The 50,405-nt window shown below is 71.9% G+C and carries 76 protein-coding genes (1 of these 76 running past the window's edge); 25 read left to right on the top strand and 51 right to left on the bottom strand.

Annotated features, from left to right (window positions below):
* From ACIOD1_RS12930 to ACIOD1_RS12915, 4 genes are all read right to left on the bottom strand, one after another.
* A protein-coding gene (locus tag ACIOD1_RS12930) for a hypothetical protein (protein WP_401902054.1) crosses the window boundary here: on the bottom strand, window positions 1-241 show its 5' portion. The gene continues 260 nt to the left of window position 1, outside the view; 241 of the gene's 501 nt are visible here — the first part of the coding sequence; the start codon lies at window positions 239-241; its stop codon lies beyond the left edge, outside the window.
* Entirely contained in the window at window positions 238-1,290 is a 1,053-nt protein-coding gene (locus tag ACIOD1_RS12925; RefSeq protein ID WP_401902051.1) for a hypothetical protein, read from the bottom strand. Before ACIOD1_RS12925 ends, ACIOD1_RS12930 begins: the two co-directional genes overlap by 4 nt.
* 140 nt (window positions 1,291-1,430) lie before the next feature.
* Entirely contained in the window at window positions 1,431-1,643 is a 213-nt protein-coding gene (locus tag ACIOD1_RS12920) for a hypothetical protein (protein ID WP_401902049.1), read from the bottom strand.
* Window positions 1,644-1,755: 112 nt separating this feature from the next.
* On the bottom strand, window positions 1,756-2,070 hold the full coding sequence (locus tag ACIOD1_RS12915) for a hypothetical protein (protein ID WP_401902048.1): 315 nt from the start codon (window positions 2,068-2,070) through the stop codon (window positions 1,756-1,758).
* A 135-nt stretch (window positions 2,071-2,205) separates the two neighbouring features.
* Here ACIOD1_RS12915 and ACIOD1_RS12910 point away from each other — a divergent pair, with 135 nt between their 5' ends.
* Window positions 2,206-2,532 (top strand): hypothetical protein, encoded by a 327-nt coding sequence (locus tag ACIOD1_RS12910; RefSeq protein WP_401902046.1) that lies wholly within the window; start codon window positions 2,206-2,208, stop codon window positions 2,530-2,532.
* On the top strand, window positions 2,489-2,989 hold the full coding sequence (locus ACIOD1_RS12905; protein ID WP_401902044.1) for a hypothetical protein: 501 nt from the start codon (window positions 2,489-2,491) through the stop codon (window positions 2,987-2,989). Before ACIOD1_RS12910 ends, ACIOD1_RS12905 begins: the two co-directional genes overlap by 44 nt.
* Window positions 2,990-3,047: 58 nt before the next feature.
* Here ACIOD1_RS12905 and ACIOD1_RS12900 read toward each other — a convergent pair whose 3' ends face one another.
* Window positions 3,048-3,503: a hypothetical protein gene (locus ACIOD1_RS12900; RefSeq protein WP_401902042.1), complete on the bottom strand. Its 456-nt coding sequence runs from the start codon at window positions 3,501-3,503 to the stop codon at window positions 3,048-3,050.
* A 95-nt stretch (window positions 3,504-3,598) separates the two neighbouring features.
* On the opposite strand from ACIOD1_RS12900, the gene ACIOD1_RS12895 reads away from it, so the two are divergent.
* Genes ACIOD1_RS12895 through ACIOD1_RS12885 form a run of 3 tightly spaced genes read left to right on the top strand, consistent with a single transcriptional unit; the run spans window position 3,599 to window position 4,483 of the window.
* Window positions 3,599-3,934, top strand: coding sequence for a DUF6233 domain-containing protein (locus tag ACIOD1_RS12895; RefSeq protein ID WP_401902039.1), 336 nt, complete (start codon window positions 3,599-3,601; stop codon window positions 3,932-3,934).
* A gap of 23 nt (window positions 3,935-3,957) precedes the next feature.
* The gene (locus ACIOD1_RS12890) at window positions 3,958-4,185 is read left to right on the top strand and encodes a hypothetical protein (protein ID WP_401902036.1); all 228 of its coding nucleotides are present in this window, start codon (window positions 3,958-3,960) and stop codon (window positions 4,183-4,185) included.
* Window positions 4,186-4,240: 55 nt separating this feature from the next.
* A complete protein-coding gene (locus tag ACIOD1_RS12885) occupies window positions 4,241-4,483 on the top strand; it encodes a hypothetical protein (RefSeq protein ID WP_401902033.1) in 243 nt (80 codons plus the stop codon).
* 164 nt (window positions 4,484-4,647) lie between these two features.
* On the opposite strand, the gene ACIOD1_RS12880 is transcribed toward ACIOD1_RS12885, so the two are convergent.
* From ACIOD1_RS12880 to ACIOD1_RS12705, 36 genes are all read right to left on the bottom strand, one after another.
* Window positions 4,648-5,349: a hypothetical protein gene (locus ACIOD1_RS12880; RefSeq protein WP_401902031.1), complete on the bottom strand. Its 702-nt coding sequence runs from the start codon at window positions 5,347-5,349 to the stop codon at window positions 4,648-4,650.
* A 196-nt stretch (window positions 5,350-5,545) separates the two neighbouring features.
* The gene (locus ACIOD1_RS12875; protein WP_401902029.1) at window positions 5,546-6,097 is read right to left on the bottom strand and encodes a hypothetical protein; all 552 of its coding nucleotides are present in this window, start codon (window positions 6,095-6,097) and stop codon (window positions 5,546-5,548) included.
* Between the two features lie 94 nt (window positions 6,098-6,191).
* Window positions 6,192-6,491, bottom strand: coding sequence for a hypothetical protein (locus ACIOD1_RS12870; RefSeq protein WP_401902027.1), 300 nt, complete (start codon window positions 6,489-6,491; stop codon window positions 6,192-6,194).
* Complete coding sequence (locus ACIOD1_RS12865; RefSeq protein ID WP_401902024.1) at window positions 6,488-6,835, bottom strand: hypothetical protein; 348 nt, start codon at window positions 6,833-6,835, stop codon at window positions 6,488-6,490. Before ACIOD1_RS12865 ends, ACIOD1_RS12870 begins: the two co-directional genes overlap by 4 nt.
* Window positions 6,832-7,086 carry a hypothetical protein gene (locus ACIOD1_RS12860; RefSeq protein WP_401902021.1) on the bottom strand — a complete coding sequence of 85 codons (255 nt, stop codon included), beginning with the start codon at window positions 7,084-7,086 and terminating at the stop codon, window positions 6,832-6,834. The genes ACIOD1_RS12865 and ACIOD1_RS12860 overlap by 4 nt, the downstream gene beginning before the upstream one ends.
* The gene (locus ACIOD1_RS12855; protein WP_401902018.1) at window positions 7,083-7,241 is read right to left on the bottom strand and encodes a hypothetical protein; all 159 of its coding nucleotides are present in this window, start codon (window positions 7,239-7,241) and stop codon (window positions 7,083-7,085) included. Before ACIOD1_RS12855 ends, ACIOD1_RS12860 begins: the two co-directional genes overlap by 4 nt.
* Window positions 7,238-7,723: a hypothetical protein gene (locus tag ACIOD1_RS12850; protein ID WP_401902015.1), complete on the bottom strand. Its 486-nt coding sequence runs from the start codon at window positions 7,721-7,723 to the stop codon at window positions 7,238-7,240. The genes ACIOD1_RS12855 and ACIOD1_RS12850 overlap by 4 nt, the downstream gene beginning before the upstream one ends.
* Window positions 7,720-7,923, bottom strand: coding sequence for a hypothetical protein (locus ACIOD1_RS12845; protein ID WP_401902013.1), 204 nt, complete (start codon window positions 7,921-7,923; stop codon window positions 7,720-7,722). Before ACIOD1_RS12845 ends, ACIOD1_RS12850 begins: the two co-directional genes overlap by 4 nt.
* On the bottom strand, window positions 7,920-8,141 hold the full coding sequence (locus ACIOD1_RS12840; protein WP_401902010.1) for a hypothetical protein: 222 nt from the start codon (window positions 8,139-8,141) through the stop codon (window positions 7,920-7,922). Before ACIOD1_RS12840 ends, ACIOD1_RS12845 begins: the two co-directional genes overlap by 4 nt.
* The gene (locus ACIOD1_RS12835; protein WP_401902007.1) at window positions 8,138-8,347 is read right to left on the bottom strand and encodes a hypothetical protein; all 210 of its coding nucleotides are present in this window, start codon (window positions 8,345-8,347) and stop codon (window positions 8,138-8,140) included. Before ACIOD1_RS12835 ends, ACIOD1_RS12840 begins: the two co-directional genes overlap by 4 nt.
* On the bottom strand, window positions 8,344-8,526 hold the full coding sequence (locus ACIOD1_RS12830) for a hypothetical protein (protein ID WP_401902004.1): 183 nt from the start codon (window positions 8,524-8,526) through the stop codon (window positions 8,344-8,346). The genes ACIOD1_RS12835 and ACIOD1_RS12830 overlap by 4 nt, the downstream gene beginning before the upstream one ends.
* Window positions 8,523-9,065, bottom strand: coding sequence for a hypothetical protein (locus ACIOD1_RS12825; RefSeq protein ID WP_401902002.1), 543 nt, complete (start codon window positions 9,063-9,065; stop codon window positions 8,523-8,525). Before ACIOD1_RS12825 ends, ACIOD1_RS12830 begins: the two co-directional genes overlap by 4 nt.
* On the bottom strand, window positions 9,062-9,235 hold the full coding sequence (locus ACIOD1_RS12820) for a hypothetical protein (protein WP_401901999.1): 174 nt from the start codon (window positions 9,233-9,235) through the stop codon (window positions 9,062-9,064). The genes ACIOD1_RS12825 and ACIOD1_RS12820 overlap by 4 nt, the downstream gene beginning before the upstream one ends.
* Window positions 9,232-9,597 (bottom strand): hypothetical protein, encoded by a 366-nt coding sequence (locus ACIOD1_RS12815; protein ID WP_401901997.1) that lies wholly within the window; start codon window positions 9,595-9,597, stop codon window positions 9,232-9,234. The genes ACIOD1_RS12820 and ACIOD1_RS12815 overlap by 4 nt, the downstream gene beginning before the upstream one ends.
* Before the next feature lie 71 nt (window positions 9,598-9,668).
* The gene (locus ACIOD1_RS12810) at window positions 9,669-10,301 is read right to left on the bottom strand and encodes an NUDIX hydrolase (RefSeq protein WP_401901995.1); all 633 of its coding nucleotides are present in this window, start codon (window positions 10,299-10,301) and stop codon (window positions 9,669-9,671) included.
* A gap of 47 nt (window positions 10,302-10,348) precedes the next feature.
* Window positions 10,349-10,657, bottom strand: a complete 309-nt coding sequence (locus ACIOD1_RS12805; protein ID WP_401901992.1) for a hypothetical protein — start codon at window positions 10,655-10,657, stop codon at window positions 10,349-10,351.
* Between the two features lie 9 nt (window positions 10,658-10,666).
* Window positions 10,667-11,332 (bottom strand): hypothetical protein, encoded by a 666-nt coding sequence (locus ACIOD1_RS12800; RefSeq protein ID WP_401901990.1) that lies wholly within the window; start codon window positions 11,330-11,332, stop codon window positions 10,667-10,669.
* On the bottom strand, window positions 11,329-11,637 hold the full coding sequence (locus tag ACIOD1_RS12795; protein WP_401901987.1) for a hypothetical protein: 309 nt from the start codon (window positions 11,635-11,637) through the stop codon (window positions 11,329-11,331). Before ACIOD1_RS12795 ends, ACIOD1_RS12800 begins: the two co-directional genes overlap by 4 nt.
* 802 nt (window positions 11,638-12,439) lie before the next feature.
* The gene (locus tag ACIOD1_RS12790) at window positions 12,440-12,877 is read right to left on the bottom strand and encodes a hypothetical protein (protein WP_401901984.1); all 438 of its coding nucleotides are present in this window, start codon (window positions 12,875-12,877) and stop codon (window positions 12,440-12,442) included.
* A complete protein-coding gene (locus ACIOD1_RS12785) occupies window positions 12,877-13,113 on the bottom strand; it encodes a hypothetical protein (protein WP_401901981.1) in 237 nt (78 codons plus the stop codon). The genes ACIOD1_RS12790 and ACIOD1_RS12785 overlap by 1 nt, the downstream gene beginning before the upstream one ends.
* Window positions 13,114-13,402: 289 nt before the next feature.
* Window positions 13,403-14,035 carry a WhiB family transcriptional regulator gene (locus ACIOD1_RS12780; RefSeq protein WP_401901978.1) on the bottom strand — a complete coding sequence of 211 codons (633 nt, stop codon included), beginning with the start codon at window positions 14,033-14,035 and terminating at the stop codon, window positions 13,403-13,405.
* On the bottom strand, window positions 14,032-14,535 hold the full coding sequence (locus tag ACIOD1_RS12775; protein WP_401901976.1) for a RusA family crossover junction endodeoxyribonuclease: 504 nt from the start codon (window positions 14,533-14,535) through the stop codon (window positions 14,032-14,034). Before ACIOD1_RS12775 ends, ACIOD1_RS12780 begins: the two co-directional genes overlap by 4 nt.
* Window positions 14,532-15,473 carry a phosphoadenosine phosphosulfate reductase gene (locus ACIOD1_RS12770; protein ID WP_401901973.1) on the bottom strand — a complete coding sequence of 314 codons (942 nt, stop codon included), beginning with the start codon at window positions 15,471-15,473 and terminating at the stop codon, window positions 14,532-14,534. The genes ACIOD1_RS12775 and ACIOD1_RS12770 overlap by 4 nt, the downstream gene beginning before the upstream one ends.
* The gene (locus tag ACIOD1_RS12765; RefSeq protein WP_401901971.1) at window positions 15,470-15,805 is read right to left on the bottom strand and encodes a hypothetical protein; all 336 of its coding nucleotides are present in this window, start codon (window positions 15,803-15,805) and stop codon (window positions 15,470-15,472) included. The genes ACIOD1_RS12770 and ACIOD1_RS12765 overlap by 4 nt, the downstream gene beginning before the upstream one ends.
* Complete coding sequence (locus tag ACIOD1_RS12760) at window positions 15,805-16,551, bottom strand: exonuclease domain-containing protein (protein ID WP_401901968.1); 747 nt, start codon at window positions 16,549-16,551, stop codon at window positions 15,805-15,807. Before ACIOD1_RS12760 ends, ACIOD1_RS12765 begins: the two co-directional genes overlap by 1 nt.
* Window positions 16,548-17,558, bottom strand: a complete 1,011-nt coding sequence (locus ACIOD1_RS12755; protein WP_401901966.1) for a hypothetical protein — start codon at window positions 17,556-17,558, stop codon at window positions 16,548-16,550. Before ACIOD1_RS12755 ends, ACIOD1_RS12760 begins: the two co-directional genes overlap by 4 nt.
* A 1-nt stretch (window position 17,559) precedes the next feature.
* Entirely contained in the window at window positions 17,560-18,381 is an 822-nt protein-coding gene (locus ACIOD1_RS12750; protein ID WP_401901963.1) for a hypothetical protein, read from the bottom strand.
* Entirely contained in the window at window positions 18,378-18,761 is a 384-nt protein-coding gene (locus ACIOD1_RS12745) for a hypothetical protein (protein ID WP_401901961.1), read from the bottom strand. Before ACIOD1_RS12745 ends, ACIOD1_RS12750 begins: the two co-directional genes overlap by 4 nt.
* Window positions 18,758-18,985 carry a hypothetical protein gene (locus ACIOD1_RS12740; RefSeq protein ID WP_401901958.1) on the bottom strand — a complete coding sequence of 76 codons (228 nt, stop codon included), beginning with the start codon at window positions 18,983-18,985 and terminating at the stop codon, window positions 18,758-18,760. The genes ACIOD1_RS12745 and ACIOD1_RS12740 overlap by 4 nt, the downstream gene beginning before the upstream one ends.
* Window positions 18,982-19,632, bottom strand: coding sequence for a hypothetical protein (locus ACIOD1_RS12735; RefSeq protein WP_401901955.1), 651 nt, complete (start codon window positions 19,630-19,632; stop codon window positions 18,982-18,984). Before ACIOD1_RS12735 ends, ACIOD1_RS12740 begins: the two co-directional genes overlap by 4 nt.
* Window positions 19,629-20,021 (bottom strand): hypothetical protein, encoded by a 393-nt coding sequence (locus tag ACIOD1_RS12730; RefSeq protein WP_401901953.1) that lies wholly within the window; start codon window positions 20,019-20,021, stop codon window positions 19,629-19,631. The genes ACIOD1_RS12735 and ACIOD1_RS12730 overlap by 4 nt, the downstream gene beginning before the upstream one ends.
* The gene (locus tag ACIOD1_RS12725; RefSeq protein ID WP_401901950.1) at window positions 20,018-20,224 is read right to left on the bottom strand and encodes a hypothetical protein; all 207 of its coding nucleotides are present in this window, start codon (window positions 20,222-20,224) and stop codon (window positions 20,018-20,020) included. The genes ACIOD1_RS12730 and ACIOD1_RS12725 overlap by 4 nt, the downstream gene beginning before the upstream one ends.
* The gene (locus ACIOD1_RS12720) at window positions 20,217-20,627 is read right to left on the bottom strand and encodes a hypothetical protein (protein WP_401901947.1); all 411 of its coding nucleotides are present in this window, start codon (window positions 20,625-20,627) and stop codon (window positions 20,217-20,219) included. Before ACIOD1_RS12720 ends, ACIOD1_RS12725 begins: the two co-directional genes overlap by 8 nt.
* Window positions 20,624-20,872 carry a hypothetical protein gene (locus ACIOD1_RS12715; RefSeq protein WP_401901944.1) on the bottom strand — a complete coding sequence of 83 codons (249 nt, stop codon included), beginning with the start codon at window positions 20,870-20,872 and terminating at the stop codon, window positions 20,624-20,626. The genes ACIOD1_RS12720 and ACIOD1_RS12715 overlap by 4 nt, the downstream gene beginning before the upstream one ends.
* A 79-nt stretch (window positions 20,873-20,951) precedes the next feature.
* A complete protein-coding gene (locus ACIOD1_RS12710) occupies window positions 20,952-21,125 on the bottom strand; it encodes a hypothetical protein (RefSeq protein WP_401901942.1) in 174 nt (57 codons plus the stop codon).
* The gene (locus tag ACIOD1_RS12705) at window positions 21,122-21,334 is read right to left on the bottom strand and encodes a hypothetical protein (protein WP_401901939.1); all 213 of its coding nucleotides are present in this window, start codon (window positions 21,332-21,334) and stop codon (window positions 21,122-21,124) included. The genes ACIOD1_RS12710 and ACIOD1_RS12705 overlap by 4 nt, the downstream gene beginning before the upstream one ends.
* Window positions 21,335-21,570: 236 nt before the next feature.
* On the opposite strand from ACIOD1_RS12705, the gene ACIOD1_RS12700 reads away from it, so the two are divergent.
* Together ACIOD1_RS12700 and ACIOD1_RS12695 are read left to right on the top strand one after the other, a co-directional pair.
* A complete protein-coding gene (locus tag ACIOD1_RS12700) occupies window positions 21,571-22,023 on the top strand; it encodes a helix-turn-helix domain-containing protein (protein WP_401901936.1) in 453 nt (150 codons plus the stop codon).
* Between the two features lie 11 nt (window positions 22,024-22,034).
* Complete coding sequence (locus ACIOD1_RS12695) at window positions 22,035-22,625, top strand: hypothetical protein (RefSeq protein ID WP_401901934.1); 591 nt, start codon at window positions 22,035-22,037, stop codon at window positions 22,623-22,625.
* On the opposite strand, the gene ACIOD1_RS12690 is transcribed toward ACIOD1_RS12695, so the two are convergent.
* The gene (locus ACIOD1_RS12690; RefSeq protein ID WP_401901931.1) at window positions 22,561-24,111 is read right to left on the bottom strand and encodes a recombinase family protein; all 1,551 of its coding nucleotides are present in this window, start codon (window positions 24,109-24,111) and stop codon (window positions 22,561-22,563) included. The two genes, ACIOD1_RS12695 and ACIOD1_RS12690, sit on opposite strands and share 65 nt — an antisense overlap.
* 22 nt (window positions 24,112-24,133) lie before the next feature.
* Here ACIOD1_RS12690 and ACIOD1_RS12685 point away from each other — a divergent pair, with 22 nt between their 5' ends.
* From ACIOD1_RS12685 to ACIOD1_RS12665, 5 genes are all read left to right on the top strand, one after another.
* Window positions 24,134-25,111, top strand: a complete 978-nt coding sequence (locus ACIOD1_RS12685; protein WP_401901929.1) for an LLM class flavin-dependent oxidoreductase — start codon at window positions 24,134-24,136, stop codon at window positions 25,109-25,111.
* Window positions 25,112-25,296: 185 nt separating this feature from the next.
* Window positions 25,297-26,703, top strand: coding sequence for a DUF6421 family protein (locus ACIOD1_RS12680; RefSeq protein ID WP_401901926.1), 1,407 nt, complete (start codon window positions 25,297-25,299; stop codon window positions 26,701-26,703).
* Window positions 26,704-26,729: 26 nt separating this feature from the next.
* Window positions 26,730-27,491: an SDR family oxidoreductase gene (locus ACIOD1_RS12675; protein ID WP_365623702.1), complete on the top strand. Its 762-nt coding sequence runs from the start codon at window positions 26,730-26,732 to the stop codon at window positions 27,489-27,491.
* Entirely contained in the window at window positions 27,470-28,564 is a 1,095-nt protein-coding gene (locus ACIOD1_RS12670; protein WP_365623700.1) for a low specificity L-threonine aldolase, read from the top strand. The genes ACIOD1_RS12675 and ACIOD1_RS12670 overlap by 22 nt, the downstream gene beginning before the upstream one ends.
* Window positions 28,565-28,689: 125 nt before the next feature.
* Window positions 28,690-29,289, top strand: coding sequence for a transglutaminase domain-containing protein (locus tag ACIOD1_RS12665; protein ID WP_365623698.1), 600 nt, complete (start codon window positions 28,690-28,692; stop codon window positions 29,287-29,289).
* On the opposite strand, the gene ACIOD1_RS12660 is transcribed toward ACIOD1_RS12665, so the two are convergent.
* The gene (locus ACIOD1_RS12660; protein ID WP_365623696.1) at window positions 29,225-30,484 is read right to left on the bottom strand and encodes an MFS transporter; all 1,260 of its coding nucleotides are present in this window, start codon (window positions 30,482-30,484) and stop codon (window positions 29,225-29,227) included. The genes ACIOD1_RS12665 and ACIOD1_RS12660 overlap by 65 nt on opposite strands.
* An 89-nt stretch (window positions 30,485-30,573) precedes the next feature.
* On the opposite strand from ACIOD1_RS12660, the gene ACIOD1_RS12655 reads away from it, so the two are divergent.
* The gene (locus ACIOD1_RS12655) at window positions 30,574-31,197 is read left to right on the top strand and encodes a CGNR zinc finger domain-containing protein (protein ID WP_365623694.1); all 624 of its coding nucleotides are present in this window, start codon (window positions 30,574-30,576) and stop codon (window positions 31,195-31,197) included.
* Window positions 31,198-31,328: 131 nt separating this feature from the next.
* Here ACIOD1_RS12655 and ACIOD1_RS12650 read toward each other — a convergent pair whose 3' ends face one another.
* Window positions 31,329-32,051 (bottom strand): lysophospholipid acyltransferase family protein, encoded by a 723-nt coding sequence (locus ACIOD1_RS12650; protein WP_365623692.1) that lies wholly within the window; start codon window positions 32,049-32,051, stop codon window positions 31,329-31,331.
* Window positions 32,052-32,316: 265 nt separating this feature from the next.
* Here ACIOD1_RS12650 and ACIOD1_RS12645 point away from each other — a divergent pair, with 265 nt between their 5' ends.
* The 5 genes from ACIOD1_RS12645 to ACIOD1_RS12625 all read left to right on the top strand — a co-directional run bounded on the left by ACIOD1_RS12645 (window position 32,317) and on the right by ACIOD1_RS12625 (window position 37,034).
* Complete coding sequence (locus ACIOD1_RS12645) at window positions 32,317-32,664, top strand: thioredoxin family protein (RefSeq protein WP_365623690.1); 348 nt, start codon at window positions 32,317-32,319, stop codon at window positions 32,662-32,664.
* Window positions 32,665-32,928: 264 nt separating this feature from the next.
* Window positions 32,929-33,534 carry a flavin reductase family protein gene (locus ACIOD1_RS12640; RefSeq protein ID WP_401901920.1) on the top strand — a complete coding sequence of 202 codons (606 nt, stop codon included), beginning with the start codon at window positions 32,929-32,931 and terminating at the stop codon, window positions 33,532-33,534.
* Between the two features lie 201 nt (window positions 33,535-33,735).
* On the top strand, window positions 33,736-34,521 hold the full coding sequence (locus ACIOD1_RS12635; protein WP_365623686.1) for an electron transfer flavoprotein subunit beta/FixA family protein: 786 nt from the start codon (window positions 33,736-33,738) through the stop codon (window positions 34,519-34,521).
* 58 nt (window positions 34,522-34,579) lie between these two features.
* Window positions 34,580-35,542 (top strand): electron transfer flavoprotein subunit alpha/FixB family protein, encoded by a 963-nt coding sequence (locus tag ACIOD1_RS12630; protein ID WP_365623684.1) that lies wholly within the window; start codon window positions 34,580-34,582, stop codon window positions 35,540-35,542.
* A 193-nt stretch (window positions 35,543-35,735) separates the two neighbouring features.
* Window positions 35,736-37,034, top strand: a complete 1,299-nt coding sequence (locus tag ACIOD1_RS12625) for a DUF6986 family protein (protein WP_365623682.1) — start codon at window positions 35,736-35,738, stop codon at window positions 37,032-37,034.
* Window positions 37,035-37,087: 53 nt separating this feature from the next.
* Here the strand turns inward: ACIOD1_RS12625 and ACIOD1_RS12620 are convergent, their stop codons facing one another.
* The gene (locus ACIOD1_RS12620; RefSeq protein ID WP_365623831.1) at window positions 37,088-38,074 is read right to left on the bottom strand and encodes a LacI family DNA-binding transcriptional regulator; all 987 of its coding nucleotides are present in this window, start codon (window positions 38,072-38,074) and stop codon (window positions 37,088-37,090) included.
* Between the two features lie 241 nt (window positions 38,075-38,315).
* Between ACIOD1_RS12620 and ACIOD1_RS12615 the strand changes: the two genes are divergently transcribed.
* From ACIOD1_RS12615 to ACIOD1_RS12605, 3 genes are all read left to right on the top strand, one after another.
* Window positions 38,316-39,350, top strand: a complete 1,035-nt coding sequence (locus ACIOD1_RS12615; RefSeq protein WP_365623680.1) for an NUDIX domain-containing protein — start codon at window positions 38,316-38,318, stop codon at window positions 39,348-39,350.
* A 217-nt stretch (window positions 39,351-39,567) separates the two neighbouring features.
* Window positions 39,568-40,089, top strand: a complete 522-nt coding sequence (locus ACIOD1_RS12610; RefSeq protein ID WP_401901915.1) for a TetR/AcrR family transcriptional regulator — start codon at window positions 39,568-39,570, stop codon at window positions 40,087-40,089.
* Complete coding sequence (locus ACIOD1_RS12605; protein WP_401901913.1) at window positions 40,086-41,015, top strand: oxidoreductase; 930 nt, start codon at window positions 40,086-40,088, stop codon at window positions 41,013-41,015. Before ACIOD1_RS12610 ends, ACIOD1_RS12605 begins: the two co-directional genes overlap by 4 nt.
* A 40-nt stretch (window positions 41,016-41,055) precedes the next feature.
* Here the strand turns inward: ACIOD1_RS12605 and ACIOD1_RS12600 are convergent, their stop codons facing one another.
* The gene (locus tag ACIOD1_RS12600; RefSeq protein WP_401901910.1) at window positions 41,056-41,757 is read right to left on the bottom strand and encodes an MBL fold metallo-hydrolase; all 702 of its coding nucleotides are present in this window, start codon (window positions 41,755-41,757) and stop codon (window positions 41,056-41,058) included.
* A gap of 170 nt (window positions 41,758-41,927) precedes the next feature.
* Window positions 41,928-43,292, bottom strand: coding sequence for a dipeptidase (locus ACIOD1_RS12595; RefSeq protein WP_401901907.1), 1,365 nt, complete (start codon window positions 43,290-43,292; stop codon window positions 41,928-41,930).
* 118 nt (window positions 43,293-43,410) lie between these two features.
* Here ACIOD1_RS12595 and ACIOD1_RS12590 point away from each other — a divergent pair, with 118 nt between their 5' ends.
* A complete protein-coding gene (locus tag ACIOD1_RS12590; RefSeq protein ID WP_401901904.1) occupies window positions 43,411-44,859 on the top strand; it encodes a geranylgeranyl reductase family protein in 1,449 nt (482 codons plus the stop codon).
* A gap of 121 nt (window positions 44,860-44,980) precedes the next feature.
* On the opposite strand, the gene ACIOD1_RS12585 is transcribed toward ACIOD1_RS12590, so the two are convergent.
* Entirely contained in the window at window positions 44,981-45,439 is a 459-nt protein-coding gene (locus ACIOD1_RS12585) for a nitroreductase/quinone reductase family protein (RefSeq protein ID WP_365623670.1), read from the bottom strand.
* 148 nt (window positions 45,440-45,587) lie between these two features.
* Here ACIOD1_RS12585 and ACIOD1_RS12580 point away from each other — a divergent pair, with 148 nt between their 5' ends.
* Together ACIOD1_RS12580 and ACIOD1_RS12575 are read left to right on the top strand one after the other, a co-directional pair.
* Entirely contained in the window at window positions 45,588-46,286 is a 699-nt protein-coding gene (locus tag ACIOD1_RS12580) for a TetR/AcrR family transcriptional regulator (RefSeq protein ID WP_401901901.1), read from the top strand.
* A gap of 206 nt (window positions 46,287-46,492) precedes the next feature.
* Window positions 46,493-47,488: a spherulation-specific family 4 protein gene (locus ACIOD1_RS12575; RefSeq protein WP_401901899.1), complete on the top strand. Its 996-nt coding sequence runs from the start codon at window positions 46,493-46,495 to the stop codon at window positions 47,486-47,488.
* Window positions 47,489-47,547: 59 nt separating this feature from the next.
* Here ACIOD1_RS12575 and ACIOD1_RS12570 read toward each other — a convergent pair whose 3' ends face one another.
* The 3 genes from ACIOD1_RS12570 to ACIOD1_RS12560 form a co-directional block, all read right to left on the bottom strand.
* Window positions 47,548-48,582 (bottom strand): hypothetical protein, encoded by a 1,035-nt coding sequence (locus ACIOD1_RS12570; protein ID WP_401901896.1) that lies wholly within the window; start codon window positions 48,580-48,582, stop codon window positions 47,548-47,550.
* A gap of 68 nt (window positions 48,583-48,650) precedes the next feature.
* Entirely contained in the window at window positions 48,651-48,896 is a 246-nt protein-coding gene (locus ACIOD1_RS12565; RefSeq protein ID WP_365623663.1) for a DUF6332 family protein, read from the bottom strand.
* A gap of 58 nt (window positions 48,897-48,954) precedes the next feature.
* Entirely contained in the window at window positions 48,955-49,698 is a 744-nt protein-coding gene (locus tag ACIOD1_RS12560; RefSeq protein ID WP_401901894.1) for a maleylpyruvate isomerase family mycothiol-dependent enzyme, read from the bottom strand.
* 33 nt (window positions 49,699-49,731) lie between these two features.
* Between ACIOD1_RS12560 and ACIOD1_RS12555 the strand changes: the two genes are divergently transcribed.
* Entirely contained in the window at window positions 49,732-50,391 is a 660-nt protein-coding gene (locus tag ACIOD1_RS12555; RefSeq protein ID WP_365623659.1) for an alpha-ketoglutarate-dependent dioxygenase AlkB, read from the top strand.
* Window positions 50,392-50,405: the final 14 nt, after the last annotated feature.

Genomic DNA, 50,405 nt, shown 5'->3' with positions numbered 1-50,405 from the left:
CGAGGAGGCCGTCCCCGAAGGTGTTCAGGCCCCAGAGGGTGCCGTCGCCGAGCCAGCCGACGAGGCCGCCGACGACCATCACTGTGAGCGCGCCGATGCCCCAGCAGAGGACGAACGGGAGGAGGGCACCGAGGTGGTCGAGGGGGCTGGAGCGAAGTGCCTTCACGCCGGGGAACCAGGCGGCGAGTTCCCAGATGATGAAGAGGCAGCCGACGAGGACCGAGCCGAGGGTGGGGTTCATGACGCCTTCCTGGGGAGCTGCTTCTGGATGCGCTGGGCCCGGCGCTGGCCGATGTGCAGCTCGGCTTGGAGGGTGCGCAGGGATGCGGGGCGGCCGTCGGCCGCGAGTGCGGCTGCGTTGAGCTTGGCTGCGGCTTCGAGGAGCTGCGCATCCGCATCCGGGTCGGGGATGGTGGCTACGGGCTGCGCATCCGGGCCGACTGCGGGCACGGCTGCGCTCAGGGTGTGACCTGCGGGGGATGCGGTTGCGCCCGGCTGTGGGGCGGCTGTGGTGGGCGGGTGCGGAGGCTGCGGGGGCGGGTTGAGGTGGGCTGGTGAGGCGACCGCGACGGCCTCGGCGGCTGCGGCTTCGAAGCCGCCCCCGGGCAGCGCGAGCGGGTGCGGCTGCGCAGCCGGGAGTGTGGGTGCAGCCGGGCCACCGAGCATGGATGCGAGGGCTGCATCCGCACCCGAGTGCAGTCGGTCGCGCTGCACTCCGACGAGCTGCGCCCCGAGCTGGGTATCCCCGACCCCGATGCGGCGAATCAGGCGCCAGGCGCGCCGGTCGGACATCCAGCGCACGGGACGGCTGGGGTGGTTGGTGGCCATGGCCCGAAGGGTGGCGAGGCGTTGCACGGTTTCGGCGTTGCGTCGCATGGCCTCGGCGTCGACTCCGGTGCGGTGGATGACGATCCGGCGGGCGAGGAGGCCGAGGCCTTCGGCGGCCACGCTCATGGCCATGGGGGTGACGGCGTAGACGGCGGCCTCGGTGAGGTCGTCGGCGGCGCTGATTCCGGTGGCGGATGCGGCGAGGGGCGCGGCCCAGAGTCCGAGGCGGACGACCGCGGGCACCGCTTGGCCGAGGAGGGTAAGGCCGACAACGAGCAGTGCAAGGGTCAGCGCGACGCCTTCGCCTGCGGCGACGACGCCGAGAGCGGTTTCGGAGCGGCCGAGTTCGGCCCGAATGTTGGTGTAGGTGCCGAGGCCGCCGGCGATGCCTGCGCCAATCATGGGGAGCGCGGTGGCGGCGAGGGTCCACTGTTGGCCGCGGGTCAGGCGGTCGCTGGTCACGGGGTGCTCCTGGGCGTGCGGGGGCCGGGCGCGCGGGGGCGGGCCCGGCCGGAGGGGTGGGGGTCAGGCGAAGTGGCGGCCGACGAGGAACGCCAGCAGGACCAGCGGCCAGACCATGGCGAGGATGTAGAGGGCGCGCATCAGGTCTCCGTCGGGTGGTCGAGGGCGACGATGAGGTTGCGCAGCGCGTACTGGAGGTCGCTGGCCGCGAGGTACATGGCGCTGCCGTGGCGGATGTCTGCGTCGGCGTGCTTGGCGAGGGCCTCGCGGGCGAGCTGGAGGGCGACGGGCAGGAGGAGCGCACCTGCGGGAAGGTCGTGGGCCGGGTTGTGGAGCGGTACGAGACTGGTCATGCGCCACCTCCCGGGGTGCGGTTGGTCTCGGCTTCCCGGGCGGGCTGGGCTTCGCGGTAGTCGTCTGCGGCGCGGGCGAGCAGCTCGGCGGCGGTGGCGTCGGCGTCCTCGATCACCGGACGCTCCCCGCTGCGGCGCGGAGGCGGAGGGCCCACTCGCCGCCGGTCTCGCTCGGTCGGGCCTCGGGTACGACGGCGAGGGCGCGGTCGAGCGCGGCGTCCTGGACGGCCTGCGGGTACTGGGCCAGGACAGCGAGTCCGGCGTAGGTGAACGCGAGTCCGGCCACGCGGTTGGTGACCGGCTCGGCCGGCTGGGCGTCGACGAGGAGGTCGGCTACGGCGTAGAGCAGCTGTGCGGCTACGGGGAGGTTTTCGCGGGAGCGGCGGAGGTGTTCCTCGGCCTGGTTGAGCTGGGTACGGTGTGTCATGGCTGTCCCCTGTTCGTGCAGGTGGATGGCTGGCCCCGGTCGGGCTCTCACACACCGACCGGGGCCGTTCCATGTTGCTGGTACGACCGTAGCGACTTCCTTGTTTTAAAACAAGGATGTTGAGAGGATGGAGCCATGCCCGACTCCCCACCGGAGGAAGTCGCAGAGACGGGAGGTCCGGACTTGATCTCGTTCCCGGACATGCCCGCGCGCATGGAGGCGGCTGGCCTCAAGCGCGTGAGTGTGCAGCGCTGCCGTCAGCTCGCGGAGGAAGACCCGGCTTGGCCGGCACCCGTGATGAAGGTCGGCCGGATGCGACTCTTCGACTGGCGCGTGGTCGAGGCCTACTTCCGCAACCGCACGTCTCGGCAAGGGCAGCGACCGAAGCGGCAGATGCCGCCAGCGGAAGGTGGATCTCATGACCTTGCCCAACGCGACCAGTCCGACGGCGCCGGAACGTAGGCAGGCTGCGGTGTATCGGCTCTTCGCTGCGGACGACACGCTGCTCTACATCGGATCGGCATACGACCCCGAGCAGCGGTGTATCGGGCACCACGACAAGCCCTGGTGGCCCCAGGTGGCGCGCCGAACCGAGGAGTGGCATCCCAGCCGAGGTGCGGCCTACGCAGCAGAAATGGCGGCCGTCGCTGTTGAACGCGCCAAGTACAACGTGATGGGCGCGCCCGGAGCCAGGTCGGACGCTATGCGGCGGCGTGACGAGATGGCCCGCGTCCGAGGCCAGGTCATTGCCGAAATGCACCGCGTTCAGAATCAGGCGATGGCCGATCTGCGAGCAGCCGGGGGTTCCTGGCGAGAAGCGCGAGACGTGGCGGACGCGGCGGGCTTGGCCTTCCTGGAGGAGAGCGGCTTGTTCCCCGCGTGGGTAGCACGACAGAAGGCGCACAGGGCCGCCGAGTAGCCGCGCACGGTGGAGCCCCCGGTCCCTGGCGGATCGGGGGCTCCGTGCTGTCCGGGCCTTACGTGCGGGTCTCGTACTGCCCCACCCGAATCCACCGTAGTAGGCCGCGCCGCTCAAGGTCTTCCAGGAACTCGTGCGCCTCCAGCCCGTCGAGCCTGTATCCGTGGCGCTCGGCGACCGCTGAGACGCGGTCTTCGGTCCAGATCCCGCGCTCCTGGCGGACGGCCGTGATGAACGCGCCGAGCGGACCGTGAGAGTCCTCAGTGTCCTGTGGCTGATCGTTCTTCGGGGGTGCGGGCGGCTGGGTGGCGTTGTGCTGGCGGGCGGCGTAGGAGATCCGGCCGATTCCGTCAGCGAACCGTTTGGCGTTGAACGGGCTGACGTCGGCGTACACGATGGTGCCGGTCTCGGTGACCAGCGGGATGCGGATCTGCTGGTAGCCCTGCGCGTCGGTGATGATCTCGGGGGTGCCGAGTTCGGCAGCGAGGCTGTTCGTTGAGTGCGTGCGGGTCAAGGGCTGCTCCTCCGGGTCTCGGTCTACGGTCGGGGTGTACGGGGGGCGCGTGGGAGGGCGCGTGGGGGGGCTGGGCTGCGCGTAGACTCGAACATGTGTCCGATCTGCCGCCCGACCTCGCCCGTCTCCGCACCCTGGAAACGTGGCTCGTCCTCACCCTGGAGCGGGTCCGCGGGGAGATCGAGACCGCCGAGGCCCTGGCCGCAGAGGTCGCCGCCCGCCTGCCCGCTGCACCGCCGCCGGAATGGGAGCTGGAACTCGACCTCGGACAGAAGCCGTCCCGCGTGCACATCGGGGGCTGCTCCATGGGAGGCAAGGGATTCCGACGTCGGCCGCTCGCCCGTGAGGCCGCCCTCCGCGCGCTCGGCGTCGACCGCCTGGAGGCGTGCCCGTACTGCCAGCCGGACGCCGCGCTCGGCGTGCTGGACTGACCGGAGGCCCGCAGGCTGGAGCAATGAGTCAGAAGATCGTGGTGCACGTCCCTGACGAGTCCGGTGGCCGGCGGGTCCATGTCGACAGCGAGATTCTCGGCCTCGCGCACAGCCTGAAGGACGTCCGCAAGTTCCTGCGGCGGGCGGGCCTGGATTGGGACGAGGAGCAGATCGCGGCCTCGCCGTGGATCGAGTGGCGGGGCGGCGGGTTCGACGTCTGGCCTGCGCCGTGGGGCATGGAGACCCCGTGAGCTGCCAGCCGCGAGCCCCGGCGGTGAGCTGGAGCCGGGACCGTAGGATCACGCGGTGGCGAAAATCGAACCCCCTGAGCATCTGATCGAACTCCAGCGCGCGACGAACACAGCCCGAGCTGAGGCGACCGCCGGCCCGTACAGCGCGGAGGCGTGGCGGCCTTGGCTGGAGGCGGCGGAGACGGTCCGGATCGCAGTGACCGAGCACGCGAAGGAGGCGGGCATCAACCGGGTCGATCTCGAAATGGCGGTGAAGTCGGCGGCCCGCGCTGCTGAGGCGGCCCAGGCCGAGGGCTGACACACGTCCGCCCCGCCGGTCGCTGTCCCCTGGGGGGCCGGTGGGGCGGATCGAGTAGTGCCGCAGCCCGCGACCCATCGCTCGAATGTGATGTATCCATGCTACTGCGGGCGGGGGTTGTCCGGCCGGTCCTGGACAACCCCCGAACAACCCCGAACAACCCTCTACGCAGCGACGATGCCGCGCTCCGTCCACAGCGCCCCGCAGCCGGTGCAGCGCGCGCACGGGGTCGCGCCCGCCCCGCCGTAGACCTCGATCGTCCCGCCGCACGCGCACACGTGACCGGCCCCCAACTCCCGCCGGCCGTCGGCGACGTCGAGGGCCTCCTCGATCCGCTGGACGGCACCGCGGGCGATGGCCCCGATGTACTGCTCCTGCGCCTCGGACAGTCGACGGAACGGGCCGGGCCGCTGCTCGACGCGGGCGAGGAGCCACAGCGCAGTGTGCTGCGCGGACGGGGTCCGGCCACGGAACCGCCACCGGCGGGGGTCGGCGAGGTCGGCGCGGGAGGCGGCGGTGCGGCGGGCCAGGTCGTCGGCGGGCCAGTCGCGACCGGGGAGGGGGATGGGCTCGGTCTGGATGCTGGCCGCGGTGACCTCGGCGCAGGTGGCGAGGGCGGCCTCGACCGCGCGCATCGTGTCGTAGATGCGGAGGCTGAGCGGGACGGGCCGGTCGCCGAGCTGCGCGGGGTTGCGCTCCTCGGCGCGGAGGGCGGCGGCCTCGGCGATGTCGTGCTCGTCGAGGGCCGCGAGGTAGCCGCGGAGGCCGAGGCCGAACGCGCCGATCGTGGGGCGGTCGCCGAGGGCGTTGCGGAGGTCGGGCCAGGTGGTGATGAGGGTGCGGAGGGTGGTGGCGGTGTTGTTCATCGTGGCTCCCGGTGCTGGTCGGGCGGTATCGTGATCAGCACCTGGGGGCGCGCCTGTCCTGGTCAGACATGAGGCGCGCCCCTCGCGCATGCTCAGGGCTTCCGGCGGTGTTCCAGGACGGAGCCGATGACGATGCCGAGGGTGACGGCAGTGATGCAGAGGTAGCGCACCGCTTCGAGGGCGTTGTCGCTCACGGCTACAGCCCTCGCCTCGGTCGGATGGTGAGCTGCCGGAGCCGCTCGTACTTCTCGTCGGTGGTGTGGCCGTCCCAGACCGGGCCGAGGGATCGCTCGACGTGCTCGAACAGGTCGAGGTCGATGGTCGAGATGTGCCAGGTCATCTGCCCGGTGGGGGTGTTGATGGTGACGACGGGCCAGTCCGGCGCGTCCGGGTCCGTCAGGCCGATGGTGGAGGGGTAGAGGCTGGCGAGGTGGGCGACGAGCTGGGCCCGCTCGCGGTACGCCCCGTCCCGTTCGGCCTCGACTTCCTCCACGGTCGTCTTGCGGTACGGCTGCCAGTGCTCGGGCGGTTCGACGGTGAGCGGGCACGCCTTCGGGGCGGTGAGCAGGCTGTCGCGTTCGTCGAGGAGCGGGCGGTCGTTGGTGTCGAACACGTACTCGTCGTAGTGCAGCTCGCGGCCGGCGGCGCCTTCGTCGATGTACAGATCGCCGTTGATCGGAACGCGGTTGGGGTTGATGCCGAGGCAGGTGAGCCAGGCGGCGACCTGGGTGCGCATGTCCTGGGGCATCGTCACTTCTCCTTGGTCTGGTTGGTGCGGACGGCGGCCCAGATGAGGGCGAGGCCGAGGGCGGTCAGGCAGATGATCAGCAGGTGCCAGATGCTCACGGGGTCGCCTCGTGGTTGCAGGTGTACGGGGACGGCAGTACTCGGCCCTGGCAGATTGAGCAGGCCGCAGCCGCGCTGCTCTGGTTGGCCCGTTCGGCGATGGCTTCGTCCCACTGGTACCGGCAGCGCTGGCACTCGCGGTGGAGCCGCTCGTTGGCCGTCCAGCCGAGGGTGACGCTGCGGTCGCCGGGGCCGTGGACGCAGTCCCCCATGGGCAGATATTCGGTGCTGGCGCCGGTCCATCCGCACTTGCCGCAGGTGGGTTCGTCGCCGGAGAACGGCGGGAGGGTGGTCATCGGCGGTGGCCTTTCCGGGGCGGGCCGTAGGGGGACTGCCAGGCCGGTCGGGCGCGCTGGCTGCGGCCGGGTGGGGGGAGCTGGGCCATGCTGCGGGTGATGGCCTCGCCGAAGGCCCGTATGGCGGTGGCGATGGGCGCGAGGGCCTCCGTGAGGCGCTGCTGAAGCTCGCCGACGATCGCGCGGACTTCCTGCCGGGCGATGACCTCGTGTTCGGTGGGCAGGCCGCAGTGGAGACGCGTGACGGCGGCGTGGGCGTCGAGGGGGTCGAGGCCGTGCCGTTCGATGAGGCGGGCTGCGAGGAGGTTGCGGGCGGCGAGGTTGGCGGGATCGCGGGGGCTCACGGGGTCCTCCAGGTGTCGCAGTAGCAGTCGTACTCCTCCTGGCAGCCGCCGTACTCGTGGCTGCCGCGAGGGTGGCCGCACGCGCAGGTGTCGGTGGGGAGTGGGGCGGCGAGTCCTGCGGTGAGGAGCTGCGCCCGTACCTCGTGGAGTTGGGCGGCTGAGTCGGGGGCAAAGTTGGCAAGGAGTGGGGCGGCGAGGCTGGTGAAGTGGCAGAGCTGGCGGAGGGCCTGGTCGCGTTCCTCGTCGGTCATGGGGCGCCTTTCCGGTGGGCGGGGCAGGTCGGGTCGGTGAGTTGCTCGTCGAGGCAGGCGGGGCAGTCCCAGGCGGGTCCGCCGATGTGCTCGGATGGGGGCGGGACGTTGAAGACGGTCCGGAGGCGGGTGAGGACCGCGCGGAGGCGGCTCACGGGGTGGGCTCCTGGGGATTGTCGAGGGCGCGGATGGTGGGGCAGGGCCAGGCGACCTCGTTGTTTTCGCAGTCGGGGGCGCAGCATTCAGCGCACCAGCCGCCCCGGTCGGCGTGCAGCTGGTGGAGACGGTCGAGGGCGGCCTCGGCCTGGTCGGCGCGGGCGGCCTGACGCTGGGCCTGGAGGATCGTCGAGGCGAGGGCGCGGCCGTCGTACGCGGAGTAGTCGCGGGCGAGCTGGGCCTGATGCGTCCAGTAGCTGATGGCCTCGCGGTCGGTGAGCTGGTCGAGCTTGGCCTGCCTGAGGGCGGCCTTGCCCTCCTTGAGGAGCTGCGTGGCTGCCTGGACGTCGCGGACGACGAGCTTGTAGGCCTGCTTGTTGCGTTCCGCGACGTGTTCCAGGGTGTCGATGCGGGCGTAGAGCTGGTCGAGTGCGTCGCTGGTGATCGTGTCGACGGTGTGGCGGCTGGGCTGCTCGGTCACGGCTGGCCCTCCTCGGCGAAGCGTGCGGCGTGCTCGCTGGCCGTGAGCAGCTTGTGGGCGGTGGACATGAGGGCTCGGAGGAGTTCGCGGTCGCGGAGGCTTATGGGTGCCCCCATGTCGACGCGGTAGGTGATGGGTTGGCCATCGGGGCCTGCGGTGGTGAAGTGCAGGGCGGGGAGGATCTCGGGCTGTTCGGTCACGGCTGGCTCCCGAGGATCTCCCGGGCCACGGCAAGGGCGTCGCGGGTGTCCTGGCCGAGGTCGCTGTCCTGGAACTCGCCGCCGAGGTACTGCTCGATTTCGGCGGCCCGCTTGGCCTGCCGTTCCAGGAGGGTGGCGAGGGGGGCGCCGACGCCGCCGGGGAGTATGGCGGCGCGCAGTCGCTGGGCGGCGGCGTGGAGTTCCTCGGCGGGGGTCATCGGCTGCTCCTGTCCGTAACGAGGCGGAGCGGCGCGGGCTCGGGGTTGCCCTGTTCCCAGCCGCTGAGTTCGAGTACGGAGGCGAAGAGGTCGGCGGCGGAGGAGCGGGTGACGAGGGTGGGGTCGCTGGCCCATGAGTCCGCAAGGGCGTTGGCTCGTTCGAGGGCGCGGGCTCGCAGGGTGGCGAGTTCTTCGGCGGTGGTCATCGTCGGTGCCTTCCGTGGTCGTGGCGGTGGTGGTCGGTGCGGGCCCACGCGGGCGTGTGCTGAGGCGAGCGGCGCGCGGCTCGGGCCTGCTGCTCGCCGTGGCGCAGGAGGAGGCTCATGAGGGCGGCTCCGATGATCTGGACGGCGATGGCGAGGGCGGCCCACCACCAGCCGTTCACCGCGGGTCTCCGGGGTCGCCGCGGAGGGAGCGGCGGATCACGGTCCTGAACGCTTCGGGGTCGATGCCGACGTTGAGCCGGATGGCTTCGGCGCTGATGACGGAGCCGTCGGGGAGGGTGTCTCGGGCGTGGGCGAGCTGCTCGGCGGTGATCAGGGCTCCGGGGAGCGGTACGGCGGGCGGGTCGATACCGAGCGCGCGGAGGACGGCGTTGAGGACGGTCCCCGGGTCGTGTGTGGCTTCCCAGTCGAGGCCTTCGATGGTGTGCCAGGCCCGGTCGTGCTCCAGCTCGGTCAGGCGACGGCGCGGCACGGGCGCGGGCCCGTCCTGCCGCCGGGCGATCTCGCGGAGCCCGGCGATGACCTCCTCCAGCTGCTCCAGGGGGACGGCAGCCTCGGCGTGGCCGGTGTCCTCGCTGCCGGTGCAGAACCGGATGGTGCGGCGTCCGTCGGGGAACTGGCCGGGGAGGGCGGCGAAGTCCTGGCCGTCGGGGCAGTGGAGGGCGAACCCGGACTTCGGGAAGCGGGTGAGGTTGGTCATCGGTTCCTCTTTCGTGCGGCTCGGGCTGCTGCTCGGCGTGTGACGCGGTTGGGGGTGGGGTCGGGGGCGTCGTCGTCGATGTGCTGCTCGACGCGGGCCGTGGTGGCCTCCCAGGTGACGCCCGGGCGGCCGGGGCGCACCCCGGCCGGGACCTTCGAGGGGCCGCTCACGGGGTCGTCTCCGCCTGCTGCTGCGCCCACCACTCGTCGTGGGCCTCCATCCGACAGAGCACGCAGAGACCGTCGTGCCGGGTAGTCGCTGTGCATTCGCTGCACCGGCGCGACGGCTCGGCCGGCTGCTCGCTGACGCCGTTCATCGCGGCAACGCAGCTCGGGCAGAGGCCGTCGGGGGTGCTGGTGGTGGGGTTGGTCTCGGTGAGGGGTTCGGTGGGGACGACGGCGAGGCGGTCGCAGCTGGTGAGGACGAGGGCGCCGGGGCGGGGCGCGCCGAAGAAGGTGACGGTGGGGAGGATGTGCCGGACGTCGGCCGCGGCGGTGGCGAAGGGGCTGGATGGGTTCGGGGTGAGGGTCATGGTGTGCTGCTCCTGGTCTGTGGTGTGCTGGGGGTGGCCGCCCCGGATAGCCCCCGGGGCGGCCGTCTGCGTCAGGGGCGCTCGGGCTGGGGGTCGGCGTCGTGTCCGTCGGCGGGGTGGCCGTCGTGCGCCCACCAGCCGCCGGCGTGCGGGCAGTCGATCCACTCGATCTCGGTGCGGCAGTGCTGGCACACGGCCCGGCGCGGCGGCGTTTCGCTGACCGGGCGCCGGTCGAGGTCGGACACCCAGGCCGCGCAGACCGCGGCAACCTGGACCAGCTCGGCGCGCAACTTCGCGGGGTTCGACTCGGCGCGGACCTCGGCGACCTCCTTGTCGAGGATGTGCTGCCAAGTCAGGTTGCCGCGCTCGGCTGCACGCTGGCATCGGGTGAGTGCTGCGTCGGCGGCCCGGCTGGCGGGGAGGAGCGGGATCCAGACCTCGGTGTTCGGGCCGGTGCCGTCGGGGTGTCGCTGGTCTCCAAACTTGGCGAGCTGCCGACCACTCTCGACGTCCACCGCAGCAACGAACGGAGCCAGACCAGGCGTAGCGGGGAGAACGTGCTTGCCGACCCAGACGGCGGTCTGCACCGTCAGCTCGGCGGCGAGCTGCTCGGTCGCGCCGATGGGGGTGGAGCGGACGATCTGGTCGATGAGGTGCTGGAGTGGGGCGAGGACGGCGATGTCGGTCGGGGGCTGGCGGGTCATGGGGTGTCCTTCCTGGGCGCGAGGAGCGGGATGAACCGGGTGGGCGGTCAGGCGTCGGGGTGGTTGCTGGTGTTGTGGTTGCAGCCGGGGCATTCGCATCGGGTGCCGGTCTGGGTGCCGGTGCGGAGGCGCTGGAGGGCTGTTTCCCAGGCTTCGGGTGGGGTTGTGGGTATCGGGTGGGGTGGTCGGCTGCGGGGCGGCCAGGCGCCCGGGATTCCGTGCGGGTCCGGGTCGGTGGTGGGCGCTGGCGCGGATTTGCCGCGGTCGCGTCCGGTGGCGATGAGCTGCCGGAGGTAGGCGCGCATGTCGCCCTGCTCGCGCATGGCCCGGACGTCAGCAGGTTCGATGTCGGTCACGGTCTGTCCCTACGCGGCGTGGAGGTGGGCGCGGGCGGCGTCGATGCGGGACGGGTGCGGGGCTCGGCGCCCTTGCCGCTTGCTCTCCGGGTCATGGCCGGGGGTGACGCGCCGTCCTCGGCAGGCTTGGTCCACGGCGGCGTCACACCAGGGGCAGGAGACGCTGAGCGGGTCGGCCTGGCCTCGGCGGACGGCGGCCTCACGGTCGGCCTTCTGGGGGCGATGCGCGGCGAGTTGCTCGCGGACGTGGTCGGGGATGTACCGGCCGATCTGCTTCAGGCGTTGTTGGACGTCTTCGGGGACGGCGGTGAGTTCGCGTGCTTGGACGGGGTCGGTGTGGCCCTGTGCAACGGCCAGCCGGCGGGCGGCGAGCTGGGTGCGGTAGGCCTCCTCGTCGTCGGGGTCGATGCCGGGGGGCTCGGGGTCGGCGTCGCGGTTCATGCGGTCGCGGACGACTGCTTGCCAACGGGTGGAGATGTCGCTGGGTTTGATGGGGAAGGGGCTGATGGCGTAGTGCTTGCCGACGGCGTACATGGCGTATTGGGCGGGGACGTCCTTGAGGACTTCAGCCCAGAGCGCGGCGAGGCCGACGATCTCGTGTTCGTCGTCGGGTAGGACTCGCGGGTCGGCGTAGGACACCTGCTTGAGGAGTTGGGGGATCTCTTCGGGGTTCACTGGTCTCCTCCTGCTGCTGCTCGGAGTTCGTCGGTGAGTCGGTCGAGGACGTTGCGGCTGGCGTTGCGGCGCGCGGAGGCCTGGTTCGGTGCGGCGGCGGGCACGGCGCGGAGTGCGGGGCGCATGTCGGGTTCGGGGTACTCGTCGTGGTACCGCTCGTTGGCCAACCAGTTCGCGGGGTAGCTCGTGTACTGGGGGTCCTTGCCGGAGACTTCGCGGGCGTAGGCCTGGGCGGCGTTGACCATGTCGCGGGGGTTGATGCCCTTGCGGATTGCGGCGATCCACTCGGTTTTGGCCTTCGCCATGTGGATCTTCTTGGGGTAGACGATCCAGAAGGCTCCGAATGCCGAGAGGTGAGGGTCGTCTTCCTCACCGCTGGACGTGTCGGGGGAAGTGTTCTTAACCCCCGTGTTCGTCTCTCTGTGTTCTGTATTTGACGTACCACCGTGTGGTACGTCGGAGTGACCTGCGGTTATGTCTGTTTCCGCAGGTGGCGCCGACGTGCCAGGAGGTGGCATGTCGGGCTGAGCTGCGCCGATGGCCGTTTGTGCAGGTCGCACCGACGTACCACCATCTGGTACGTCGGTGGAGCCCTCCGGCGTACCACCGTGTGGTACGTCGGTCCCACCTGCGGCTTTGCCCGTTTGTCCAGGTCGCGCCGACGTACCGCCCTGTGGCACGTCGGAGTGACCTGCGGGAACGTCTTGCACGACGAGGGAGGTTGCGTGCTGACCGCCGACAAGAACTTCCCGCTCGGACAGCAGGTAGCCGAAGCTCTTCAACTCCGCAAAGGCAGAGCGGAACTGCCGGCGACCAGGGCTGTCCTTCCCGTGCTTGGCAACCGAGGCCTGCCACATCTCGTCGCAGCTTGTCTTCCATCCGTCGGGCCGGCTGAGGAGCTCGACGAGGATGCCGCGAGCCATGTGGCTCATGCGGTCGTCGCGCACAGTGGCGTTGGGGACTTGAAGGAAGTCCCTCGTCAGCCGGGAGTGCCGAATCCTCACGTGCGGTCCTCTTCTCGTGGTGCGAGTGCGGGATGGTGAAGCCCGACCCGGGGGCGTTGAACCCCCGGGCGCCGGCCTGGTTACCGGGCGGGCGGTGGAATGGTCAGCGCACGAACTGGTCGCGTTCGGCCTGCGCCTTGACGCGCTGGTAGCCCTGGTACTCGCTCTCCGTGGGGTACTCGCCGAACGCGTCGGCGATCACGGACTCCGCGTCGCGCGGGCCGGGGCCGATCTCGTCGAGCGTTCCGTCCATGCGGCGGGCCCTCCACATGGCCCGCTTGGCCTCGCGGAGCGTGTCGGCTTCGGCGTCGGAGCGGGCGACTTCGCAGCTCGTGATGCGCACCTTGACCTGCGGTTCTTTGTCCTCGTCGTCGGCGTGCCCGGTGTACGACTTGCTGGTCAGCTCGACGATGGCGACGACGGTGCTACCCGGCCGCTCGAACAGGCCGCGGCGCTGCTCGGGCGACAGGGACACCTCGACGGGGGCGGCTGCTGTGTCGAGCTTGATCTCGGGGGTCTGGGCGGGGTTGAGCTTCGGCATCAGAGGGTTCCGTTCTGCTGGTAGGCGTCGGCCGCTTCTGCGGCCCGGGCTTGGATGGCTTCCTCGGCGCAGACCTTGTGTGCGGGGCTGCGCTTGGAGTCGCGGAGGTGGGTGTCGAAGCCGCAGTACCTGCACGGCCTCGGGTCGCGGGACCAGTGGACGGAGGCGTTGGACCAGTCGAGGAGCTGGCCGGCGGCCGGTGGAGGCGGTGCCCGGCGGGGGCGGCGGCCGGTCACCCGAACAGTCCGAGCTGCTGCGGCGGGTGACAGGTCCGGCAGGCGCACCGGACCCGACAGTCGGGGCCCGCCGTGTGAACCAAGGCGCGCGGCGGCCAGGCCAGGCCGGGCCCGTACACGCTCTTCTCCCGGTCCTCCAGGTGTCCGGCGCACGCGTCGTGCGTTCCGACCTGGCAGGCCCGGCAGGTGCGGCGCGTCTGGCACGGAGACGGTCCCCCGGCCACCGGGCCAACAGAGGCAGCCGACTGGACGAGGACGGTGTCGCGGATCCAGGCCGCGGCGACCGGCGTCACGCGGCGGCCCACGCGTCGCGTAGCTCGCGGTCGGCGAGGTGCGCGGGAGCGACGCAGCCCTTATGCCCGCACGTCACGCGCACGTGGCCCGCAGCCTCGCGGCCGTGACCGGCGAGGAACGCGATTCGCGTAGGTGCGAGGTGGCGACCCTCCCAGATCACGTTTGCCGGTCCGGTCCACTCGCGGTGGCCGTCTCCTACGCTGCGCGTCATCTCCGCGAACACCTCCAGCGGCGTGCGCTGCTGGGAATTCGGCGACAGACCGAGGAGGGCACGGCGGGTGTGGACCGTGGAGTTCGGCAGGTCACAGAGGCGGGCGATGTCGGTGTCGCCGAGTTCGCCCGCGCGGATGTATGCGTCCACCTCGCTGTAGTCCCGGCCTGCCTCTTCGGGAGCGGTTTTGGTCCCCGCGCGCAGGGCCCGGCGCTCCCGCTCGGACAGGCCACCCCACACTCCGTGCTGCTCGCCGTGCGTGAGGGCGTAGTCCCGGCACAGATCCAGGACCGGGCATACCGCGCACACCCGCTTGACAGCGGCGATCGAGTGGCCACGCTCGGGGAAGAACGATTCGGGGTCGGACTGGGCGCAGGTGGCGTCGGCCTTCCACACCAGCATGGGCAGGGTCTTCATCGGGTCACCGCCGGGGTGAGCTGCCAGATACGGATGATGGCGCCGGGCTGGTCGAGTGCGTCGAGTCCTTCGCCGGGGTGCATCTTGCGGGCGGTGACCTCGACGATCCGGGAGTCGTCGGCGATGGCGCCCGCGGTGGTGAGGGCGTCGAAGGTGGAGCGGAGGAGCTTGTCGAGGTCGCCGCTGTCGCGGGTGGTGGGCCACGTGAGGCGGGTCTTCGGTGCCGAGGCGGGCTTGCGGACGGTGAATGCGATCTCGACCGAGAGCGGGCCGTCGAGCGGGGCCCCGGTGACGGCGGCCCGCGCCGCGGCGTCGACGACGGCTCGCCAGGGCTTGACCCGGGTGGACTGCTCGATGAGTCGGCCGCGGCCGACGTGCCGTTTGCTGCCTTGCGGGGCGGGGCGGTGGCCGAGGACGGTGATGGTGAGGTCGGCGGGGTTGGTGCCCGCGGCCGGGAGGGTGGACGGCATCCCGGTCGCGGGGGTTACGGCGGTGGTCATGTCATGCACCATCCGGAGTCACAGAGGCCCTCGGCCTCGTCGAACATGGGGAGGAGGTCGACACCGTCGGGGATGGCCTCGCGAAGTGGCTTTCCGAACCGGGTCAGGTAGACGTGGTCCTTGCCGAGCACGTCGCGACGGTCGTTGAGGAGGTCTTCGAGCTGGCACGACTTCTCGAACAGGTCCGGCTCGTTGCGGCGCATGTCGTGCCAGGTCTCGGGCCGGTGGAACGGGCAGAAGTAGCACGACGACTTCGGCGGGACTGGGAGGCCGGCGTCACGGATGATCCGCGCGCAGTCCGTACGCCGGAGGCCCAGGTCGAGGAGCGGGTAGACGATCTCCTCGTGCGGTTCGCAGTGCCGCTTGTTGGCCCGGTGGACCTCGTCGACGCTGATGCCGATGCCGATGGTGGCGACGTTCGGCTGTACGCACTTCGGGCAGTCCTGCCGCGGGCCGTCCCCACACAGGTACGGGGTGCCGTCCTCCTCGCAAGCTGTCCCGGGTTGCTCGGCGCGATGTGCCCTACATACGCGTCCCGCGGTGGCGCCGCGTCGCTTCAGCTCCTTGCCGATCACCTTGATCTTGAAGTCGGCCGTGCACGACCGGGTGCCGGGCGCCCCGTTGGACATCCGCACCGGGATGGCTAGGGACCGGGACCCCTCCTTGGTGAGCTGGCCGTGCAGCGTGCGGGTCTCACCAGAGCGGACCATGACGCGGTCAAGGAGAACCAGCTCGATACCGTGCTCGGCGGCGTACGGGCGGGCGTGCTCGTCGAGGTAGCGCATCGTGGCCGGGTTCTCGGAGTCGTCACCCACGTTGGCCATGAGGAACGTGCGGAAGTCGATCCGGCCGGTAGCGGCCAAGACGAGCAGGGCCGTTGACTGGACACCCCCGCCGTAACTGATGCTGCGGAGCTTGGCCGCTGTGGTCGCGATCACTTGGCCACGTCCTTCGGGGTGATCCCGAGGGCCACGCGGGCGGCGGGCTCCAGCGGCCTACCGTTGTGGCCCGTCGCGTCGAGGAGCTGACTAGCGAGCCGCTTCGACGCCCGGCCCTGCTTGGACAGCTCGGCCCGGTAGCGGGCGCAGGCCCGAACAGCGCGAGCGAGACGCGCGTTCTGGACGGCGGCCGAGTCGAGGTCCGAGAGGACGATGTCCCGGACGTCGCCACGGAGAGCCTTGTAGTCCTCGCGGGTGTCGGCCAGTTCGGCGGTACGGATCCGCACGAGCCTTTCGAGGTTGGCGATCTTCTGGGATTTCCTGCCGAACATCAGCGCCCTCCGTTCTGCTGGTGAGGGATGAGGGGCCACGAGCCGTCGATGACCTTGTTCGGGTCGCCGCCCTGCTCCGGGCTGGCTTTCGTGCGGAACCACTGCTGGAGGCTGGCCTGTTGGTCGGCTCGCCACCGCTGCTGCTGCTCGAACAGGAAGCTGGGGGCGTAGTCGTTGAGGTGCGGGTACCGCTCGAACTGGGCTTCGGCGATGAGGAGCGCGGCGAGCGCGTCGGCCTCGGCGGTGTGCCAGTCGGCCAGCTCGACGCCGTACCGCTCGGCGGTGGGCTTGAGCCTCCGTGCGCCGCTGCCCTTGACGTAGCGGTCGAACTGCTTGTCGATGACGAGCGGGTCGATTAGCCCGAGGACCGTGCCTTCGGGCACCCGGTCGGCGGGGCCCGGGACGCGGTGCCGTTCCGCATCGCGGGTGAGGATGGTCCAGTCGAAGCTGAGGTTGTAGGCGACGACCGGCATGCCGTACATCAGGGCCAGGGTGATGTGGTGGGCGATGTCGTCGAGGGCGGCGGCCGGGGTGGCGCCGGTGGCGGCCTTCGCGTCGGTGATGCCGTGGACCTCGGTGGCTTCGGCCGGGATCGGGATCCCCGGATTGATCAGCCACGACATGGTGCGGTCGGGGAAGCCGCCGCCACGGGCGACGAGGGCGGCGGTGACGATGCGGTCCCGGGTGGGGTCGGGGCCCGTGGTTTCGGTGTCGAACGCGAGCTTCCGGACGTCGGCGAATTTCATGCGCGGGCCCCCGATCCGGGAGCAGCGACCGCCGGCCAGCCGGACGACTCCTCGTCCTCGACGAACTCGCCCTCGTACACGCCTTCCTCGTCCGGCGCAGGCGCTGGTGGGGTGGCGGCCGGAATCGGCTGCGCGGGCTCCTTCACGGCGTCCGCGCGCTCCTTCAGCGCGGCAATCAGCTCGTCATTCAGGTGCCCAGCCGCGTGCGCGGCCCGGTACACGTCCTGGACGTCGTCGACGGTCAGAGCGCCCGCAGCGTCGGCAAGGTAGTCGGGGCGCGGGGCTTCGATCGCGGCGACCGCCCGGGACCCGGTCGGGTCGAGGGCCAGCGCGGTGGAGATCGGACCGGCGAGGGCCTGGCGCGGGGTGATCCCGCGCAGCTCCACGACGACCACGGGGAACTTCTTCGTCTCCCCGTTCGCGACCCGCTGCCGCGGTTCGATCCGCAGCGTCACCGGCACGAAGCCCCGCCCGTCGGTACCGGCAAGGACCATGTCGACCATGCCGCCCCACTCCGACGCGGCGTAGAACGAGTGCGTCTCAGCCCGCCACATGCCCATACCGGACAGGTCCGGCAGCATCACGTTCAGACGGGACGTGGCGGAACAGACACGGCCCTTGGGCTGCTGGTGCCAGTCCTCGCCGAACGTCGCCGCGCAGATGCACGGCTTGCGGGTGAGGAGTTCGGTCTGGCCGTCGCAGCGCCGGGCGCAGCCGCCCTTGGACCACATCTCGTTGTACTGGTTGAGCGGGTCGCCAGGGGTGATCAGGGCCTCGATCGCGGACGCCTTCGTGATCACCCTCCACTGCTTGATCGTGGAGTTCAGCGGCGTCCACTCCTGGACGTCGCCGCCCCACAGCTCGGCGGCCGTGCGAACGTGCTCCTCGGAGTGAGAGGTGACGACCCAGGTAGCGGACCGCATCGGCCGGTTGCCCTGGGTGTAGCCGGTGCGCAACCGGCCGTGCTCGGCAGCGCGGCGCTGGATGTTGTTGAGACGGGAGCCCATCTCAGGCCGCCTTTCGGGAGGGCGCTGCCGTAGGCGACAGCGCGGCGTACGAGGAGGGTGCGGCGTGCAGCCAGCGCGTGGCTTCGAGGGCGCCGCGGAACGCGCGGTGGGCGTTCCGGTCGGCGGGCATCGGCACGAGCGCGTGTGACTTCGCGCGGAGGTTGAGGACGCCGGCCCGCTGGATGGCGGGCATCGGGGCGTCGGTGTCGTCGGGGAGGAGGACGGTCTCCGCGTACCGCAGGGCGGCGAGCTGGAGCGTGTTCTCCGGGTAGACGCTCTTGGCGGGCCGGGTCGCCGACGTCTTGAAGTCGATGAGCCACAGCTCCAGCTGGCCGCTTGGGCCGGTCGGCAGCCAGATCAGCAGGTCCGCCGTCCCGGCGTAGCCGAGGCGCCGGTGGAACACGGTGATCTCGGTTGCCTCGATGTGCTCGTTGAGGTCGACGCCCCACCCGGCCAGCCATACCTTCAGCTGGACCAGGTACGGGGCGACCTCCGGGTCGGCAGGGACGGGGGCGCCGCAGAGGTACAGCTCGGCGCCCTTGTGGATGCGGTCGCCGAGATCGGCGGCGCGGTCCTTCACGTCGCGGTGGACGGCCTTGATCTCGCGGACCACGGCCGTCGGCTCGGTGACCAGGCGAAGGGTGATCGAGGGGAGGTTCGCGAGGACGTGCTCCACCGTGAGCTTGACCGCCCACGGGATGAGCGCCTTCTTCGCGACGGCGGTGTCGAGGACGTTGGTGACGGACACGAGGTCGGGGCCCCCGGCGGGGTCGCTGTAGTAGCGACCCCGCTCGGTGTCCCGCGCCAGGCGCGGATTCGTCATGCGGCTTCACCTCGGCAGGTGAACCACTCCAGGCCCGTGCGCCACAGGTGCAGCTCGTGCCGTTCACCGGCCTGCTTGCAGTTGAAGATTTGAGTGTGGACACCGTTCAGGGCGATGCCGTCGCAACTCCCCTCGGCGGAGCGGCTGCCACCCCAGGCGAGCCCGCAGGCGGCGGCGTTCCAGTCGGTGATGTGGTCGCCGTCGCCGATGTACCGGTCGGCCAAGAGGCCGGCCTGCGCAGCGGCGAGGGCGAGGGTGGCGTGCACCTGGGCGGTGGCCAGAACCTCGGCTGACCCCTCGCCGACGTCAATCGCCCCGTTGGTCGAGGTAAGTTCCCGGACGAGTCGCTCGGCCTCGCGGTAGTGCTCGGGCCCGGTCATCGGCCACCGCCGATCGAGCGGAGATGCCAACGCCGGTCGTTCTCCGGTCCGGTGTGGTAGATCAGGCCCTTCTGGTACGCCGCCCGCAGGTCGTGGCGGACCGTGTTCCGGCCCGGCGCGAGGCCCTGCACCTGGTAGTAGGTGACGACGGACCCCGTCTTGATGGGGCCGGGCTGCTGGACGAACAGCCGGTGGAGGACGGCGATACGGGCGCGGGCGCTCATCGGTCACCGCCAGGCGTGCACTTCGGAGCCCCAGGGCACGGCCCGAACCCGTTGTGCTGCGAGCAGATCAGCACCGCCGGGTACGGGCCGCCGCCCTTACGCGGGTCGATCTCGTCGACCACCTCGCGGATCAACTCGGCCATGTCCGGCTCGCCGTCGACCTGCCGCACCGCAGCACCCATACGGGCATCCCGGGCGGCCTCGGCGACGGACAGGTCGCCGATGACCTGCTGGTAGCGGAGGTAGACGTCCTCGGCGAAGTTCCGCCGGAGGAACACGTCCACGTCCAGGGGAGTGGCAGTGAACCGCGACGGGGTGGGCTCGCCGCAGGTCGTGCCGGTGCCCTTCCCCTCCGCCAGACCGAGGAGTCCGGCGAGCTTGGCCCGCGCCTCGTCGTCGAGGAGCAGCGCCACCGGGCGCTCGTCCTCCGCGACGCAGCACACGAGCAGCTCGAGGTTCTCGTCCTCCAGCGCCGGTTCGACGGAGCAGTCGAAGCGGCGGACGATCAGCGGTGTGGCGGCCTTTTCGGCGAGCACCTCGGCGCGGTAGGCGTCGAGTTCCGCGAGGAAGTCCTTCTCGTAGCGGTCCGAGTGGAACGCGACCTTCGCGACGAGCCGCTCACGGGCGGTGGGGGTGGTAGCGCTCACGCGGCGGCCCCCCGCTCCTGACTCGGGACCTTCGACAGCAGGACCGCAGCCGGGTTGAAGCGGGCGAGCTGCGGGATCACGCCGTCCAGCTCGGCCCTCAGCCGCAGCGCGGCGGCCAGGTCGATGCGGGTCTCGGCGTCGTCCATGGCGGCCGCGTCCTCGACCGCCTCGACGAGGTGGTCCAGCTCCCCGTCACGCGGGGAGGCCACGGCCTCGGCAAGCGCGTCGAGCTGGAGGATGATGTCCTCGCGGCCCTCGTCCGTACCCCACGCCACGGCGAGGGAGAGGAGGGTGTCCCGGCGGACCTGGTCGACACGGAGGATCGCGGCGTTCCAGGTCGGGTTGAGACGGATGGACAGGCCCGGCTCGCGGCTGGGGTTCTCGTTCATCGGGTGCCGCCCTTCGTGTGGATGCGGTCGGACGGACGGAGGGTGCAGCGACGGCAACGGGTGTGCGGGGTGGACGTCCACGACGGGACGACACGGACCGGGTCCCCCTGGTGCGGGGTCTCGGCCTCGGAGTCGCAGCCGGGGCAGCCGTCCTGCAACAGGACGGAGCCGTGAGCGCAGAGCACCCGGACGCGGTCAGCCACGGGACACCTCCGGGAGGTCGCGGCCGGTGGTGTACGCGTGGTGGAGCGGCGAGTCGTGCGGGTCCTCGACCGGCGCGGCGGCGATCTCCTGCCGGAGACGCTCCAGCCCGGCGACCGGGTCGAACATCGGCGCCGGCCGAGTGCGCTCGGCCTCCAGCTCGGCCATCCGGTCCCGACCCACCCGCAGCGCTTCGGCCGCGTCGGACAGGGCCTCGTTCGTTCCGTGCCGCTCCGCCTCCAGCTCGGACACCCGGGACCGCAACCGAGCCAGCTCGGCAGCCACCTCCGGCGTCATGTGCCGGCCCGCCGCGTCGACCGCGAACGCAATCCCCATCGGCGTCCGGTCCTGCTCCTGCGCCCGGCAGATCAGATCCGCCAGCGAGTTCAGCGACTTCGTGTTCATGCCGCACGCTCCACCAGCGTCAGCGCGCCGACCGTCGCCGCCAGCTCGGCCTCACGGGCCCAGAACGTTCGCGGGCAGTTCGCCGGGTTCACCGGCTCCGGCACGAACAGCCGGCCGTCCTGGCCGTCCTCGACCAGCTTCCACAGGAACCCGCGGCCGTCCTTGTACAGCTCGACCGGCATGTCCGGGAGCGGGCGGGACGGAAGCGGGATGGGAAAGCGGGTGGGGATAGAGTTGTTCTTCACGGTGTACCTCTCTGTTGGTGGTGAGGTGCTGCCGAGGGGCTGTTCCGGATAGCCGTCCGGGCGGCCCCGCTTTCGTAGGTCAGGCGGCGGCGCGCTCGTCGGCGACGGGCGCCTGGCGCTTGGCCGGGTTGGTGAGGATCGGCCGGAGTGCGGCGATCAGCTCAGGTCCCGGTGGGGGAGCGGCGGCCACGCCCTGCTCGATGTGAGCGACGACTGTCGGCCCGAGGTAGGCGACGAGTTCGGCGCGGGTCACGCGGCGGTCTCCTCGATGAAGTCGTCGACCGTCCCGCCGTACGTGCGCTTGAGGACGAGCAACGTTTCGACGAGCGGCTTCGAGCGTCGGTTCAGGAGCTTCGAGATGTGTGATTCGGCGAGGCCCGTGCGCTTCGCGATGGCGTAGCCGGTGATGTCGCCTCGATCGCTCGCGGCGGCCTTGAGGCGCTCGATGTGAAGTCGGTACATGGGTCACCCCCTTGGTTCTGCCTACCGAGGCGAACCTGCCTCGATAGGCAGAACTCTACGCAGCAAACACCCTGCCTAGCAAGCAAGGATGCCAGCAAGAAAGGTAATGATTTCGTGGAGAACAAGCGTTCGAGCGCTGATTCGAGCTGCCGTAACGCTTCTACCTGGCCAAACGCGTACCCTTGCTTGCTAGCAAGGGTGCTGCATCTCTCTACCTGGGCAGATACCTTGCAACCATGCGGAGTGAAGAGACGGTTCGACAGCGGTTCGGCAGGCTGATCGCCAGCGCCGCCCGAACTACGGGCAGATACGACCTAGACAGCCACGGAGGCAAGGCCGCACTCGCGCGCGCCGCCGGCCTCTCCGAGAGCACTATGGGGCGCGTCCTCAGAGGGGAGTCCATCCCGGATCCACGCTTCTTCGAACCACTCGCCGCGGCCGTTGACCTGGACGTGCGCGACCTGCTAGTTGAAGCCGGGATTATTTCTCCTGAGTCACTGTCAACCCCCTCCCAAACTCGGGCATCAGGGGTAGGCTCAAAAACAATCACCCTCGACGAAGCGGCAAATGCCCTTGGCATTCACGACCCCGTGGCACGCGAGATGCTCGCGGCCACGGTGGAGCGGTTGAGGCGCATCCAGGACGCTGCGGACGAGTCCGACGGCGGGGGTGCCGCAGCACACGCATAGCGGGGGTACGGATGGATCAGGCAGGAAGCGCAACCCGAGCTAGAATTGCCGCCGCTGGCGCCGGCGCAGCCATGACGTTCTCAACGGGCATCCTGGCCTACGGGATCGTCGACTCCAGCATCCCGGCATCAGTCGGCGGCGGCCTCGCTGGCCTTGCCGCCGCCGGGATGATGGGTCTGGCCAAGCTCCGGGCCTGGACCGTTGACACCAGCGCCGAGCGCCGCCAACTCGCCGACTCCGTCCGGCAGGCCCAGAACGAAGAGACGCGCTACGTCGCCGCCCAGGGCGCCCAGGCCGAGGAACACCGTCGCCGCCTGCGTGACATCGAGGGCGACCGAGTGAGGCAGGAGCAACACTTCATCGCCGCCAAGGCTGCGATGGAAGCTGACTTCGAAGCCCGCCGCGAGGCTCTGATCATCGAGAGCATGGCGACCGGAATCCGCCTCCACCTCGCTGGCCTCCTCAACGCCCCGACCGAGGCGGTCGAGGCGAAGATCCTGCGCCTCCCCGGACAACAGCAGCCTGTCCGCGAGCGGGCTACGGCCCACCCGGCAGACCAGGCTCCGGAGGCAGTACGCGACCGCGGCGTCGCCCGCCCATGAACCCTGGCTCACCCTGGTAGGCGATCGTGATCCGGCCCGGCTGGATCGATCGCACACCGGGGGTGCTCGCCTTATGGAGGCGCACAGTCATGCACAGCCGGATTACCGCCCGCTGCTGCTGAAGGTCGTACTCCTCCCACAGCGCGAACGGGTCCTTGGACGTCAGCAGGTTACGTACCACGGCCGGGACCACGCGCGGGCGGGCCGCCTGGCGGGCCGCCGCGATGAGAGGCTTGAGGCGCTGCTCCGTCGCGTTCAGCATGGCGATACTCAGCCCCGGCGCCCCATGCTCGTCGAACGTAGTCGCTGCCTCCTCGGCCTCCCTCAGCTGGCCCTCCAAGGCCTTCAGTCGGGCTCGCGCCGCGGCCCCCTCCTTGTCCGATTCCATCGCCTGAAAAGCGGCCTTGGCCGCGTCCGTGGACAGGTAGTCGAGGAGCGCCAGCGTGACGTACGCCGTGAACTTCTCCTCGTTGATCGTCGTGTGAGCCCGATCCGTACACCGCATCGACGGATAGCTCCGGTTGACGTACGGGCGCAGCACGGGCTCCGCATTCGTGGCCATCAACTCCGGGTGCTCGCCGCACAGTCCGATCCCGGACAGGAGATGTGTCGGCGTGAGGTCGGTGGCCCAGGCCCGCCCCTCCATGTCGAGCAGGGCCTGCACAGCCTCGAACACCTCGGGGTCGACGAGCGCCGGCCACGTGCCAGCCTTGAAGTCCTCGCCCTGGTACACCCGGCGGCCAGCGTAGGCCGGGTTCCGCAGGATCGTCCGCAGGTGCCAGTCCTCCCAGACCTTTCCCTTCTGGGTGCGGTGCCCGGCCGCAGTGAGCCGTGCCGCCGTGCCGCGTAGCGACTTTCCTGCCGCAGCGTCCGCCCAGATTTCCCGCACAACGGGCCCCTGGACAGGGTGCTCGATCTGCTCGACGAGGTCGCCACTGTTCGGGTCGTACATGCGCTTGTACCCGTCGGGGCACGGCCCCCACGGCTTGCCCGCGTCGGCGGTCTGGCGGGCGGTGCGGAGGTTCCGGTCGCGGATGTCCTCCGCTTCGCTTTCCGCCTGGACGGCGTCCATCGCAGTTGCCTTGCGGTCGGCGCTCTTGCTGAAGTCGTAGATCTGGCCCTTGTAGTAGAGCAAGACCCCCGCGTTGTGGCAGGCGTCGCGCAGCCGGGTGTACGCCTCAAGGTCGCGGTAGTAGCGCGAGGCTTCGAAGGCCACGACGATCCGTACGTGCCCGGCGCGGATGCCTTTGAGCATGGCGTCGAAGTCGTCGCGCGCCACCTTGGCGTGTCGGGACGCGGACACGTCGACGTCCTTGAACTCCTCGACGATGGGCCAGCCGTAGCGGGCGCAGAGCGCGCGGCCCTCCATCAGTTGGGCGGTGACGCTGCGTCCCTTCTTCTTCGGGTCGCGGCTGGCCCGCGCGTAGAGGTAGCCAGGGAAGGGCCCTTGGTGGACCGCATGCAGGTACTCGGGGTCGATCGGCATGGTTCACCGTACTCAACTACCCATGCGTAGTAGAAGGTTTGCGCCGGAGATCTTCCTGACCTGGGTCGCCGCCCGGACGCACACCATACGCATCGGTCACGGAGTCGTGTGCATGCCCTTCAACTTCAACCACCCGGTCCGGGTCGCCGAGCGGGCCGCGATGCTCGACCTGCTCTCCGGCGGCCGGCTCGACCTGGGGGCCGGGCGCGGCGGCACCGAGCAGGAGACCTCCCTGTGCGGGGTGGACCGCGAGCGCACCACCGCCGAGGTGGAGGAGGCCCTGCGGATCATCGGGAAGGCCTGGCAGGAGGAGGAGCTGGAGCACCACGGCGCACTGCTCGACATCTCCCCGCACCCGATCCTGCCCCGCCCGGTCCAGACCCCGCACCCGCCGTTGTTCCTCGCGTGCAGCCGGGCCGAGACCCTGGTGCGGGCGGCGGAGTGGGGGGTCGGGGCCCTGGTGATGGGCTTCGCCGGTCCCGAGTCGATCGCCGGGATGCGGGCCGTGTACGACGCGGCCGTCGCGGGCCGTGACGGCAGCGCCTTCGTGTCCACCGTTGTCAACGACCACTTCTCGGTGCTCTGCCCGACCATCGTGCTCGACGACCCCGAGGAGGCCCGCCGGATCGGCGTCCGCGGCCAGCGGTTCTTCGCCCAGTCCATCGGGCACTGGTACGGGGGCGCGGGCGTCCCCGACGAGGCGGTGGTGGCGGGCTCCGACGAGGCGGCGGAGATGCGCCGGGCCGCCGAGCAGGTGGTGGCGCGGCTGAACGAGCAGTACATCCCGGTGCGGCCGACCGCCACCGCCACCTTCAACGCCGACCACGCCTACGGGAGCGCCGACGACGCCATCGCGTACGTGGAGCGGCTGCGGCGGGCGGGGGCCGACGAGGTGATGTGCCTCATCCAGATGGGCACCGTGCCGCAGGAGGCGTGCCTGGAGACCCTGCGTCAGTGGGGGGAGAAGGTCATCCCGCACTTCTCCGGACGCGGGATCTGAACGCGGGGGCCATAGTCGGAGGAGCGGGCGGCCTAGCCGGAGTGGTGGCCTCCACCCGGTGCGACGGGAAGAATTTCGGTGTGCATGGGGGTGGGGCAGGATAATTTCCCGAGTTCCCTCTTGAGTGGGAGAGCCTCACGCGCTTACGCTGTGCCGACGTGAGGTTCTCCTGTGGAGGAAGTGACATGACGGAAACTCTTGTGCCGGGTACTGGCGGAGCCGTGATAACCGCCGGGACGCGGGTGGTCGACCACCCGGCGTGGCCCGAGCTCAAGGCCGCCGTGGAGGAGATCCGCCCCTGGCAGGCCAAGGACGGGTCCATCGACTTCGAGGTCGAGGGCGCGCACGCCCGCGCCACCGTCCTGGCCGCCGTGGACCGCGTCGTCGAGGCCGTCGAGACGCTCTCGCCGCTCCTGCCGCACGGGGTCGCCTACCACCGCGCGCTCGTCGCCGACCTGCGCAAGTGGGCCGCGGGCGACTTCGAGGTGCCGGACTTCCTCGACTCCCTGCTGGCCTTCCACCCGGCCGCCGAGCGCGCCGACGGTCTCCAGCACCTCGTGATCTTCCCGATGTACACGCAGAACGGCAACCCGGACCGCAACCTGGAAGCCGTCGTGCTCAAGATGGTGTGGCCCGAGTGGCTCGCCGAGCTGGAGCGCACCCGGTACGACAACCCGCTCTTCCTCGGCATCACCTTCGAGGACTTCACCCCGGGCTACGACACCCACTCCGCGGTGCTCTTCCCGGAGACCATCGCCGTGCGCGAGGCCCCCGAGCGCTTCACCTGGGGCGGCATCTTCTGCGACCGCGAGGCCGCCCGCTACCGCAAGGTGACCGAGGCGGCCGTCGACATCCTGGGCATCGACCTGCCCGAGGACATCGCCCGCATGGTCGAGGACCAGGAGCGCTGCGAGAAGGCCTTCGTCCTGTGGGACATGGTCCACGACCGCACCCACAGCCACGGCGACCTGCCGTTCGACCCCTTCATGATCAAGCAGCGCCAGCCGTTCTGGATGTACGGCCTGGAAGAGCTGCGCTGCGACCTCACCGCCTTCAAGGAGGCCGTGAAGCTGGAGTCCGAGGGCAACGAGCACGGCCGCGACGTCCAGTACGCCGTCCTCTTCGACCGGATGTTCCGCTTCCCGGTCTCCGGCGACCGCAACCGCAACTACGACGGCCTCGGTGGCCAGCTGCTCTTCGCGTACCTCCACAAGCACGACGTGGTGCGCTGGACCGACAACACGCTGAAGATCGACTGGATGCGCGCCCCGCAGGTCACCAACCAGCTCTGCGCCGAGATCGAGAACCTCTACCGGGCCGGCATCGACCGCCCCAAGCTCGTCCACTGGTTCAAGGCCTACGAGCTGGTCGCCACCTACCTCGCCCCGCACCCGGGCTCCAAGTGGGCCAAGGGTCCCGACGCCCTCGACCTGACGCAGCCGCCGCGCAAGCTCGTGGACGACGTGCTTCCGGACGAGTTTCCCCTCAGCATGTTCTACGAGGCCCTCGCCAAGAAGCTCAAGGGCGTGATCGCCTCGACGAAGGGCATCACCGCTTTCGACGCCGAAACGTCCGAGCGGGTCGCCGCGTGAGCGCTCGCCCCCAGGAGGCCGCACAGATGAACGGGTCCGCGAACGGCAACGGGAACCTCCACGGAGCGGTGGTCGCGGTGGCCGGGGCCGGTGGCCCCGCCGGCCGCGCCGCCCTCCTACGCCTCGCCGAGGCCGGCGCCGTGGTCGTGGCCTCCGACGCCGACCCGGCGCGCCTCGCCGAGGCCGTCGACGCCGCCCGCTACGCCCACGGCGGCGCCAGTGTCACCGGTGACACCGTCGACCTGCTCGACCTGGAGGCCACCAAGGCCTGGGCCGAGCGCACCGAGAAGGAGTTCGGCCGCGTCGACGGGGTCGTCCACCTCGTCGGAGGCTGGCGCGGCAGCAAAACCTTCACCGACGTGGACCTCGCGGACTGGGACTTCCTGGAGAAGCTCCTCATCCGCACCGTCCAGCACACCTCGCTGGCCTTCCACGACGCGCTGCTGCGCAGCGACCGCGGGCGCTACCTGCTGATCAGCCAGTCCGGCGCCCACAAGCCGGTCGCCAACAACGCCGCGTACAACGCCGGCAAGGCGGCCGCCGAGGCGTGGACGCTGGCGATGGCCGACTCCTTCCGCAAGCTCGGGGGCGAGGACGGCCCCGGCGCCGCGGCTGCGATCCTGGTCATCAAGGCACTGGTGCACGACGCGATGCGCGCCGAGCGTCCCAATGCGAAGTTCGCGGGCTTCACCGACGTCGCCGAGCTGGCCGAGGCCATCGCCGGCGTGTGGGACCGGCCCGCCTCCGATGTGAACGGACAGCGTCTGTGGCTCACCCCGCAACCGTGAGGACCGAAACCGGGAAGACGGACGCCCGGCGCCATCACGACCCGGCCGTACGCGGTTTCGCCAGCGACAACTACGCCGGCGTGCACCCGGAGGTCCTCGCCGCGATCGCCCTCGCCAACGGTGGCCACCAGGTCTCGTACGGTGAGGACGAGTACACCGAGAACCTCCAGAAGATCTTCCGCAGCCACTTCGGGCCGTACGCGCAGACCTTCCCGGTCTTCAACGGCACCGGTGCCAACGTCGTCGCCCTCCAGGCCATGACGGACCGCTGGGGCGCCGTGATCTGCGCCAAGTCCGCCCACATCAACGTGGACGAGGGCGGCGCCCCGGAGCGGATGGCCGGCCTCAAGCTGCTCGCCGTCCCCACCCCGGACGGCAAGCTGACCCCCGAGCTGATCGACCAGGAGGCCTGGGGCTTCGAGGACGAGCACCGGGCGATGCCGCAGGTGGTCTCGATCACCCAGAACACCGAGCTGGGCACGGTCTACACCCCGGACGAGATCCGGGCGATCTGCGAGCACGCCCACGGCCTCGGCATGAAGGTGCACCTCGACGGCGCCCGCATAGCCAACGCCGCGGCTTCGCTCGACGTGCCGATGCGCGCCTTCACCAACACGGTGGGCGTGGACGTGCTCTCGTACGGCGGCACCAAGAACGGCATGATGTTCGGCGAGGCCGTGGTGGTGCTGAACCCCGACGCGGTCCGGCAGATGAAGCACATCCGCAAGATGTCGATGCAGCTCGCCTCGAAGATGCGCTTCGTGTCCGTGCAGCTGGAGGCGCTCCTCGCCAAGGACCTGTGGCTGCGCAACGCCCGCCACGGCAACGCGATGGCGCAGCGTCTCGCCGCCGGTGTCCGCGAGACCGACGGGGTGGAGATCCTCTATCCGGTGCAGGCGAACGCGGTGTTCGCGCGCCTGCCGCACGAGGTCACGCGCAGGCTCCAGAAGCGCTACCGCTTCTACTTCTGGGACGAGGCCGCCGGCGACGTCCGCTGGATGTGCGGCTTCGATACCCAGGAGGAGGACGTGGACGGCTTCCTCCAGGCCCTCAAGGAGGAGCTGGCCCGGTAGGGGGCCGGCCGTCCGGATCCCAGCGGTCCGGGTCCCGGGGCCGTCCGACGCTCCACGACCGGGGTCGTCCGACGCTCCACAATTCGATAGTCATGCGCTCTAACGCATAGGTATGCTCCTGGATCATGAAACTGATCCAGGAGCACACCGACGTCGACGCCTATCTGGCGGCCGACGAGGTGATCGACCACGACCACCCCCTCGTACGCGAGACCTCCGACGCCCTCTGGGCGGCCACCGGCGAGATCCGCGCCTACGCGGAGGCCGCCTTCGAGTTCGTCCGCGACACCGTCCCGCACTCAAAGGACTCGGGGGACCAGCGCGTCACCTGGCGGGCCTCCGACGTGCTGGGCACCCGCAACGGCATCTGCCACGCCAAGGCCCACGCCCTCGCCGCCCTGCTGCGCGCCCGGGGCGTGCCCACCGCGCTCTGCTACCAACTCCTGACCGACGACGACGGGACCAACCCCCTCCTGCACGGTCTCGTCGCGCTCCGGCTGCCCGGGGCCGCGCGCTGGTCCCGCGTGGACCCGCGCGGCAACAAGCCGGGCGTCGACGCCCGGTTCGACCTGGAGCGGGAACGCCTCGCCTTCCCGGCGCGCCCCGAGCTGGGCGAGGTCGACTACCCGGGGCTCCACGCCACCACGCACCCCGGCACGCTCAAGGCGCTCCGGGAGTCGGCGGACCGGACCGAGCTGTGGCGGAACCTGCCGAAGGCCCTCTGACCCCGGCCGCCCGCCCCGGCGCCGGTACGGACTCCCGGGCCGGGGTCAGGGCGTGCAGGGCGGCGCCGACCAGTTGGAGCACGGCGATCCCGAGCACCAGCGTCCACGGCGGCGCGGCCGCGGCGAGCCCCACCAGGGCGGCGCCCGCCGAGGCGGCGGTCAGTTTGAGCCCCGCCCCCAGGGTGAACACCTGCGTCCGTACCGCCCCCGGCGCGTACTGCGAGCGGATGCGCAGGGTGGCCGTCAACAGCGGCCCGTCACAGACCCCGGCGACGGCGAAGGCCACCGCCGTCCACGCCGGCGACGGGGCGAAGGCCGCCACCGCGAGCGCCGCCCCCGTACCGGTCAGGGCCCAGCGGGCGAGCCGGCCCGGATCCAGGGCGGTGATCCGGCCCAGCGTCAGGGAGCCGGTCAGCGCGCCCACCGCGAAGGCCGTCATCAACACCCCGCCCGCCCCCGGGCTGCCCAGGGACCCGGCCAGCAACACCGAGGTGGTGGTCAGCGAGCCGATCCCGACGAAGGCCACCGTCGTCGCCGAGGTGATGGCCCGCAGCTGCGGGACCCGCCACAGGGCCGTGAGCCCCGCCCCGAGCCCGGCCCGGGGGCCGCCCGCCTCCCGGCCCGCGCCCGGGACCTCGTACGCCGAGGCCGGCAGTGAAGCCGCCAGCAGCGCCGCCAGGGCCCCCGAGGCCGCGAGCGCGCCCATCGCGGGCGCCGCCGAGCCCGTCGCCGCGAGGACGCTCACCACCGCCGGGGCCGTCACGGCCGCCGCGTTGTAGGTGGAGGCGTCCCAGCCGTAGGCCCGGTCGCGCCCGGGGCCCGCCGGCGCCACTCCCGCCACCAGGCTGGAGAGCCCGCCCGTGACCACCGGGCCGCAGGTCCCGCCCAGCACCGCCACCGCCAGGACCACCGCCGTGGGGGCCCGGCCCAGCAGCAGGGCCAGCGTCGCGACGGCCGCCGTGAACCCGGCCAGCGAGCCCGCGTAGAACAGCCGGGGCCTGCGGACCCGGCCCGCGAGCACGCCCGCGAGGGGAGCGGCCAACACGTGCGGAGCCAGCCAGGCGGTGAGGACGAACGCCCCGTGCGCGGCGCTCCCGGAGCGTTCCAGGGCGAGCAGCACCACCGCCATCCCCATGCCCTCGGAGGCGAAGCGCGCGGCGAGCGCGGCCGCCAGGTACCGTCCGAACCCGCTCATCGGCGCACCCTCCGGTGAATGTGTAACGTGATGATTCGACAAGACGTTACGTCATGGGGACGCGGCACGCACAGGGAAAGGACCGGGAGATGACGGAAGGGAAGGGCGCCGCCGGCGCCGACCCGTCGGAAGCGGCGCGCGGCGGCTTCTCGGCCGCCGGGCGGCTGATCGACCTCGCCGAAGCGGTCCGCGTCGATCCCGGCCTCCCGCGCACGGCGCTCGCGGAGCTGCTCGTCCGCCACGGGGAGCACCCGGCGGACCTCACCCCGGAGGCCTTCGGGGAGGCGGAAGCGGCCGAACTGCGGGCCGCGGCGGCCCGGATGGCGCTGGTCCTGGCCGAGACGGACGAGGACCGGGCGGCCGGGGCGCTGAACGCGCTGCTGGAAGAGTGCGGCACCCGTCCCCGGCTGACCCGGCACGACGGCCACCCCTGGCACCTGCACGTGGACCGGGGCGACGGGGCGGCCTGGGGCGACTGGTACCTGGCCTCGGGCGCCCTGGCCCTGGCCCAACTGCTCACCGAGTACGGGCGGCTCGCCTGGGGCGCCTGCGCGGCCGGCGGCTGCGGGCGGCTCTTCCTGGGCACCGGCCCCGGCAGCGCCCGCCGCTACTGCTCGGGCGCCTGCGCCACCCGCGAACGGGTCGCCGCGCACCGGCGGCGCAAGCGGGCCGCCCGGACGGAGGCGGATGCGCGGGCGCGCCCCGACAGCTGACGCCGGGCGGCGACGGACGTACGTGGGACGTACGCGAGACGTACGTGACGGGCGTGGGGTCGTACGGACGTACGGACGGGCGTGCGCGGGGCGCCCGCGCCGCCGGTTTCACCCGGCCCGGTGACCTCGTTTCAGCCGGCTTCCTTGACCTGGGCCGCCGTCGGCGCGGTACCGCCGAGGTGGGCCGGCAGCCACCAGGAGTCCTCGGGACCCTTCGGCTTGCCCGGGTACGCGCTCTGCGCGGCGTCGAGCAGCTCCTGCACGCGCTCGCGCAGCCGGCGCGTGATGGCGCCCGCGTACTGGTCGGCCGGAGCCTCCAGGGGCTCGCCGACCCGCATCGTGACGGGGATGTGGCTGCGCTTGAGGTCCTTGGGGCGCCCCTTGGTCCACAGCCGCTGCGTGCCCCACAGGGCGACGGGGATCAGCGGGACCCCGGCTTCCTGGGCCATGCGCGCGGCGCCGGACTTGAAGCTCTTGAGCGTGAAGGACTGGGAGATCGTGGCCTCGGGGAACACCCCGATGATCTCGCCGGACCGCAGCGAGTCCAGCGCGTGCTGGTAGGCGGTCTCGCCCTGCTTGCGGTCGACGGGGATGTGCTTCATCGCGCGCATCAGCGGACCCGAGACCTTGTGCCGGAACACCGACTCCTTCGCCATGAAGCGCACCAGGCGCTTCTGCGGGCGCGCGGTCAGCCCGGCGAAGATGAAGTCGAGGTAGCCGATGTGGTTCGACACCAGGACCGCCCCGCCCTTGCGCGGGATGTTCTCGGTGCCCTGAACGTCGATCCGGACGTCGAGCGCGCGGAACAGCGTGTGCGCTGCGCCGATCACTGGGGGGTAGACGAGTTCAGCCATGGTGGGGAGACCCCGCTTTCTGCCTGGGGAAGTGCTCCCGGCCGGAAGTTACGGCAGCGTAGGTACGCGACTACGGGGATCGTGCCCCAAACGAGCCCCGCAGACCAGCCCAGAGGCCCCCGCCCGGGGAGATTCTCGTCACGCGGGGAATGCGGGCCGCGTGCGGGGCGCTACGCCCAAGCGTACGGACAGGTGTGACGGGTGCGGCAGGTCGGCGGGACGGGTCGGAGGGTCGGCTCCCCGGACGGGCCGGAGGGGAGTCGGGGTGCGCGGGCACGAGGAGGGCGGACGGGAAGTGGTCGGACACGCGCCGTTGGGCGCCGCCGAACTGGGTCGCGCGCCGGGGGAGCGGGCCAGCCTGGTCCAGTTCTCCAGCGCCTTCTGTCAACCCTGTCGCGCCACGCGCAGGATCCTGGCGGACGTCGCCGCCTTGGTGGAAGGCGTCGCGCACATCGAGATCGACGCCGAGAAGAACCTGGAGCTGGTCCGCCGCCTGGGCATCGAGAAGACCCCCACGGTGCTGGTCCTCGACTCCGCCGGCCGGATCGTGCGCCGCGCCGTCGGGATGCCGCGCAAGGCGGACGTGATCGCCGCACTGGGCGCGGCCGTATGACCGCCGCCGTGCCGCCCGGGGCCCCGCGCGCGCCGGTACGCGCGCCCGCACGCAGCGTGACGCGCCCTACATCTGACCGCTGCGGCTTGACTGTGTACGCGTGAGATCGTCAGGCTGACGACATGCGGTATGAACTCCTGCTCTACGGGCGGGTCCACATAGACCTGGTCCGCCACGCGAGCGCGCGCTGTCGGGATCACTGAACGACCCAGGTTCCCGATCCCCGACAGCGCCGCCACGCCCGCGGCAGAAGGAAGTCCTCCCATGACCGCCACCACCACGACGGCACCGAACGGCTCGGCCCAGGTCCCCGGCCGGCCCCTCGGCTCCCGCGACGACCGCCCCGGCCGCGACGCGCCCGCCGCTCCGGCCCGTGACCACTCCGCGCGCCAGGCGGGTTCCCCGGAGCTGCTGCGCTCGGTCTTCCGTCGACACGCGGCCGGGGTGGCCGTGATCACCGCGGAGCGCGACGGGGTACCCGTCGGCTTCACCGCGACCTCGCTGAACTCCGTGTCCGCCGACCCGCCCCTGCTCTCCTTCACCATCGGCACCGGCTCCTCCAGCTGGCCCGGCGTACGGGACTCCGACCACCTCGGCGTCCACATATTGGGCGAGCATCAGAGCGACCTGGCCGGGCTCTTCGCGCGCAGCGGCGCGGACCGGTTCGGGCCCGACACCGCGTGGGCCCCGGGGCCGCACGGGGTTCCCCTGCTTTCCGGGGTGCCGGCGTGGCTGGTGTGCCGGGTGGTGGCGAGGGTGCCCGCCGGCACGCACCGTGTGATCATCTCGGAGGCGCTGGCCGGGGACCCTGCCGGTGAGGGCCGTCCGCTCCTCTACCACCAGGGTCGCTTCAACGCGCTGCGCGACTGAATCGTCCCTGCTGGGGCGGTTCGGGCGGCGTTGGCCAGATCACAGTTACCGAGGCTTGCCGGCGGGGAAGACCCACTGTGTACTGACGAGTAACATTCCCTTCGGAGCGCGGGCCGCCCCGACCGGGATCCGCCCCACAAGGCGCCTATGCTGCCTGCACAAGGCGGTACCAGAAAAAGACGATGCGGTAGGAGACCCGGCGTGAGCCTGAGGATCGTTGTCTGTGTGAAGTACGTGCCCGACGCCACCGGTGACCGGCACTTCGCCGATGACCTGACCGTTGACCGCGACGACGTCGACGGCCTGCTGTCGGAGCTCGACGAGTACGCCGTCGAGCAGGCGCTGCAGATCGCCGACGAGGCGGACGACGCGGAGATCACCGTTCTGACGGTGGGCCCCGAGGACGCCAAGGACGCGCTGCGCAAGGCGCTGTCGATGGGTGCCGACAAGGCCATCCACGTCGAGGACGACGGCCTGCACGGCAGCGACGTCATCGGCACCTCGCTGGTGCTGGCCAAGGCCGTCGAGAAGGCCGGCTACGACCTGGTCATCACGGGCATGGCCTCCACCGACGGCACCATGGGCGTGCTCCCGGCGATCCTGGCCGAGCGCCTGGGCGTCCCGCAGGTCACCCTGCTCTCCGAGGTCAAGGTCGAGGACGGCACCGTCACGGGCCGCCGCGACGGCGACTCCGCGAGCGAGCAGCTGGAGGCCTCCCTCCCGGCCGTCGTCTCGGTGACGGACCAGTCGGGCGAGGCCCGCTATCCGTCCTTCAAGGGCATCATGGCCGCCAAGAAGAAGCCGGTCGAGTCCTGGGACCTGTCCGACCTGGACCTGGAGTCCGACGAGGTCGGCCTCGAAGGCGCCTGGACCCTGGTCGACTCGGCCACGCAGCGCCCGGCCCGTACCGCCGGCACGGTCGTCAAGGACGAGGGCGAGGGCGGCAAGCAGCTGGCCGAGTTCCTGGCCGGCCAGAAGTTCATCTAGGACTTCCGCCGTCCTTCCCTAGCCCCCAGACACTTCGCAATCGCAGGAGAGCAGTCCCATGGCTGAAGTTCTCGTCTACGTCGACCACGTGGACGGCGCCGTCCGCAAGCCCACCCTCGAACTGCTGACGCTGGCCCGCCGCATCGGCGAGCCCGTCGCCGTCGCGCTCGGCGCCGGCGCCGAGGCCACCGCCGCCGTGCTCGCCGAGCACGGCGCCGTCAAGGTCCTCACCGCCGACGCCCCGGAGTTCACCGAGTACCTCGTGGTACCGAAGGTGGACGCGCTCCAGGCCGCGTACGAGGCCGTTTCCCCGGCCGCCGTGCTCATCCCGTCCTCCGCCGAGAACAAGGAGATCGCCGCGCGCCTCGCCGTGCGCATCGGCTCCGGCATCATCACCGACGCCGTCGACCTGGAGGCCGGTGACAAGGGTCCGGTCGCGACGCAGGCCGCGTTCGCCGCGTCCTTCAGCACCAAGTCGATCGTCTCCAAGGGCACCCCGGTCATCACCGTGAAGCCCAACTCGGCCCCGGTCGAGGCCGCTCCGGCCGCCGGCGCCGTCGAGGCGCTCGCCGTCACCTTCGGCGCCCTGGCCACCGGTACCAAGGTCGTCTCCCGCACCCCGCGCGAGTCCACCGGCCGCCCCGAGCTGACCGAGGCCGCGATCGTGGTCTCCGGTGGTCGTGGCGTCAACGGCGCCGAGAACTTCCACCTCATCGAGGACCTCGCCGACTCGCTCGGCGCGGCCGTCGGCGCCTCCCGCGCCGCCGTGGACGCCGGCTGGTACCCGCACTCCAACCAGGTCGGCCAGACCGGCAAGTCGGTCTCCCCGCAGCTGTACATCGCCTCCGGCATCTCGGGCGCGATCCAGCACCGGGCCGGCATGCAGACCTCGAAGACCATCGTCGCCATCAACAAGGACGCCGAGGCCCCGATCTTCGACCTGGTCGACTACGGCGTGGTCGGCGACCTCTTCGAGGTCGTCCCGCAGCTCACCGGTGAGATCAAGGCGCGCAAGGGCTGAATCGCGCCGGGACGCCGGGTCAGTCGCTGACCTGCGCATCTCTTGCCTCCGGGGCCGTGTGGTGTTTGTCACCACACGGCCCCGAGTCGTTTGCCCAGGAGGGCCGGGGGACCATTGACGGAGCGGAACCCCGTGACTAAATTCTGCTATGCGGATCTAAGCTTCCGTGAAGCGGAAAAGAGGAGAGTGCACGATGGGTCAGCAGGAGAAGGTGGCGACGAGCCTCGCAGGCGCGGTCAGCGAGGGAATCAGCGCTTCCCTGGCGCCGGTGGACGCGGAACTCGCGCGTCACTACCCGGGCGACCCCGGCACCCGTCAGCCGATCCACACCGTCTACGTACCCGGTGACGTGTTCGCCGCGGACACCATCCGTTCCTGGGGCGACCAGGCCCTCGCGGCGCTCGACGAGCACGCCCCGGACGCGGCCACCTTCGCCAAGGTGCTCGGCATCTCCGACGAGCTGGCCGTACCGGTCTACGACCGCGTCCGCGCCAAGCTGGCCTCGGAGCCCATCGAGGACCTGCGCGTGGACTTCGAGGACGGCTTCGGCGTCCGCTCCGACGAGGAGGAGGACCAGGCCGCGGCCCGCGCCGCCCGCCTCGTCTCGGAGGCCTTCGCCAACGGCACGAACGCCCCGTACATGGGCATCCGCATGAAGTGCATGGAGTCCAACGTCCGCGACCGCGGCATCCGCACCACGGACATCTTCCTGTCCGGGCTGCTCGCGCACGGCGGCCTGCCCGAGGGCCTCGTCCTCACCCTGCCCAAGGTCACCTACGCCGAGCAGGTCAGCGCCTTCGTCAAGCTGCTGGAGGCCTTCGAGATCACCCGCGGTCTGCGCCCGGGCCGGATCGGCTTCGAGATCCAGATCGAGACCAGCCAGTCGATCGTCGCCTCCGACGGCACCGCGACCGTGGCCCGCATGATCGAGGCCGCCAAGGGCCGCGCCACCGGCCTGCACTACGGCACCTTCGACTACAGCGCCTGCGTCGGCGTCTCCGCCGCGTACCAGTCGAGCGACCACCCCGCCGCCGACCACGCGAAGGCGATCATGCAGGTCGCGGCCGCCGGCACCGGCGTGCGCGTCTCCGACGGCTCGACCAACGTCCTGCCCATCGGCACCACCGAGCACGTGCACGAGGCCTGGAAGCTGCACTACGGCCTCACCCGCCGCGCCCTGGCCCGCGCGTACTACCAGGGCTGGGACATGCACCCGGCGCACCTGCCGACCCGCTACGCGGCCGTCTTCACCTTCTACCGCGAGGGCCTGGAGACCGCCGCCGCGCGCCTGAAGGCGTACGTGGCCAAGATCGAGGGCGACGTGATGGACGAGCCCGCCACCGCCAAGGCCCTGGCCGGCTACCTGGTCCGCGGCCTGGATTGCGGCGCGGTCGGCGCCGAGGAAGTCGCCGCCCTCACCGGCCTGACCCGCGCCGAACTCGACGCCTTCGCCATCCCCCGCCGCTCGGCCACCCTGACGGCGACCAACTGATCCGCTGAACGCCACGAGGCCCGCCCGGTTCCCCGGGCGGGCCTCGTCGTACGTCAGGCCGAGGGGCCGATCTCGCCCGAGCCGCGGGGGATGAGGCGCGTGGGGAGTTCGATGCGGGACGGGGGGAGGGAGGCGCCCGCCAGGCGTTGGAAGAGGCGGTCCGTCGCCACCCGGCCCAGGGCCGCCGGGTCCTGGGCGACCACGGTCACGCCGGGACGCAGCAGGTCGGCCAGCTCGAAGTCGTCGAAGCCGACCAGGGCGACCGGCCGCGGGTGTTCCGCCAGGACGCGGACCAGGGTCACCGTGACGCGGTTGTTCCCCGCGAAGACGGCCGTGACGGGCTCCGGGCCCGTCAGCATCGACCGGGCCGCGGCCGTGACGCGGGCCGGGGTCGTCGGGCCCAGGGAGAGCCAGGCCTCGGTGACGGGCAGCCCCGCGCCGCGCATGGCCTCGCGGTAGCCCCGCAGGCGTTCCGTGGCGGTGTGGATGTGCGGCTGGTCGCCGATGAAACCGATCCGGCGGTGTCCGGCCGCGATCAGGTGGGCCACCCCGTCGCGGGCTCCACCGAAGCTGTCCGACAGCACCACGTCGGCGTCGATCCGGCCCGCCGGGCGGTCCACGAACACCGTCGCGATCCCGGCCCGGATCTCCGGCTCCAGGTAGCGGTGGTCGTCGCCGGCCGGGATCACGATCAGCCCGTCCACCCGGCGGGCGCACAGCGCGAGGGCCAACTCCCTTTCCCGGTCGGGGTCCTCGGCGCTGGAGCCGTTGATGAGCAGCGCCCCGTGGATCCGGGCGACCTCCTCCACGGCCCGGTTGAGCGGACCGTAGAAGGGGTCGGCGAGGTCCTCCAGGACCAGACCGACCGTCGCCGTACGGCCCTTGCGGAGCACGCGGGCGCTGTCGTTGCGGCGGAAGCCGAGGGCGTCGATGGCCTCGTGGACCCGCTTCTCGGTGTCCGGGGTCACCCCGGCCTCGCCGTTGACGACCCGTGAGACCGTCTTGAGGCCCACACCCGCCCGGGCCGCCACGTCCTTCATGGTCGGCCTGTTGCCGTAGCGGGGCTCGGACGGGGGGCGGGTCTGCGGCACGGTGGGGAAACCTCCGGGTGGCGACGGGGCGACGGGCGGCACGGGCACGGGGGAGGGGCTGCGGCCTCGACCGCGGCCCGGCCCCTGACCTTGAGGATAAGCACTCGGCCCGTGCGCGGGTTTCCGTGGCGGGGTGGGACGGGCAAGCCTCAGGGGGCTTCGGAGGCGAGCCCTTGGGAGAGGGGTAGACGTGATTGTCTGGATCAACGGCACGTTCGGTGCCGGGAAGACCAGCACGGCCCGCGAGCTGACCGGACTCCTGCCGGACGGCACCCTGTACGACCCGGAGCTGGTCGGTGACGCGCTGCGTCGGCTGCTGCCGCGCAAACGCCTCGCGGAGGTCGATGACTACCAGGACCTGCCGAGCTGGCGGCGGCTCGTCGTGGACGCGGCGGCCGCGATGCTCGCCGAGCTGGGCGGCGTGCTGGTGGTGCCGATGACCCTGCTGCGCCAGGACTACCGGGACGAGATCTTCGGAGGGCTCGCCGCCCGTCGGATCGCGGTGCGGCACGTACTGCTCGCCCCGGAAGAAACGATCCTGCGCGAGCGCATCGCCGCCCGGGGGCAGGGGCGCGGGGACCCCGCGGACGTACGCGAACTCGCGTGGGCCCACGACCACCTCCCCGCGTACCGGGAGGCACTGGGCTGGCTGACCACCGACGCGCACGTCATCGACAACGGACGGCTGACGGCCCGCGAGACGGCGCAGCGGATCGCCGAGGCCGTCCGGACCGACACCGCCGCCGTCTGCGACATCGTACAGACCCCGGAACCGACGCGGGAGACGGTGGCGGCGGGGGTGCTGCTCTTCGACGACCGGGACCGGGTGCTCCTGGTGGATCCGACGTACAAGCCGGGCTGGGAGTTCCCGGGAGGCGTGGTCGAGGCCGGCGAGGCCCCGGCGTGCGGGGGCGTGCGCGAGGTGGCGGAGGAACTCGGCCTGGAGCTGGAGCGGCTGCCGGAGCTGCTCGTCGTCGACTGGGAGCCGCCGTGCCGCCCGGCGTACGGGGGCCTGCGGCTGCTGTTCGACGGGGGCCGGCTGACGGCGGAGCAGACGGCCCGGTTGCGTCTTCCCGGGCCGGAGCTGCGGGCCTGGCGCTTCGTCACGGAGGAGGAGGCCGCCGGCCTGTTGCCCCCGCAGCGGCGCGAGCGCCTGCGCTGGGCGCTGCGGGCCCGCGAGCGCGGCCGGCCGCTCTACTTGGAGGCCGGACTCCCCACGCCCTGAGGTCACTTGACGGGGCGACGGCTCCCGCCTGCCCGGTGACCTCCGACCACCGGCGGCTCTTGGTTACACCGTACACACTGTGTACGGTGTAACCATCCAGTCGACCGGAGGACCACCGATGCCCCCACCGCCCGATTCCCCCGCGCCCACCGGACCGTCGTCCACTCCCGCCCGGCAGCGTCGTGAGCGCGAACGCGCCGAAGCGCGGAACGCGATCATGGCTGCCGCGCGCGAACTGGCCGCGGAGGAGGGCTGGGAGGCGGTCAGCATGCGCCGGCTCGCCGATCGGATCGGCTACTCCGCCAACTACGCCTACCGGTACTTCCAGGGCCGCGACGACATCCTGCTGGCCCTCGTCCGGGACGGCTTCGTCCGCCTCGCCGCCGCCATGAGGGCGAGCGGCTCGACGGTCGGGTCCGTGTCGGCCGCCTACCTCGACTTCGCGCTCGACGAACCCGACCTCTACCAGGTGATGTACGGCCTCGGCGGGGCCCGGGTGTCCTTCGCCGACATCGCCACCGAGGGCGCCGCGGTCGCCGCCGTCGTCGCCGGGGCCCTGGGCTCCGACGACCCCGACGACGACCGGGTCACCCGGATCTGGGCCACCGCCCACGGCCTCGCCGCCCTCTACGGCATCGGCAAGCTCGAAACGGACCGGGAGCGCCTGCACCGGCTCCTCGCCGCGAGCGCCGAGGACCTGCTCCGCACCCCGAAGCACCCGCACGGAGGCACCCGATGACCCGTTCCACCACCGCCGACGCCCCCTGGACGGCCGACCGGATCCCCGACCAGAGCGGCCGCACCGTCGTCGTCACCGGCGCCAACAGCGGCCTCGGCTACGTCACCGCCCGCGAACTGGCCCGCAAGGGAGCCCGCGTCGTCCTCGCCGCGCGGAACTCGGCCAAGGGAGCCGCCGCGGTGGAGCGGCTCCGCGCCGAACTGCCCTCGGCCATCGTGGAGTCGCGCTCCCTTGACCTGGCCGACCTGGACTCCGTCCGCGCCTTCGCCGACGGGATCGACACCCCCGTCGACGTGCTGGTCAACAACGCGGGGATCATGATGCCGCCGCGTTCCCTGACCGCGCAGGGGTTCGAGTCCCAGTTCGGCACGAACCACCTCGGCCACTTCGCCCTCACCGGTCTGCTGTGGGACCGGCTGCGGGCCGGACGTGACGCGCGGGTGGTCACGGTCTCCTCCACCCTGCACAAGAACGGGTCGATCCACTTCGACGACCTGACGGGCGAACGTTCCTACTCGCCGAGGGGGTTCTACGCCCAGTCCAAGTACGCCAACGTGCTCTTCGGCCTGGAACTCGACCGACGGGCGCGCGCCGCGGCCGAACCGGTGCGCAGCCTGCTGGCGCACCCCGGCTACTCGGCCACCAACCTCCAGTCCGCCGGCCCGACCGGCCTCCTCAAGGCGGTCCTCAAGGTCACCAACCGGTACGTCGCCCAACCCGTCGAGACCGGCGCGCTCAACCAGCTCTACGCGGCCGTCGAACCCGGCGTCGAAGGCGGCTCGTTCATCGGACCGGACGGCCGGGCCGAGTCCAAGGGACACCCCACCCTCGTCCACCCCGCCGCTTCGGCCACCCCGGAACTCGCCCGCCGACTGTGGGCCCTCTCGGAGGAACTCACCGGCGTCCACTACGCGTTCGGCGGCTGACGGGGGCCGGCGCGGGGGTGTGGTACGGCAACGGTCCTGCTCAGGCTTCCGGCGGGACGGAGTCGGCGGCCTCGCGCAGGGACCGGGCGGCGTCCTCGACCCGGGGCTCGCCGTGGCCGAAGCACACCACGGCGGGCGTGAGCGCGGCCAGCCGGCGCAACGAGTCGACCGCCCGTTCCCGGTCGACGTTGAACACGCCGAGCATCACCCGGCCCACCCCCGCGACGCAGTCCCCGGTGAACAGGACCCCGTGGCGCGGCAGGTGGATCCCGATGCTGCCGGGGGTGTGACCCGGGGCGTGCACCACCACCGCCCCGCCACCGAACGGCAGCACCTCCCCGTCCTCCAACTCCCTGTCCACGGGGGTCGGCGGGGCCTCGGGCGCCGTCAATCCGTGCGCGTACAGGGGGACTTCCCAGTCCAGCAGCACGGGCTCGGGCACCGGCTGCTCGCCCCGCACCACGGGGGCGTCCAGCCGGTGGGCCAGGACGGGCGCGCCCCAACGGGCGGAGAGTTCAGCGGCGGAGCCGACGTGGTCGCGGTGGCAGTGGGTGAGGACGATCCGCTCCAGCCGTTCGGGCGACCGCCCCAGGGAACGCATCGCCTCCTCGATCACCGCCCCGGAACCGGCGTTGCCCGCGTCGATGAGGGTGAGTGCCTCCTCGTCCTGCCAGAGGTACGCCTGGCCGATGGGGAAGCGCAGCATGTGGAGCCGGTCCGGAAGTACTTCGACGATGTCCATGCGTCGACCGTAGGCACCGGTTCCCGGCCGGCGCGGCGGCGTTCACCGGGAGCGCAGTACGCGGGAAGCGCAGTACGCCGGGAGCGGAGTACGCCAGAAGCGCGGTACGCCCGGGGCGCGCTGCGCTCCGGGCGTACGTGCACCCGTACGGGTGAGGGCGGGGGCGGGCCTCAGGCGCGCTTGGACTCCGCGTAGTTGACCAGGAAGAGGGCCTCGGCCACCGACAGCCGCTCCAACTCCTCGGGGGAGACGCTCTCGTTGACCGCGTGGATCTGCGCCTCCGGCTCGCTCAGGCCGATCAGCAGCATCTCCGCCTCCGGGTACAGGGAGGTGAGCGTGTTGCACAGCGGGATCGATCCGCCCATGCCGCTGACCTGCATCTCCTGGCCGGGGTAGGCCACCTCCATGGCGTCGCGCATCGAGGCGTACGCCGGGCTGGTGGTGTCCGCCTGGAACGGCTGTCCCTGGCCCACGACCTCCAGCTCCAGGCGCGCCTTCCACGGCACATTGGCCACCAGGTGCGCCTCCAGCAGCTTGATGGCCTCGGCTGTGTCGACGCCCGGCGGCACGCGCAGACTGATCAGGGCGCCCGCGCTCGCGTGCACGGAGGGGGTCGCGCCCACCACCGCAGGGCAGTCGATGCCGAGCACCGTCACCGCGGGCCGGGCCCACAGCCGGTCGGCCACCGTGCCCGCGCCGATCAGCTCGACCCCGTCCAGCACCTTGGCGTCCGCGCGGAAGTCCGTCTCCGGGTACTGCAGGCCCTCCCAGACCACGTCCGAGGCCAGACCGTCCACGGTCGTGGAACCGTCCGCCGCGCGCAGCGAGGCCAGGGTCTGGATCAGGGCGGCCAGCGCGTCCGGGGCGGCGCCGCCGAACATGCCGGAGTGCAGGTTCCCGGCCAGGGTGTCGATCTTGACCTTGAGCAGCGCCATCCCGCGCAGGGTGGCCGTCACCGTCGGCAGGCCGAGGCGGAAGTTGCCGGCGTCGCCGATGACGATGGTGTCGGCGACCAGCAGCTCGGGGTGCGCCTCGGCGTACTGCTGGAGGCCGCCCGTGCCCTGCTCCTCAGAGCCCTCGACGATGACCTTGACGCCGACGGGGACCCCGCCGTTCGCCTTCAGGGCGCGCAGCGCCAGCAGGTGCATGATGAACCCGCCCTTGCAGTCGGCCGAGCCGCGCCCGTACCAGCGGCCGTCGCGCTCGGTCAGCTCGAACGCGGGGGAGATCCAGGCGGCGTCGTCCAGCGGGGGCTGCACGTCGTAGTGGGCGTAGAGCAGTACGGTCGGGGCGCCCTCGGGACCGGGCAGGAAGCCGTACACCGACTGGGTGCCGTCGGGGGTGTCGAGGAGGGCCACGTCGCCGAAGCCCTCGGCGCGCAGCGCGTCGGCCACCCAGTTCGCGGCGCCCTCGCTCTCGCTCTTGGGGAACTGGGCCCAGTCCGCGACCGACTGGAAGGCCACCAGCTCGGTGAGCTCCGCCTTCGCGCGGGGCATCAACGAGGCGATGGTCTCGGCGATCGGATTCTGGGACATGGGCACGCTCCTTTTGGGTGCGACGTTGTACGGGTGCCGGGTGCGGCGAACACAAGGTGAAAAGACAGCTCCGATCCTCGCACAGCGGGCCGGGGCGGCGACGCGCCGTAGGATTCCCATGGCATCGGAGCAACCGCGTGATCAGGAGCAGCAGCACATCGTGAGCAGCGACGACGACGTAAACGGCGCGAGCGCCGAGCAGCCCGAGCAGCCCGGGCAGCGGCCCGCCGAGGGCGCGGACCAAGCCGGCCGGGCGGACGGTGCGGCCCTGCCGGTCCCGTCCGACGGGGAGACGGCCGAGGGGGTCGAGGGGGCGCCGGTCGACGGCGGCCCGGCCGAGGACTCCGGCGAGGACTCCGGCGAGGACGCCGGTGAGGTGTGGGACGTCATCGTGGTCGGCGCCGGACCGGCCGGGGCCTCGGCGGCGCACGCGGCGGCCTCGGCGGGACGCAGCGTCCTCCTGCTGGAGAAGGCCGAACTGCCCCGCTACAAGACCTGTGGCGGCGGCATCATCGGTCCCTCGCGCGACGCCCTCCCCCCGGGCTTCGTGCTGCCGTTCAAGGACCGGATCCACGCCGTCACCTTCTCCATGGACGGGAAGCTGGCCCGCACCCGTCGCTCGAAGGGCATGCTCTTCGGCCTCATCAACCGGCCCGAGTTCGACGCGGCGCTGGTCGCGGCGGCCGAGAAGGCCGGCGCGACCCTCCGTACGGGTACGGCCGTGACGCGCGTCGAGCAGCACGGCTCCGCCGTGCCCGACCGGCGCACGGTGGCCGTGGTCCTCGCGGACGGGGAAACGGTGTTGGCCCGGGCCGTGGTCGGGGCGGACGGCAGCGCCAGCCGGATCGGCGCCCACGTGGGCGTGGAGATGGACCAGGTCGACCTCGGCTTGGAGGCGGAGATCCCGGTGCCGGAGACGGTGGCCGAGGACTGGAAGGGCCGGGTCCTCATCGACTGGGGCCCGCTGCCCGGCAGTTACGGCTGGGTCTTCCCCAAGGGCGACACCCTCACCGTCGGGGTCATCGCCGCGAAGGGCGAGGGCGCCGCGACCAAGCGGTACCTGGACGACTTCATCGCCCGCCTCGGCCTCGCCGGCTTCGAGCCGTCCCTCTCCTCCGGGCACCTGACGCGCTGCCGCAAGCCGGAATCCCCCCTCTCGCGCGGCCGGGTGCTCGTCGCGGGGGACGCGGCAGGGCTGTTGGAGCCGTGGACCCGCGAGGGCATCTCCTTCGCACTGCGCTCGGGGCGGCTCGCCGGGGAGTGGGCCGTCAAGATCTCCGAGGCCCAGGACGCGGTGGACGCCCGCCGTCAGGCCCTCAACTACGCGTTCGCCATCAAGGCGGGGCTGGGCGTGGAGATGGCCGTCGGCAAGCGCATGCTGACCCTCTTCGCCTCCCGCCCCCTGGCCATCCACGCCGTGCTGATCGGACTGCGGCCCGCGTGGCTGGCGTTCGCCCGCGTGACGCGGGGTGCGACGACCCTGGCCGACCTGGTCCGTACGTACCCGCTCGCCCGCAAGGCGCTCCACCTCGTCGACTCCCGCCAGGCGGCGGCCGACAAGGGCTGAGTCCTTACAGGCGGCCCGTCCGTCACGACCGCCCGGGGAGGTCCTGCCTTCCCGGGCGGTCGCGTAGGCGGGAGTGCGGGTGCGCCGCGATGGGTACGGGTGCGCGGCGAGTGGCGCGGGCCTACCTGGACACCGTGACGCGGAAGACGGGGTGGTCGCCGGAGGCCGCCTGGAGTTCGGCGTCCGAGGACTTGGCGGTGACGCCCTGGAAGAAGCGGTTGACCTCCCAGCCCCACTTCTCCAGGTAGGCCCGGAGCACCGTCGCCTTCTCCACCGGGTCGGTGAGTTCCGTGACCGTGAACGCGCGGACCTTGCGCCCCACCCGCAGCTCCCCACCGCCCGCCACCCGCATGTTGCGCACCCACTGGGAGTGGCCGCGGGCCGACACCAGGTACTGCTCGCCGCGGTAGGTGTGGGGGTTGACCGGGATCCGCTGCATCTGGCCGGACTTCCGACCGCGCACCGACAACTCGGCGGTACCGGCCAGGCTGATGCCGAGGCGGGCGAGCTTGCCGAAGAGGGCGTTGAAGCGGACACCGATCGGGCCGGCCTCCACGTAGTACGGGGTGGGCGCGTTCATGTCCGCCTCCGGAGCGGTTGGGAGAGCGGTGCTCTCGCTTGAGACCAGTGTGCACGGATCGCTGCGCCAAAACAAGAGCACTGCTCTCGAAAAGGATCGGCGATCCCATTTTTGTGCACTGCTCCACATGGATGGCACACTGATCCGCATGAGCACCGTGCGAGGGGTCAGGGAACGGGCCCGCATCGAGGTCACCGCCGCCATCAAGGACGAGGCGCGCCGCCGCCTCGCCGCCGAGGGCGCCGCCAAACTCTCCCTCCGGGCCGTCGCCCGTGAACTGGGCATGGTCTCCTCCGCCCTCTACCGCTACTTCCCCAGCCGCGACGAACTGCTCACCGCGCTGATCATCGACGCCTACGACAGCCTGGGATCCGCCGCCGAGACGGCCGATGCCGCCTCCGTCACCGCCGGAGCCCCACCCCGCGCCCGCTGGAGCGAGGTCTGCGCCGCGATCCGCGTCTGGGCGCTGGCCCACCCCCACGAGTACGCCCTGGTCTACGGATCCCCGGTCCCCGGCTACAGCGCCCCCGCGGACACCATCGGCCCGGCCTCCCGCGCCGCGAACGTCCTCATCGGCATCGCCCGGTCCGCCCACCGGGGCCGCGGCCTCGCCCTCCCGCCCCTCCCCGTCGCCCTGCGCCCGGAGGCCGAGCGGATGGCGCGGGATTTCGCCGAGGGACTGCCCCCCGAGGTGGTGGCGGCCCTCGTCGCGGCGTGGGCCCAACTGGTCGGGCTGGTCTCCTGCGAGCTGTTCGGCCAGTTCGAGCGGGTGGTCGAGGAGCGGGACGCGTTCTTCGGGCACGCCGTCGCGCAACTGGCGCACACGGTCGGGCTGCGCCCCGTCTGAAGGTCCGGCCGCCGGGAGGTTCACCCGAGGGGCCGGGAGGTCCGCCCGAGAAACCGGGAGGTCGGCCCGAGGGGCCGGGAGGTTCACATGATGAGGTGACAGATCGCTTTTCTGTTCCTCATACCAAACCGGGTGGTTCGGCTTTCACCGATCTCCCGCGCGTCTAGTGTTCCTCGGGTCGCGCCCCTGCCGCCGGAGGAACAGCCATGGCCCCCGCACGTGCCGTCAAGGCCTTGTACGCCGTAGTGCTGATCGCCTTACTGGCCGCCCCCGCACCGGCCGTGACCGCTTCCGCGAACGGCGCCCGGGCCGCCCGCGCCCCCGCTGTGAAGGCCCCGCGGACCCCGGCCCCGGCGCCCTCGCCCACCTTCATACCGAACCCCCGCGCGCCCGGCGAGCGCGGCCTGGAGATCGCGGTCCCGGCCTACGCCCGCGCCGACGACCCGATGCCGGTCGACCTCGTCGCCGCCAGCCCCGCCGCCTCCGTGGTCGTCCTCAACCCGGGCAACGGCGACGCCCCCTTCGACGCCACCTGGCGTGCCCGCGCCGACGCCCTGCGCACCGGCACCACGGCCACCGGGGAGAGGACCAAGGTCCTCGGCTACGTCCACACCGACCACGGCAACCGGGACATGGCCGCCGTCAAGGCCTCCGTGGACAACTACCTCAGGCCCGCCGACGGTGGCGACGGCCGCCTCCACGTCGACGGCATCTTCTTCGACGTGGTCAGCCGCGACTGCGGCCCGGACAACTCCATCCGCGACCGCTACGGCGAGCTGCGCGCCTACGTCCGGGACACCCTGCACGCGATCGACCCCGAGGCCTCCGACCTCGTCGTGAACAACCCGGGCACGCCCATCGCCGACTGCTTCCTGGAGCCGGGCCACCGCACGGCGGACATCTTCGTCACCTTCGAGGACACCTACGCGGCGTACGCCTCCGGCGGTTGGCTCGGCGGCAACGTCTTCAACGCGGTCAGCGGCTACCGCTCGGGCGCCGAACTCGACCCGAGCGGGACCGCGTTCTGGCACCTCGTCCACGACGTCCCCGACACCCGCGCGATGCGCGACACCCTGCGAACCGCCTTCGACCGGGGCGCCGGCTACGCGTACGCCACCAACGCGGAGATGCCCAACCCCTGGAATGAATCACCGAGTTGGAAGTACCGCACCCAGACGACCGAAGCCGCCACCCTCGGTTAGGCCGTCTTTCGGATCTTGCCGGCCCGGCCCGGCCCGGGCGGCCCGCCCGGCCCGCCCGGTCAGCGGCCCAGCGCGCCGCGGACCGTCAGGCCGTGCCGCAGGCGCAGCCGGCGCAACTCCCACCAGGACAGGGCGGTGACGGTGACGGGGGCGCCGAGGACGAAGACCGCGCGGGCGGCCGCCGGGACCTGCGGGTAGGCGCCGGTGATCAGGTCCAGGAGCGCCATCTCCCAGACCAGGATGCCCGCGAGGACGGGCGGCACCACCTCGTGGATGTCGGCGGTGCGGAAGACGTGCACGAGCGAGAGGCCGATGCCGTAGAGGGCGAAGCCGATCGACCACAGGCAGAGCACCCCGATGGCGATCTTTCCCGGCAGGCCGACGGCGTCCCTGAGGCCGGCCGTCTCGGGCGCCATGGCGAGGGCGGACGTGCCCATGGAGGCCATGACCGCCAGGACCGCGCCGAAGGGACGCAGGGCCCGTCGCAGGTAGACGCGCCGCAGCCCGCCGCGCGCCGCCGCCACGAAGGCGCCCACGAACACAGGGAAGGTGCAGACGAGGACCAGGACGCTGGACCAGCTCTGGTCGAGACGTTCGCTGGCCACGGACTGGACGTCGGAGGCGCTGACGACGGCCTTGTAGGTGACCATCAGGCCGATCCAGGCGACCAGCCCCAACACGGTCCGCCACAGCTGCAGCTTGCGGACCTGCGGGTCTTCCACGGTCCCGGGACGCGAGGGGCGGAAGGTCCGCTGCGAGGCGTACAGCGGGTTGACGGCGCCGCGCAGGATCTTCCGGCCCCGCGAAGGCTCGACCGGCGGCGCGGGGGGCGGATAGGGCGGGGCGTACGGGTACCCCTGCTGCGGGACCTGCTGCGCGTACGGGGGACCGGGCGGCGCCGCGTACGGGTAGCCCTGCGGCGGCCCGTACGGCGAACCGGGCGGAGGGCCGTACGGGTGGGCCTGCGGGGGTCCGTACGGGCCCTGGCCGGGCGGGCCTTGTCCGTACGGGCCCTGGCCGGGCGGACCCGCCGGCGGTGGGCCTCCCGGACCGCCCGCGGGGTCCCACGCCCCGCCTCCGCCGTAACCGCTCATGCCACGCACCCCCGCCGCCTCGCCCTGTGGAACTCCCGCATCGTAGTGGGCCGCGCCCGGCGGGTCGGTCAGTCGCCCGCCCGCCGCCGGTGGCGCCACAGGACCCGGCACGCCCGCAGCACGAAGGCCGCCGCCGCGAGGCAGCCTCCCACCACGATGAGCGTCCGGTGCGCCGACGGGGGAAGGCCCGACCCCCGGGCGACGCCGTAGACCACCGCGAACACCAACAGGGCCGCGCCGCCCGCGCTCACGAAGGCGTAGGAGATCTCGACGGTGGCCTCGTCCCGCTCCGCCCGGCTGCGTGCTGTCACCATCCGGGCAGTGTCACAGGGGGCCGCACCCCGCCACAAGGACCCCCTGGGCGACGGGCGGTCAGATTCCGGCCTTCTCCCGCCACAGCCGGGCCAACGACTCGTCGCCCGTGATGCCGGGTCCGGTCAGGGGAGCCCGGTTCCACAGGGCCGCGTACAGCCAGGCGGCGTCGCCCGTGATCTCGCAGTGGGCCGGGTCGCCGGTGTCCCCGCGGACCGTACGGGCCGGCTCGGGCGACAGGTGCACCGTCCAGACCGCCCCCGTGTCGGCCGCCCGGATCCGCACCACACGGGGCCGCTCCGTACGCACCCGGCTGCGCGGCCTGGCATGGAAGCCGATCAGCAGCTCGTCCACCCCGTCCTCCGCGAACTCCGCGTCCACGGGAGAAGGGGCCACGCCCGCCGCCAACTGCGCGTCGAGGCGGTGCACGGTCGTCTCGTGCGCCTGGCGGCGGGCCCAGAACGCCAGGGGGGACGGCGGGGCCGTCGGCAGGAAGGTCCAGCACGCCAGCTCCGCGGGAGCCTCGTTCAACGTCCGCACCAGCGCCGCGTGCCCCTCGCGGAACCAGGCCGCCGGCTCTGCCGCGGGCAGCGCGGAAGCATCCGGGAAGGCCGGCGCCTCCACGCGGCCCTCCCCGACCACCAGCGTCGCCCAGCGGTGCACCGACCCGGTGTGCCGCAGCAGGTCGTCCACCCGCCACTCGGGGCACGAGGGCACCGGGGCGGTGTCGCCCGCCCGTTCGGCGGCGTCGGCCAACAGGCCGCCTTCCCGCGCCAGGATCTCCACGTATTCACTGATCTTCATGCCGTGAGTGTGCCGGCCGCCGACAATGGAGGTGTGGACGATGGACTGTTGTTCCCGCGCGAGCGGACCGAGATCGCCCCCGGCGCCGTTCACCTGCCAGACTGGCTCGGGCCGGGGCGCCAGGGTGAGCTGCTCGACGCCTGCCGCGAGTGGGCCCGCCCGCCCGCCGGACTGCGCACCGTGCGCACGCCCGGCGGCGGGACGATGACCGCCCGGCAGGTGTGCCTGGGCCTGCACTGGTACCCGTACGCCTACGCGCGCACCGTGGTCGACGGGGACGGGGCGCCGGTCAAGCCGATGCCGGCGTGGCTCGCCGAACTCGGCCGCGAAGCCGTCGCCGCCGCCTACGGGACACCCCGCGAGGCCCACGGCCCGTACGACATCGCGCTCGTGAACTTCTACGAGGGCGACTCCCGGATGGGCATGCACCGGGACGCCGAGGAGCGTTCCCCGGACCCCGTCGTGTCGTTCAGCCTGGGTGATTCCTGCCTCTTCCGCTTCGGGAACACCACCTCGCGGGGACGACCGTTTCGGGACCTCCGGCTGTGCAGCGGGGACCTGTTCGTCTTCGGCGGCCCGAGCCGGCTGGCCTACCACGGGGTGCCGAAGGTCCTGCCCGGGACCGCTCCGCCCGGACTCGGGCTGACGGGGCGGCTCAACATCACACTGCGGGTCGGCGGCCTCGGCCCGTAGCGGGCGTCCGAGAC

The sequence above is a fragment of the Streptomyces sp. NPDC088097 genome (assembly GCF_044741845.1).
Taxonomy (GTDB): domain Bacteria; phylum Actinomycetota; class Actinomycetes; order Streptomycetales; family Streptomycetaceae; genus Streptomyces.
This window is presented reverse-complemented; position numbering and strand designations above follow the sequence as displayed.

Coding starts and splice junctions, on each gene's coding strand:
- ACIOD1_RS12920 (WP_401902049.1), bottom strand. CDS start 1,643: ATGACCAGTCTCGTACCGCTCCACAACCCGGCCCACGACCTTCCCGCA.
- ACIOD1_RS12915 (WP_401902048.1), bottom strand. CDS start 2,070: ATGACACACCGTACCCAGCTCAACCAGGCCGAGGAACACCTCCGCCGC.
- ACIOD1_RS12910 (WP_401902046.1), top strand. CDS start 2,206: ATGCCCGACTCCCCACCGGAGGAAGTCGCAGAGACGGGAGGTCCGGAC.
- ACIOD1_RS12905 (WP_401902044.1), top strand. CDS start 2,489: ATGACCTTGCCCAACGCGACCAGTCCGACGGCGCCGGAACGTAGGCAG.
- ACIOD1_RS12890 (WP_401902036.1), top strand. CDS start 3,958: ATGAGTCAGAAGATCGTGGTGCACGTCCCTGACGAGTCCGGTGGCCGG.
- ACIOD1_RS12880 (WP_401902031.1), bottom strand. CDS start 5,349: ATGAACAACACCGCCACCACCCTCCGCACCCTCATCACCACCTGGCCC.
- ACIOD1_RS12875 (WP_401902029.1), bottom strand. CDS start 6,097: ATGCCCCAGGACATGCGCACCCAGGTCGCCGCCTGGCTCACCTGCCTC.
- ACIOD1_RS12870 (WP_401902027.1), bottom strand. CDS start 6,491: ATGACCACCCTCCCGCCGTTCTCCGGCGACGAACCCACCTGCGGCAAG.
- ACIOD1_RS12860 (WP_401902021.1), bottom strand. CDS start 7,086: ATGACCGACGAGGAACGCGACCAGGCCCTCCGCCAGCTCTGCCACTTC.
- ACIOD1_RS12840 (WP_401902010.1), bottom strand. CDS start 8,141: ATGACCCCCGCCGAGGAACTCCACGCCGCCGCCCAGCGACTGCGCGCC.
- ACIOD1_RS12835 (WP_401902007.1), bottom strand. CDS start 8,347: ATGACCACCGCCGAAGAACTCGCCACCCTGCGAGCCCGCGCCCTCGAA.
- ACIOD1_RS12825 (WP_401902002.1), bottom strand. CDS start 9,065: ATGACCAACCTCACCCGCTTCCCGAAGTCCGGGTTCGCCCTCCACTGC.
- ACIOD1_RS12815 (WP_401901997.1), bottom strand. CDS start 9,597: ATGACCCTCACCCCGAACCCATCCAGCCCCTTCGCCACCGCCGCGGCC.
- ACIOD1_RS12810 (WP_401901995.1), bottom strand. CDS start 10,301: ATGACCCGCCAGCCCCCGACCGACATCGCCGTCCTCGCCCCACTCCAG.
- ACIOD1_RS12795 (WP_401901987.1), bottom strand. CDS start 11,637: ATGGCGAAGGCCAAAACCGAGTGGATCGCCGCAATCCGCAAGGGCATC.
- ACIOD1_RS12790 (WP_401901984.1), bottom strand. CDS start 12,877: ATGCCGAAGCTCAACCCCGCCCAGACCCCCGAGATCAAGCTCGACACA.
- ACIOD1_RS12780 (WP_401901978.1), bottom strand. CDS start 14,035: ATGAAGACCCTGCCCATGCTGGTGTGGAAGGCCGACGCCACCTGCGCC.
- ACIOD1_RS12775 (WP_401901976.1), bottom strand. CDS start 14,535: ATGACCACCGCCGTAACCCCCGCGACCGGGATGCCGTCCACCCTCCCG.
- ACIOD1_RS12765 (WP_401901971.1), bottom strand. CDS start 15,805: ATGTTCGGCAGGAAATCCCAGAAGATCGCCAACCTCGAAAGGCTCGTG.
- ACIOD1_RS12760 (WP_401901968.1), bottom strand. CDS start 16,551: ATGAAATTCGCCGACGTCCGGAAGCTCGCGTTCGACACCGAAACCACG.
- ACIOD1_RS12755 (WP_401901966.1), bottom strand. CDS start 17,558: ATGGGCTCCCGTCTCAACAACATCCAGCGCCGCGCTGCCGAGCACGGC.
- ACIOD1_RS12750 (WP_401901963.1), bottom strand. CDS start 18,381: ATGACGAATCCGCGCCTGGCGCGGGACACCGAGCGGGGTCGCTACTAC.
- ACIOD1_RS12745 (WP_401901961.1), bottom strand. CDS start 18,761: ATGACCGGGCCCGAGCACTACCGCGAGGCCGAGCGACTCGTCCGGGAA.
- ACIOD1_RS12740 (WP_401901958.1), bottom strand. CDS start 18,985: ATGAGCGCCCGCGCCCGTATCGCCGTCCTCCACCGGCTGTTCGTCCAG.
- ACIOD1_RS12730 (WP_401901953.1), bottom strand. CDS start 20,021: ATGAACGAGAACCCCAGCCGCGAGCCGGGCCTGTCCATCCGTCTCAAC.
- ACIOD1_RS12720 (WP_401901947.1), bottom strand. CDS start 20,627: ATGAACACGAAGTCGCTGAACTCGCTGGCGGATCTGATCTGCCGGGCG.
- ACIOD1_RS12705 (WP_401901939.1), bottom strand. CDS start 21,334: ATGTACCGACTTCACATCGAGCGCCTCAAGGCCGCCGCGAGCGATCGA.
- ACIOD1_RS12700 (WP_401901936.1), top strand. CDS start 21,571: ATGCGGAGTGAAGAGACGGTTCGACAGCGGTTCGGCAGGCTGATCGCC.
- ACIOD1_RS12695 (WP_401901934.1), top strand. CDS start 22,035: ATGGATCAGGCAGGAAGCGCAACCCGAGCTAGAATTGCCGCCGCTGGC.
- ACIOD1_RS12690 (WP_401901931.1), bottom strand. CDS start 24,111: ATGCCGATCGACCCCGAGTACCTGCATGCGGTCCACCAAGGGCCCTTC.
- ACIOD1_RS12685 (WP_401901929.1), top strand. CDS start 24,134: ATGCGTAGTAGAAGGTTTGCGCCGGAGATCTTCCTGACCTGGGTCGCC.
- ACIOD1_RS12680 (WP_401901926.1), top strand. CDS start 25,297: ATGACGGAAACTCTTGTGCCGGGTACTGGCGGAGCCGTGATAACCGCC.
- ACIOD1_RS12675 (WP_365623702.1), top strand. CDS start 26,730: ATGAACGGGTCCGCGAACGGCAACGGGAACCTCCACGGAGCGGTGGTC.
- ACIOD1_RS12665 (WP_365623698.1), top strand. CDS start 28,690: ATGAAACTGATCCAGGAGCACACCGACGTCGACGCCTATCTGGCGGCC.
- ACIOD1_RS12660 (WP_365623696.1), bottom strand. CDS start 30,484: ATGAGCGGGTTCGGACGGTACCTGGCGGCCGCGCTCGCCGCGCGCTTC.
- ACIOD1_RS12655 (WP_365623694.1), top strand. CDS start 30,574: ATGACGGAAGGGAAGGGCGCCGCCGGCGCCGACCCGTCGGAAGCGGCG.
- ACIOD1_RS12650 (WP_365623692.1), bottom strand. CDS start 32,051: ATGGCTGAACTCGTCTACCCCCCAGTGATCGGCGCAGCGCACACGCTG.
- ACIOD1_RS12640 (WP_401901920.1), top strand. CDS start 32,929: ATGACCGCCACCACCACGACGGCACCGAACGGCTCGGCCCAGGTCCCC.
- ACIOD1_RS12630 (WP_365623684.1), top strand. CDS start 34,580: ATGGCTGAAGTTCTCGTCTACGTCGACCACGTGGACGGCGCCGTCCGC.
- ACIOD1_RS12625 (WP_365623682.1), top strand. CDS start 35,736: ATGGGTCAGCAGGAGAAGGTGGCGACGAGCCTCGCAGGCGCGGTCAGC.
- ACIOD1_RS12620 (WP_365623831.1), bottom strand. CDS start 38,074: ATGAAGGACGTGGCGGCCCGGGCGGGTGTGGGCCTCAAGACGGTCTCA.
- ACIOD1_RS12610 (WP_401901915.1), top strand. CDS start 39,568: ATGGCTGCCGCGCGCGAACTGGCCGCGGAGGAGGGCTGGGAGGCGGTC.
- ACIOD1_RS12605 (WP_401901913.1), top strand. CDS start 40,086: ATGACCCGTTCCACCACCGCCGACGCCCCCTGGACGGCCGACCGGATC.
- ACIOD1_RS12600 (WP_401901910.1), bottom strand. CDS start 41,757: ATGGACATCGTCGAAGTACTTCCGGACCGGCTCCACATGCTGCGCTTC.
- ACIOD1_RS12595 (WP_401901907.1), bottom strand. CDS start 43,292: ATGTCCCAGAATCCGATCGCCGAGACCATCGCCTCGTTGATGCCCCGC.
- ACIOD1_RS12590 (WP_401901904.1), top strand. CDS start 43,411: ATGGCATCGGAGCAACCGCGTGATCAGGAGCAGCAGCACATCGTGAGC.
- ACIOD1_RS12585 (WP_365623670.1), bottom strand. CDS start 45,439: ATGAACGCGCCCACCCCGTACTACGTGGAGGCCGGCCCGATCGGTGTC.
- ACIOD1_RS12580 (WP_401901901.1), top strand. CDS start 45,588: ATGAGCACCGTGCGAGGGGTCAGGGAACGGGCCCGCATCGAGGTCACC.
- ACIOD1_RS12575 (WP_401901899.1), top strand. CDS start 46,493: ATGGCCCCCGCACGTGCCGTCAAGGCCTTGTACGCCGTAGTGCTGATC.
- ACIOD1_RS12570 (WP_401901896.1), bottom strand. CDS start 48,582: ATGAGCGGTTACGGCGGAGGCGGGGCGTGGGACCCCGCGGGCGGTCCG.
- ACIOD1_RS12565 (WP_365623663.1), bottom strand. CDS start 48,896: ATGGTGACAGCACGCAGCCGGGCGGAGCGGGACGAGGCCACCGTCGAG.
- ACIOD1_RS12560 (WP_401901894.1), bottom strand. CDS start 49,698: ATGAAGATCAGTGAATACGTGGAGATCCTGGCGCGGGAAGGCGGCCTG.